General features: G+C 63.6%; 42 protein-coding genes and 6 pseudogenes. 23 read left to right on the top strand and 25 right to left on the bottom strand.

Going from position 1 to position 46175, the window contains the following annotated elements:
* Positions 1-646 precede the first annotated feature (646 nt).
* A complete protein-coding gene (locus YU9_RS50315) occupies positions 647-1066 on the bottom strand; it encodes a hypothetical protein (RefSeq protein ID WP_245266586.1) in 420 nt (139 codons plus the stop codon).
* A gap of 21 nt (positions 1067-1087) precedes the next feature.
* On the opposite strand from YU9_RS50315, the gene YU9_RS0130555 reads away from it, so the two are divergent.
* From YU9_RS0130555 to uraD, 4 genes are all read left to right on the top strand, one after another.
* Positions 1088-1369: a hypothetical protein gene (locus YU9_RS0130555; RefSeq protein ID WP_027576206.1), complete on the top strand. Its 282-nt coding sequence runs from the start codon at positions 1088-1090 to the stop codon at positions 1367-1369.
* A gap of 90 nt (positions 1370-1459) precedes the next feature.
* Complete coding sequence (locus tag YU9_RS0130550) at positions 1460-1873, top strand: DUF3830 family protein (protein ID WP_014493672.1); 414 nt, start codon at positions 1460-1462, stop codon at positions 1871-1873.
* Positions 1874-2809 carry an allantoinase PuuE gene (puuE, locus tag YU9_RS0130545; RefSeq protein WP_027576205.1) on the top strand — a complete coding sequence of 312 codons (936 nt, stop codon included), beginning with the start codon at positions 1874-1876 and terminating at the stop codon, positions 2807-2809.
* 7 nt (positions 2810-2816) lie between these two features.
* A complete protein-coding gene (gene uraD / locus YU9_RS0130540; protein WP_027576204.1) occupies positions 2817-3704 on the top strand; it encodes a 2-oxo-4-hydroxy-4-carboxy-5-ureidoimidazoline decarboxylase in 888 nt (295 codons plus the stop codon).
* A 71-nt stretch (positions 3705-3775) separates the two neighbouring features.
* Here uraD and YU9_RS0130535 read toward each other — a convergent pair whose 3' ends face one another.
* Both YU9_RS0130535 and YU9_RS0130530 read right to left on the bottom strand, forming a co-directional pair.
* Positions 3776-6502, bottom strand: a complete 2727-nt coding sequence (locus YU9_RS0130535; RefSeq protein WP_027576203.1) for a molybdopterin cofactor-binding domain-containing protein — start codon at positions 6500-6502, stop codon at positions 3776-3778.
* Positions 6499-7326: an FAD binding domain-containing protein gene (locus YU9_RS0130530; RefSeq protein ID WP_027576202.1), complete on the bottom strand. Its 828-nt coding sequence runs from the start codon at positions 7324-7326 to the stop codon at positions 6499-6501. The genes YU9_RS0130535 and YU9_RS0130530 overlap by 4 nt, the downstream gene beginning before the upstream one ends.
* A gap of 147 nt (positions 7327-7473) precedes the next feature.
* Here YU9_RS0130530 and YU9_RS0130525 point away from each other — a divergent pair, with 147 nt between their 5' ends.
* A complete protein-coding gene (locus YU9_RS0130525) occupies positions 7474-8823 on the top strand; it encodes an 8-oxoguanine deaminase (protein ID WP_027576201.1) in 1350 nt (449 codons plus the stop codon).
* 109 nt (positions 8824-8932) lie between these two features.
* On the opposite strand, the gene YU9_RS0130520 is transcribed toward YU9_RS0130525, so the two are convergent.
* From YU9_RS0130520 to YU9_RS0130505, 4 genes are all read right to left on the bottom strand, one after another.
* The gene (locus YU9_RS0130520) at positions 8933-10009 is read right to left on the bottom strand and encodes a BMP family ABC transporter substrate-binding protein (RefSeq protein ID WP_027576200.1); all 1077 of its coding nucleotides are present in this window, start codon (positions 10007-10009) and stop codon (positions 8933-8935) included.
* 76 nt (positions 10010-10085) lie between these two features.
* On the bottom strand, positions 10086-11003 hold the full coding sequence (locus YU9_RS0130515; RefSeq protein ID WP_027576199.1) for an ABC transporter permease: 918 nt from the start codon (positions 11001-11003) through the stop codon (positions 10086-10088).
* Positions 10990-12081, bottom strand: a complete 1092-nt coding sequence (locus YU9_RS0130510) for an ABC transporter permease (RefSeq protein ID WP_027576198.1) — start codon at positions 12079-12081, stop codon at positions 10990-10992. Before YU9_RS0130510 ends, YU9_RS0130515 begins: the two co-directional genes overlap by 14 nt.
* Positions 12065-13636, bottom strand: coding sequence for an ABC transporter ATP-binding protein (locus YU9_RS0130505; RefSeq protein WP_027576197.1), 1572 nt, complete (start codon positions 13634-13636; stop codon positions 12065-12067). Before YU9_RS0130505 ends, YU9_RS0130510 begins: the two co-directional genes overlap by 17 nt.
* A gap of 572 nt (positions 13637-14208) precedes the next feature.
* Between YU9_RS0130505 and YU9_RS0130500 the strand changes: the two genes are divergently transcribed.
* Positions 14209-15312 carry a hypothetical protein gene (locus YU9_RS0130500; RefSeq protein ID WP_027576196.1) on the top strand — a complete coding sequence of 368 codons (1104 nt, stop codon included), beginning with the start codon at positions 14209-14211 and terminating at the stop codon, positions 15310-15312.
* Between the two features lie 77 nt (positions 15313-15389).
* Here YU9_RS0130500 and YU9_RS0130495 read toward each other — a convergent pair whose 3' ends face one another.
* Positions 15390-15875 carry a nucleoside deaminase gene (locus YU9_RS0130495; RefSeq protein ID WP_027576195.1) on the bottom strand — a complete coding sequence of 162 codons (486 nt, stop codon included), beginning with the start codon at positions 15873-15875 and terminating at the stop codon, positions 15390-15392.
* A gap of 392 nt (positions 15876-16267) precedes the next feature.
* Here YU9_RS0130495 and YU9_RS0130490 point away from each other — a divergent pair, with 392 nt between their 5' ends.
* Both YU9_RS0130490 and YU9_RS0130485 read left to right on the top strand, forming a co-directional pair.
* Positions 16268-17542, top strand: a complete 1275-nt coding sequence (locus tag YU9_RS0130490; protein ID WP_027576194.1) for an allantoate amidohydrolase — start codon at positions 16268-16270, stop codon at positions 17540-17542.
* 98 nt (positions 17543-17640) lie between these two features.
* Complete coding sequence (locus YU9_RS0130485; RefSeq protein WP_027576193.1) at positions 17641-19014, top strand: hypothetical protein; 1374 nt, start codon at positions 17641-17643, stop codon at positions 19012-19014.
* A 9-nt stretch (positions 19015-19023) separates the two neighbouring features.
* Here YU9_RS0130485 and YU9_RS0130480 read toward each other — a convergent pair whose 3' ends face one another.
* Both YU9_RS0130480 and YU9_RS0130475 read right to left on the bottom strand, forming a co-directional pair.
* Complete coding sequence (locus YU9_RS0130480; RefSeq protein ID WP_027576192.1) at positions 19024-20343, bottom strand: dicarboxylate/amino acid:cation symporter; 1320 nt, start codon at positions 20341-20343, stop codon at positions 19024-19026.
* Positions 20344-20544: 201 nt separating this feature from the next.
* Positions 20545-20766 carry a hypothetical protein gene (locus YU9_RS0130475; RefSeq protein ID WP_027576191.1) on the bottom strand — a complete coding sequence of 74 codons (222 nt, stop codon included), beginning with the start codon at positions 20764-20766 and terminating at the stop codon, positions 20545-20547.
* A 352-nt stretch (positions 20767-21118) separates the two neighbouring features.
* On the opposite strand from YU9_RS0130475, the pseudogene YU9_RS51210 reads away from it, so the two are divergent.
* A pseudogene (locus YU9_RS51210) lies at positions 21119-21311 on the top strand (hypothetical protein).
* Here the strand turns inward: YU9_RS51210 and YU9_RS0130470 are convergent.
* The 3 genes from YU9_RS0130470 to YU9_RS0130460 form a co-directional block, all read right to left on the bottom strand.
* Positions 21305-22681: a VWA domain-containing protein gene (locus tag YU9_RS0130470; RefSeq protein ID WP_027576190.1), complete on the bottom strand. Its 1377-nt coding sequence runs from the start codon at positions 22679-22681 to the stop codon at positions 21305-21307. The pseudogene YU9_RS51210 and the gene YU9_RS0130470 sit on opposite strands and share 7 nt — an antisense overlap.
* Before the next feature lie 5 nt (positions 22682-22686).
* Positions 22687-23634: a MoxR family ATPase gene (locus tag YU9_RS0130465; RefSeq protein WP_027576189.1), complete on the bottom strand. Its 948-nt coding sequence runs from the start codon at positions 23632-23634 to the stop codon at positions 22687-22689.
* A gap of 137 nt (positions 23635-23771) precedes the next feature.
* Complete coding sequence (locus YU9_RS0130460) at positions 23772-23972, bottom strand: hypothetical protein (protein ID WP_027576188.1); 201 nt, start codon at positions 23970-23972, stop codon at positions 23772-23774.
* Positions 23973-24196: 224 nt separating this feature from the next.
* On the opposite strand from YU9_RS0130460, the gene YU9_RS0130455 reads away from it, so the two are divergent.
* Complete coding sequence (locus YU9_RS0130455; protein WP_027576187.1) at positions 24197-25171, top strand: quinone oxidoreductase; 975 nt, start codon at positions 24197-24199, stop codon at positions 25169-25171.
* A 37-nt stretch (positions 25172-25208) separates the two neighbouring features.
* Here the strand turns inward: YU9_RS0130455 and YU9_RS50310 are convergent.
* Together YU9_RS50310 and YU9_RS0130445 are read right to left on the bottom strand one after the other, a co-directional pair.
* A pseudogene (locus tag YU9_RS50310) lies at positions 25209-25482 on the bottom strand (hypothetical protein).
* Between the two features lie 104 nt (positions 25483-25586).
* Positions 25587-26195, bottom strand: coding sequence for a S24 family peptidase (locus tag YU9_RS0130445; RefSeq protein WP_027576185.1), 609 nt, complete (start codon positions 26193-26195; stop codon positions 25587-25589).
* A 164-nt stretch (positions 26196-26359) separates the two neighbouring features.
* On the opposite strand from YU9_RS0130445, the gene YU9_RS0130440 reads away from it, so the two are divergent.
* Positions 26360-26884 (top strand): GcrA family cell cycle regulator, encoded by a 525-nt coding sequence (locus YU9_RS0130440; RefSeq protein ID WP_027576184.1) that lies wholly within the window; start codon positions 26360-26362, stop codon positions 26882-26884.
* Positions 26885-26930: 46 nt separating this feature from the next.
* Positions 26931-27506 (top strand): hypothetical protein, encoded by a 576-nt coding sequence (locus YU9_RS0130435; RefSeq protein WP_027576183.1) that lies wholly within the window; start codon positions 26931-26933, stop codon positions 27504-27506.
* Positions 27507-27554: 48 nt separating this feature from the next.
* Here the strand turns inward: YU9_RS0130435 and YU9_RS0130430 are convergent, their stop codons facing one another.
* Positions 27555-27911, bottom strand: a complete 357-nt coding sequence (locus tag YU9_RS0130430) for a hypothetical protein (protein ID WP_027576182.1) — start codon at positions 27909-27911, stop codon at positions 27555-27557.
* A 617-nt stretch (positions 27912-28528) separates the two neighbouring features.
* Here YU9_RS0130430 and YU9_RS50305 point away from each other — a divergent pair.
* Positions 28529-28714, top strand: coding sequence for a hypothetical protein (locus YU9_RS50305; protein WP_027576181.1), 186 nt, complete (start codon positions 28529-28531; stop codon positions 28712-28714).
* Between the two features lie 142 nt (positions 28715-28856).
* Positions 28857-29201 carry a phasin gene (locus YU9_RS0130420; protein WP_027576180.1) on the top strand — a complete coding sequence of 115 codons (345 nt, stop codon included), beginning with the start codon at positions 28857-28859 and terminating at the stop codon, positions 29199-29201.
* 241 nt (positions 29202-29442) lie between these two features.
* Here the strand turns inward: YU9_RS0130420 and YU9_RS0130415 are convergent, their stop codons facing one another.
* Both YU9_RS0130415 and YU9_RS0130410 read right to left on the bottom strand, forming a co-directional pair.
* Complete coding sequence (locus tag YU9_RS0130415; protein WP_027576179.1) at positions 29443-30273, bottom strand: alpha/beta fold hydrolase; 831 nt, start codon at positions 30271-30273, stop codon at positions 29443-29445.
* Between the two features lie 153 nt (positions 30274-30426).
* Positions 30427-32223: a ShlB/FhaC/HecB family hemolysin secretion/activation protein gene (locus YU9_RS0130410; protein ID WP_027576178.1), complete on the bottom strand. Its 1797-nt coding sequence runs from the start codon at positions 32221-32223 to the stop codon at positions 30427-30429.
* Between the two features lie 131 nt (positions 32224-32354).
* On the opposite strand from YU9_RS0130410, the gene YU9_RS0130405 reads away from it, so the two are divergent.
* Both YU9_RS0130405 and YU9_RS0130400 read left to right on the top strand, forming a co-directional pair.
* Positions 32355-33563: a FecR family protein gene (locus tag YU9_RS0130405; RefSeq protein WP_027576177.1), complete on the top strand. Its 1209-nt coding sequence runs from the start codon at positions 32355-32357 to the stop codon at positions 33561-33563.
* Between the two features lie 59 nt (positions 33564-33622).
* The gene (locus YU9_RS0130400; RefSeq protein WP_027576176.1) at positions 33623-36364 is read left to right on the top strand and encodes an EAL domain-containing protein; all 2742 of its coding nucleotides are present in this window, start codon (positions 33623-33625) and stop codon (positions 36362-36364) included.
* 17 nt (positions 36365-36381) lie between these two features.
* Here YU9_RS0130400 and YU9_RS0130395 read toward each other — a convergent pair whose 3' ends face one another.
* Positions 36382-36642: a hypothetical protein gene (locus YU9_RS0130395; protein WP_027576175.1), complete on the bottom strand. Its 261-nt coding sequence runs from the start codon at positions 36640-36642 to the stop codon at positions 36382-36384.
* A gap of 262 nt (positions 36643-36904) precedes the next feature.
* Here YU9_RS0130395 and rocF point away from each other — a divergent pair, with 262 nt between their 5' ends.
* Together rocF and YU9_RS0130385 are read left to right on the top strand one after the other, a co-directional pair.
* On the top strand, positions 36905-37882 hold the full coding sequence (gene rocF / locus YU9_RS0130390; RefSeq protein ID WP_027576174.1) for an arginase: 978 nt from the start codon (positions 36905-36907) through the stop codon (positions 37880-37882).
* A gap of 173 nt (positions 37883-38055) precedes the next feature.
* Complete coding sequence (locus YU9_RS0130385) at positions 38056-38340, top strand: hypothetical protein (RefSeq protein WP_027576173.1); 285 nt, start codon at positions 38056-38058, stop codon at positions 38338-38340.
* Positions 38341-38424: 84 nt separating this feature from the next.
* On the opposite strand, the gene YU9_RS0130380 is transcribed toward YU9_RS0130385, so the two are convergent.
* Positions 38425-39711, bottom strand: coding sequence for an NRAMP family divalent metal transporter (locus tag YU9_RS0130380; protein WP_027576172.1), 1287 nt, complete (start codon positions 39709-39711; stop codon positions 38425-38427).
* A gap of 227 nt (positions 39712-39938) precedes the next feature.
* Positions 39939-40124, bottom strand: coding sequence for a hypothetical protein (locus YU9_RS0130375; protein WP_027576171.1), 186 nt, complete (start codon positions 40122-40124; stop codon positions 39939-39941).
* 546 nt (positions 40125-40670) lie between these two features.
* On the opposite strand from YU9_RS0130375, the gene YU9_RS0130360 reads away from it, so the two are divergent.
* The gene (locus tag YU9_RS0130360) at positions 40671-40919 is read left to right on the top strand and encodes a hypothetical protein (protein WP_027576170.1); all 249 of its coding nucleotides are present in this window, start codon (positions 40671-40673) and stop codon (positions 40917-40919) included.
* Between the two features lie 27 nt (positions 40920-40946).
* On the opposite strand, the gene YU9_RS0130355 is transcribed toward YU9_RS0130360, so the two are convergent.
* The 4 genes and pseudogenes from YU9_RS0130355 to YU9_RS0130340 form a co-directional block, all read right to left on the bottom strand.
* Entirely contained in the window at positions 40947-41168 is a 222-nt protein-coding gene (locus YU9_RS0130355) for a hypothetical protein (protein ID WP_027576169.1), read from the bottom strand.
* Positions 41165-41365, bottom strand: coding sequence for a hypothetical protein (locus tag YU9_RS0130350; RefSeq protein WP_027576168.1), 201 nt, complete (start codon positions 41363-41365; stop codon positions 41165-41167). The genes YU9_RS0130355 and YU9_RS0130350 overlap by 4 nt, the downstream gene beginning before the upstream one ends.
* Positions 41366-42604: 1239 nt before the next feature.
* Positions 42605-44120, bottom strand: a pseudogene (locus YU9_RS42960) (FAD-dependent monooxygenase).
* Between the two features lie 190 nt (positions 44121-44310).
* Complete coding sequence (locus YU9_RS0130340) at positions 44311-44511, bottom strand: hypothetical protein (RefSeq protein ID WP_027576167.1); 201 nt, start codon at positions 44509-44511, stop codon at positions 44311-44313.
* Between the two features lie 460 nt (positions 44512-44971).
* Here YU9_RS0130340 and YU9_RS42955 point away from each other — a divergent pair.
* From YU9_RS42955 to YU9_RS49585, 4 genes and pseudogenes are all read left to right on the top strand, one after another.
* Positions 44972-45166: pseudogene (locus tag YU9_RS42955) on the top strand (hypothetical protein); the annotation flags it as partial.
* The gene (locus tag YU9_RS0130330; RefSeq protein WP_027576166.1) at positions 45163-45462 is read left to right on the top strand and encodes a hypothetical protein; all 300 of its coding nucleotides are present in this window, start codon (positions 45163-45165) and stop codon (positions 45460-45462) included. The pseudogene YU9_RS42955 and the gene YU9_RS0130330, both read left to right, overlap by 4 nt.
* Positions 45463-45527: 65 nt before the next feature.
* Positions 45528-45922 (top strand): annotated as a pseudogene (locus YU9_RS42950) (GNAT family N-acetyltransferase).
* 43 nt (positions 45923-45965) lie between these two features.
* A pseudogene (locus tag YU9_RS49585) lies at positions 45966-46175 on the top strand (hypothetical protein); the annotation flags it as partial.

Here is a 46175-nt window from a genome sequence, read left to right as displayed (position 1 = left end):
AAGTAACGACACCGCATCTGGAATTTGGCGCCGCCGCACGAAAGCCTTCGTCTGGCGCGCACTTATTTCAAGCTGCGCAGCCCCGCCGAGCTGCGTAACCACTCTCGTCCAGTCTTCGTTCAGAAGCGATTCGTCTGCCATCCCGCCTTGGAATCACGTGTGATTCCAACACTCAAGAATAAACTTAACGCCTATGCGGCCTTCCCTGCGCCCTCTTGGCTTTCAGAGGGTGGAGCGATCAAGCAAAGCTCGGGCGAAATGCGCCGCGAGAACGCGAGGGCGTGTCTGCGAGTTGAAATGTGAATTGAAAGAATGCGACGCCGCCCCTTGCTCCGTCATTGCGAGCGCAGCGAANCAATCCAGAATCCCTCCGCGGGGACACTCTGGATTGCTTCCGCCTTCGCCGAGGCTTCGGCGGACAAGTCGCTGCGCTCGCAATGACGAGGAGGAGAGTGCGTGCGCCAAATTCCGCTCTCGTGCCCCGGATGCAGCGCAGCGCTCCTTCAGCAGTGCACTGCAGAGCCGGGGCCCATCTCACCGCGTCTTCCCGTGTCGCCCTGGGTCCCGGCTCTGCGCCGCAACGCTTCACGCGGTGCGGCTGGTCCGGGACACGCGAGCAAGAGCCGACATGCAACGCACCAGCAAATCACCGCCCCGCCGGTGCCGACATCGCGCCGTTGACATAGCGCGACCAGTCGGGCGTCGTCGGCTGCGACGGCCAGAGCGCGGCATTGGAGTCGCGGACCGATTGGGTGATGGGAGTGCGTTGCGCCTTGCGGGCGTGGTGGCGGTCGCTCGCGGCGGCGGTCTGGACGGTGGCGGCGGCAATCAGCATGGCGCCGAGAAGGGCAAGAGTCTTTTGCATCGTTGTTTCTCCCGTGACGACGCTCCGGCTATGAGAAATGTTGTCGTCGTCGCGGCTAACATGGCGATGTGGCTTGCCGAATATCAGCGGCGCCGCCATCACGATGGAGCGAGCAAATTGTTTGGTCCCGGCCAAATATTCGGCAATCGTGCCCGCGGCGCCGATGGACTTGCCCGCCGCAATCCGGTTCAATGGGGCCAATCGAGTTTCCAGGCGACAATGATGTCGAGATATCTGCTGGTCCTGTTGCTGATCGCTTCGCCCGCGGCCGCGCAAGTCAAGATGACACCGAAGACCGCTGCGGCGCATCCGGACCCCTGCGCGCCGATCGGGCGGACCGCGGACGGCAAGCTGGTCTATTCCATGAAATGCGAGAACCTGCCGGCACCGCCGGCACCGCCGCCGCAGGCGGAACTGAAGGAGGCGCCGCCCGCGACTGCCGCCGAGCCGGAGCCGGAGGTGCGGCGGAGCGGCATTTTCGGCTGGTCCTACGACCGCAGGTGATGCGACCCCGCCCCTTGCGCGAAGCCCGATGGAGTGCTTTTTGCTGAAAGTTCCCCGTGGGGCCTTCAGCCCCCGATCCAGAGAGATGAGATGAGCAAACTCGTTATCCGCGCCGGCGATTTCACCTTCGATGCCCGTTTCGAGGAGCAACTGGCGCCCAAGACCGTCGCTGCCTTCCGCAAGGCGCTGCCGTTCGAAAGCCACATCATCCATGTGCGCTGGAGCGGCGAGGGCGTGTGGATGCCGCTCGGCGATCTCGATTTTGGCGTGGGCTATGAGAACCACACCAGCTATCCCGCGCCCGGCCAGATCATCCTGTACCCGGGCGGCATCAGCGAAACCGAGATCCTGCTGGCCTATGGCGGCGTGCACTTTGCGAGCAAGATGGGCCAGCTCGCCGGCAACCATTTCATCACGCTGACCTCGGGCCTGGAGAATCTGGCGACCCTGGGCAAGAGTGTGCTGTGGAAGGGCGCGCTGCCGATCCGCTTCGAGGAAGTCTGAGTGACTGAGCCCCGCTACCCGCGCGATCTCCGCGGTTACGGCCGCAATCCGCCGCATCCGCAATGGCCTGGCAATGCGCGGGTCGCGGTGCAGTTCGTCGTCAATTTCGAGGAGGGCGGCGAGAACAACATCCTGCACGGCGATCGCGCCTCGGAAGCGTTCCTGTCCGACGTGCTCGGCGCGCAGCCCTGGCCCGGTCAGCGCCATGCCAACATCGAATCCATGTTCGAATACGGCTCGCGCGCCGGCTTCTGGCGGCTGTGGCGGATGTTCACCGAGCGCAAATGGCCGACCACCGTGTTCGGTGTCGCCACCGCGCTCAAGCGCAATCCCGAGATCGTCGCGGCGATGAGGGAGTCAGGCTGGGACATCGCCAGCCACAGCCTGAAATGGATCGAGCACAAGGACATGACCGAGGCGCAGGAGCGCGCCGAGATCGCGGAGTCCATTCGCGTCCATATCGAGGCGACCGGATCGCGGCCGCTCGGCTGGTACACCGGGCGCTCCTCGATCAACACCAACCGGCTGCTGATGGAGGAAGGCGGCTTCCTCTATCTCTGCGACTCCTATGCCGACGATCTGCCCTATTGGGTCAGGGGCGCGAACGGCAAGCAGCTCATCATTCCCTATACGCTGGATGCCAACGACATGCGGTTCATTAACCCGCAGGGCTTTGCCGAAGGCGAGCAGTTCTACACCTATCTGAAGGACGCGTTCGACGTGCTCTATGCGGAAGGTGAGACTGCGCCGAAGATGATGTCTGTCGGCCTGCACTGCCGCCTCGCCGGCCGGCCCGGTCGCGCCGCGGGGCTGATCCGCTTCCTGGACTACATCCGCAAGCACGATCGCGTCTGGGTGCCGACCCGGCTGCAGATCGCGCAGCATTGGCACGACAAGCACACGCATCTTGCCGCCGACGCGTTCGAGATCGGATGAAGGTGTGATGTCGCAAGTTTCGCTCGCCGATCTCAATGCTGCAAGCAAGGCCGACTTCGTCGCGGCGCTCGCCAATGTCGTCGAATATTCGCCATGGATCGCCGAGCAGCTCGCGGCAAAACGGCCGTTCGCCGGCGTCAATCAGCTGCACGCCGCGCTAATGGCGGCGATCCAGAGCGCGGAGCCTGACGTGCAGCTGGCGCTGATCCGGGCGCATCCCGATCTCGCCAACAAGACGCAGCGCGCCGCCGGCCTCACGGCGGAATCGACCGACGAGCAGAACAGCGCCGGGCTCGACCGGCTGTCCGAAGCCGAATATGCGGCGTTCGAGCGTGCCAACAACGCCTACCGCAACAAGTTCGGCTTCCCCTACATCGTCTGCGTGCGCCGTCACACCAAGGATTCCGTGCTGCGCGACTTCGAGACGCGGCTGCTCAACATCGCCAAGACCGAGACGCGGCGTGCGATCGAGGAAATTGGGCGCATCTCCGCGCTGCGGCTTGATCAGCTCGTCATCGCGGGCGACCGGCTGAAGGTGCACGGCCGCCTCTCCACGCATGTGCTGGACAATCACATTGGCAAGCCCGCGCCGGGCATCCCGGTTGAGCTCGTGGAGCTTGCGAGCCTTGGCGAGAGCCGCGTCATCGCGCGCGCGGTGACCAATGCCGACGGCCGCACCGACCAGCCGCTGATCGGCGGTCGCCCGCTGCCGATCGGCCGCTACGAGCTCCGATTCCGCGTTGCCAAATATTACGCCGAGCGCAATGTGCCGCTGTCGGACCCGCCGTTCCTCGACGAGATCCCGCTGCGCTTTGCGATCAGCGAGCCGGAAAGCCATTACCACGTGCCGCTGCTGGTCACGCCGTGGAGCTACTCGACCTATCGCGGCAGCTAGAGCATGCTGTGGGCGGGCGCGCCGCCCCGTGCTTCACCTCTCCCCGAAGGGGAGAGGTGAACCATCCCGCTCTAGCCCCCGAACTTCTCGAGCAGCGCCGGAAACAGCCGATCCGGCTTGAACGGCGGCGCGGTGAAGCGAATGCCGGTGGCATCGGCAATGGCGTTGCCGAGTGCAGCGGCGACCGGATTGTACGGGCTCTCGCTCATCGACTTTGCGCCCAGCGGTCCGATCGTATCGGACGTCTCGGCGAAAAACACCTCCGTGCGCGGAACGTCGGCGAAAGAGGGCAGGTGGTAGTCGCGGAATTTCGGGTTGATGACGCGGCCGTTCGCGTCGATCACCATCTCCTCGTAGAGCGCGGCGCCGAGCGCCTGCGCCACGCCGCCTTCGACCTGACCGCGGCACTGCATGGGATTGGCGACGACGCCCGCGTCCGCGGCGTGCACGCTCCTGAGAATCCTGAGCTCGCCGGTGCCTTTGTTCACCGCGACGCGAAAGCCCTGCACGTTGAACCCGACCGAGCGCGGCGTGCCCCCGGAATTGCCGGCGCCTGCGAACGGCTGGCCACGTTCGTGCGCGAGCTTCGCCAGTTCCGTAAAGGGCATGCGCCGTACGCCGCTGACGACGGCGTCCCCATCGAGCACGCAGGTGTCCACGTCGCACAGCCATGCGCCGGCGGCGGCCGCCCTCAGCTCGGTCGCAAGCTGCATGGCTGCCGCATGCGTCGCCTTGCCCGCGACGAAGGTGCCGGCGCTGCCATAGGCGCCGGTGTCGTGGCCGCCATGGGCAGTATCGGACTGACGCAGACGGATTCTCTCGACCGTGGTCGCCAGCGTGGTCGCGGCGATCTGGAGGTGCACGGTGCTGGTGCCGTTGCCGAACTCGGCCGTGCCGACGGTGAGGTCGAAGCCGCCATCGTCGTTGAGCGCGATCGCCGCGTCGGCTATGTGGCCTGCCGGTGGCACCGTGTCGATCATGGTCAGCGCAATGCCGTCACCGATCAGCCATTCCGGCGACAGCTCCGGCTGCGGGCCATCGGCCTGCATCGCGCGCTCGACGAGGTCGAGGCACTGGTCGAGCCCATAGGAGCCATAGAGCACGTCGTGATATTCGGACGGCGGCGGCGACAGCATGGGATCGCCGGGCTTGATGATATTGCGCCGGCGCATCTCGTAGGGGCTGATGCCAAGCTGACTCGCGAGCTCGTCGATTGCGGCTTCCACCGCGATCAGCGCCTGCGGCAGGCCATAGCCGCGAAACGCCCCCGCCGGCACCGTGTTGGTGTAGACGGCGGCGCCGTCGACCCGCTTGTTCGGGCAATTGTACACGCTGATGGACTCGGCCAGAGCGTGGAACATCACGGGGCCGGCATGATTGCCGTAGGCGCCGGTATTGGAAAGCACGTCGAGCTGGAGCGCGGTGAGCTTGCCGTCGCTATCAGCGCCCGCCCGAATGTGGACGCGCATCGGATGCCGCGTCGAGGTCGCGATGAACTGCTCCTCGCGGGTGAGCTCCAGCTTCACGGGCCGCCCTGTCTTGAGCGCGGCGAGCGCCAGGATGTCCTCGACGAACATCTCCTGCTTCCCGCCAAAGCCGCCGCCGACGCGTTCGCAGAACACGCGGACCTTATCCATGGGAAGACTGAAGATGTCCGACAGCGCGCGCCGGGTCAGGAATGGCACCTGCGTCGAGGTGCGGACATTGAGAATGCCCGCATCGTCGAGCCAGGCGAGCCCGCCATGGGTCTCCAGCGCGGCATGCTGCACGCGGTGACTGTGAAAGGTCGCCTCGTAAGTGGCGGCGGAGGTGGCGAGTGTTGCGGCCACATCGCCGAACTCGCCATGCGTCTCCGCCGCGAGGTTCCGCTGGGGATCGGCGATGCGGTTCGCGGTGGTGCGGTCAGGATGAAGGACGGGCGCACCGGGTTCCATCGCCTGCTCGGGATCGATCAGCGCCGGCAGGATCTCGTACTCGACCTTGATCCGTCGGCACGCCTCCTCGGCGGCGCCTTCGCTCTCGGCCACGACGGCGGCGACCTTCTGGCCGATGAAGCGGACCACGTCGTCGAGGATGCGGGTGTCCTCGGGGTCCATCCAGTCCTTTTCGTGGCGCGCGGTCGAGATCAACACCGACGGCGCATCCTCATGCGTCAGCACCGCGTGCACGCCGGGAACGCTCAGGGCCGTAGACCTGTCGATCGCGATGATCCGCGCGTGAGCATGAGGCGAACGCAGCAGCTTGATATGCAGCAGTCCCTCGACTGCGGTATCGAACGTGTAGCGTGCCTTGCCGCGCACGATATCGGGACCCGCGGGCGCCGGCAGGCTGCGGCCGAAGGCGGCGCCGGCCTCGATGATCTCCTCGACATTGAACTTGCCGAGCAGCGCGTCCTCGATCGCGCGATAGCCGGTGCAGCGGCAGATATTGCCCTTCAGCGCCGTGCCGAGATCGGTGCGCTGCGCCTGGTTCAGCGAGGCGCAGGTCAGGATCATGCCGGCGGTGCAGAAGCCGCATTGAAAGGCCTGCGCATCGAGGAAGGCCCGCTGCATCGGATGCGTGCCGTGATTTCCGCCAAGACCCTCGATCGTGGTCACGGTGCGCCCCTCGGCCCGGAACGCCGGGATCAGGCAACTGTGCACCGGCTCGCCATCCAGCAGCACGGTGCAGGCCCCGCAATCACCGGCATCGCAGCCCTTTTTCACGCCGAAATGGCCGAGCTCGCGCAGGAACGTGCGCAGGCACTGGCCGGCGCGCGGGCCTTGCGAAAACGCCTTGCCGTTGACCTCGAAGCTCATGGCTGCGTTGCTCCCAGGAGTTCGCCGCGAATTTCCTCGGCGAGCCGCAGCGTCATGTGCTTGCGCCAGAGTGGCGCGCCATGGATGTCAGCGTGGTACAGATCATCGGTGATCTCTTGCATGAGCGCGGTGCGCAGCGTGCTCGCGTCCGGGGCTTTGCGAAAGCGCAGCTGGATCGGCCGCACCGTTGACGCGGTCACCGTAAGTGTCAGCGTATCGTCGGCGTCGAGGCTGCCGATCAGCAGTGCGGCCGAGCGGCCGACCGGCGCCAGCGAGATCTGGCGGAATGCTGTGCGGCGCTTCAGTGCCGCGGTTGGGATGTCGATCTGCCGGAGAAGGTCGCCTGGCGTCAGGCGATTGCGCTGGTTGCCGGTAACGAATTCGGCGACCGGAAGCCTCTGTTCACCGCCGCTAGCCTTCCAAATGGTGCAGACGCCGTCGAGCGCTGATGTGAGCGAGATCATCGGTCCCGCCGGCAGCGACATGCAGAGATTGCCGCCGACGGTCGCGGTCTTCCAGACCTTGAACGAAGCAAGAAAGGCGCGGCAGCATTGGTTGATCAGCGGCGCCGCGAGCCAATCGGACGGGCAGGCGAATGCATCGAGCTCTGCGATGGTACAAGTGGCGGCGATGCTGAGGTGGCTCTCGGTGAGTGTCAGCGCCGGCCATTTCAGATCGGTGAGATCGATCAGTCGTGTCAGATGCGTTTGCGGCTCCGAGAACAGCCAGGTGCCGCCTGCGAGCCAAGCATCACCTGCCGTCCAAACGGGCAACTGCGCGCGCGTTTGCGGATGGGCGACGGCTGTGATGGTATTCAAGTCCATGGCTGCGCCAACGCTTCCGCCGGGTGAATCATCCAAGGGAAAGTGTTGCAAGACGGGAGCCAAGTGGCAACAGCAAGTCGGAGCAAGGACGCAATCCTCCTCCGCCTTGCAGGCCCGCCGTCAGTGGATGTGAGGAAAGGCAGGATCATGAGTGACGCAAGTCCGATCTGGATCAGGGATCCCCTCGCCATCCTCGCCGACCGTGCCGAGCGTGGCATCGTGGTGAAGGACGGCCGGATCATCGAGCTGGTGCCGGCCGGCGGTGTGCCCGCAAGCGCCGATGTCGCGGTGTTCGATGCGGGCGAACACGTCGTGCTGCCGGGCCTGATCAATACGCATCATCATTTCTACCAGACGCTGACGCGGGCGCTGCCGGCCGCGATGGACCGCGAGCTGTTCCCCTGGCTTCAGGCGCTCTATCCGGTGTGGGCGAGGCTAACGCCGGAAGCGCTCGATCTCGGCGTCACGGTGGCGATGTCCGAGCTGCTGCTCTCCGGCTGCACCACCACGACGGATCACCACTATGTATTCCCGGCCGGCCTCGAAGACGCCGTCGATATCGAGGTGGCGGCGGCGAAGCGCCTCGGGTTAAGGGTGTTGCTCACGCGCGGTTCGATGAACCTGTCGCAGCGCGATGGCGGCCTGCCGCCTGATAGCGTGGTGCAGGACGAGGACACCATCCTGGGCGACAGCGCACGCGTGGTCGCAAAGCATCACCAGCGCGGCGCGGACGCGATGGTGCAGATCGCGCTGGCACCCTGCTCACCCTTCTCGGTGACGACGTCGCTGATGCGCGCGACGGCCGATCTCGCCGACAAGCTCGACGTGCGCCTGCACACCCATCTCGCCGAGACCGATGACGAGAACAGGTTCTGCGAGCAGATGTATGGCTGCCGTCCGCTCGACTATCTCGAGCAATGCGGCTGGCTCAATGCGCGAACCTGGCTCGCCCACGGAATCTTTTTCAATCCGGACGAGATGAGGCGGCTCGGCAAGGCCGGCACGACCGTCAGCCATTGCGCGTGCAGCAACCAGCTGCTGGCGTCCGGCTGTTGCCCGGTGTGCGACATGGAAGAGGCCGGCGTCGGAATCGGCATCGGTGTCGACGGCTCGGCCTCCAATGACGGGTCCAATCTGATGCAGGAGGTGCGGGCCGCGTTCCTGCTGCAACGCGCGCGCTATGGCGTGACGAAGGTCAGCCACAAGGATGCGCTGCGCTGGGCCACCAAGGGCTCGGCGGCGTGCGTCGGCCGCCCGGAACTCGGCGAGATCGCCGTCGGCAAGGCCGCCGATCTCGCGCTGTTCAGGCTCGACGAGCTGCGCTTCTCCGGTCATGGCGATCCGCTGGCTGCCCTGGTGCTGTGCGGGGCGCATCGGGCCGATCGGGTGATGGTGGCCGGAAAATGGGCGGTGATCGATGGCGCGATCCCGGACCTCGATGTGGCAGACCTCATCCGCCGCCACAGTTCCGCGGCGCGGGCCATGCAGACTGGATAGTCGGGGCGAAATAGAAAGAGGGGGCAGCCACAAGTGCCGGGTGCTTCTGGCCACCCCCTCCGAACCTCCTCCGGGAGGAGCAGGTGAACTAGGCAATGCAAGAAGCGTGCTACTTGCCCGGCAGCTTGTCGTCGATGCCTTTCACGTAGAAATTCATGCCGAGGATCTGGCCGTCGTCGAGGTGATCGCCGCCCTTGCACTCGACCGGCTTGCCGTCCTGCCCAACGATCGGGCATTTGAACGGATGCAGCTTGCCCGCGGTGATCGCAGCCTGGGCATCCTCGGCCATCTTTTTCACGTCGTCAGGCATGTTGGTATAGGGCGCCATCGCAAACATGTGGCTGTCGAGGCCGCCCCAGGTGTCCTCGGACTTCCAGGTGCCGGCGAGCTCGGCCTTGACGCGCTCGATGTAGTAGGGGCCCCAGGTGTCGAGGATCGAGGTGAGCTGGGTCTTGGGTCCGAATTTGATCATCTCGGAATCCTGGCCGAAGGCGAGCTTGCCGCGTTCGCTGGCGATCTGCATGGCCGCCGGCGAGTCCGTGTGCTGCATGATGACGTCGGCGCCCTGATCGATCAGCGCCTTGGCGGCGTCGGCCTCCTTGCCCGGATCGAACCAAGTGTTGGCCCAGATGATCTTGACCTTGATGTTCGGGTTGATGGTCTGCGCCGCAAGCATCGTGGCGTTGATGCCGGAGACGACCTCTGGAATCGGGAACGAGCCGATATAGCCGAGCACGCCCGACTTCGACATCTTGGCCGCGATCAGGCCTTGAATATAGCGGCCCTGATACCATTTCGCCGAATAGGTCGACATGTTCGGGTTGCGCTTGTAACCGGTGGCGTGCTCGAAATGCACATTCGGATATTTCTTGGCGACCTTCTGCGTCGGATCCATGTAGCCGAAGGACGTGGTGAAGATCAGCTTGTTGCCGGCGCGGACGAGCTGCTCGATCGAGCGCTCGGCGTCGGGACCTTCGGGCACGTTCTCGAGATAAGTGGTCTCGATCTTTTCGCCCAATTCTTTCACCAGCGCCTGGCGCGCGAGATCGTGCTGGTAAGTCCAGCCGAGGTCACCGATCGGACCGAGATAAATGAAGCCGACCTTCAGCTTGTCGGCGGCGGAGGCTGCACTGACGTTCCCGGCAAGCAAAAGCCCGGCAGCCAGCGCAAGAAGTGATTTCCTCATCATCAATCTCCAACATCAGGGGAAAGCCACGATCCGCAACGCACGCGCCCCATCGCGTACGCCGCGGAAACGAAATTCAGCGGTCGGAAACGAACACCGTGCCGAGCGCGGCCGGTGCGGTCGAGCCGCCCGTGCGCGCGCGGGAGAGCAGCACCAAGACGATAACGGTCGCGAGGTAAGGCAGCGCCGACATGAATTGTGAGGGAATGCCGACGCCCCAGCCCTGCGCATGCAATTGCAGGATCGTCACTGCACCGAAGAGATAGGCGCCGACCACGAGCCGGCCCGGTCGCCAGGACGAGAACACCACAAGCGCCAGCGCGATCCAGCCGCGGCCGGCGGTCATGCCGGGAATGAAGAACGGGGTGTAGGCGAGCGGCAGATAGGCACCCGCAAGACCCGCGCAGGCGCCGCCGAACATCACCGCGAAGGTGCGGATGCGCAGCACGGGATAGCCGAGTGCATGCGCGGAGACGTGATTGTCGCCACAGGCGCGCAGGATCAATCCCGCCCGCGTACGGTACAGGAACCACCAGACCCCGACGATCAGCGCGACCGAGAAATAGATGAAGCCGTCCTCGCCGAACAGCACGCGGCCTATCAGCGGAATGTCGGTCAGGACGGGAATATAGAGGTGCACGGCAGGCGTGATGCGCTCGCCGACGAACCCGGCGCCGATCAGGCCGGACAGCCCAATGCCGAGGATGGTCAGCGCGAGGCCCGTTGCAACCTGGTTGACCGCAAGCCCGAGCGCCATCAGCGCGAAGACGAGCGACATCAGCGTGCCCGCGATGATGCCGAACAGCGCGCCGACCAGAATCGAGCCAGTGAGCCACGCGCCGGCAAAGCCGCAGGCAGCGCCGACGATCATCATGCCCTCGACGCCGAGATTGAGCACGCCGGAACGCTCGGCCACGAGCTCGCCGGTCGCCGCAATCAGCAGCGGCGTCGACGCGGCGAGCACCGCGAGGATGATGGCCTCAACCAGCTCCACGGGTCACCTGTCGGTTTGGGAAGACCAGCTTGAAGCGGTACAGGATCAGGGAATCGCAGGCGAGCACGTAGAACAGCAGAATGCCCTGAAAGACCTTGGTGACGTCCAACGGAATCTTCATCGCGATCTGAGCCTGCTCGCCGCCGATAAAGGTCAATGCGAGGAAAAGGCCTGCAATTAATATTCCAAACGGGTTCAGCCGGCCGAGAAAGGCGACGATGATCGCGGTAAAGCCGTAGCCCGGTGAAATGCCGGGCTGGAGATGCCCGATTGGACCTGCAACCTCGATGATTCCGGCGAGGCCTGCCAGCGCCCCTGAGACCGCGAAGGTCAGGATGATCAGCTGATTGGCGTTGAAGCCGCCGAACCGCGCTGCACGCGGCGCTGCGCCGACCACGCGGATCTCAAAGCCCTTGATGGTGCGCCCGAGAAGGATGGCAGCCGCTGCGACGACAAGCAAGGCGATGATCGAGCCGAGATGCAGCCGGCCGCCCTCGATCAGCAGCGGCACCGTCGCCACTGGATCGAACTCGGCCGTGGTCGGGAAGTTGAAGCCGTGCGGGTCGCGCCAGGGGCCGCGCACGAGATAGTCGAGGAAGAGATCGGCGACATAAACCAGCATCAGGCTGGTCAGGATTTCGCTGGCGCCGAACTTGACCTTGCAGATCGCCGGGATCAGCGCATAGAGCGCGCCCGCTGCGGCCGCGAGGACGAGCATGGCCGGCAACACCCAGGCGCCGGCGTCGGTGCCTTGCGTCTTCACCGCGATCCAGCTTCCGGCCACCGCGCCGATCAGGAATTGCCCTTCGGCGCCGATGTTCCAGGCATTGGCGAGATAGCAGAGCGACAGCCCGATCGCGATCATCACCAGCGGCGTTGCCTTCACCGCGATCTCCTGGAGCGAATAGCCGTCGGTCAGGGGCGCAATGAAATAGGCATGCAGGGCGAGCAGCGGATTCTTGCCCAGGATCGCGAACAGGATAACCATGGTCAGGATCGTGAGGCCAATCGCGATCAGCGGCGACACCAGTGCGATCGTGCCGGAGCGCTCGGCGCGTTTCTCAAGCACCAGCTGCATGCGCGACCTCCTTCGGCTCCAGGCTGCTGCCGCCCATCAGAAGGCCCAGCTTTTCGCGGGTCGCTTCGCTGGTTGCGAGCGGAGCCGACAGCTTGCCATGGAACATCACGGCGATCCGGTCGGCGATCTCGGCGAGCTCGTCGAGGTCCTGGCTGGTGACGAGGACGGCGGCGCCTGCGGTTGCGAGGTCAAGTAACGCCTGACGGATGACGGCGGCGGCGCCAGCGTCGACGCCCCAGGTGGGCTGGCTCGCCACCAGCACCGCCGGATTGCGCAGGATCTCGCGTCCCACGATGAATTTCTGCAAATTGCCGCCAGAGAGGCTTGCCGCTTCCGGATCGCGCTTGGCCTTGCGGACGTCGAACGTCTCCGTCGCGCGGTCGACGGTCTTCAGCGTGGCCGCAGTATCGATGAAGCCGCGACGGACCATGCCGCTGGCGGCGTGCCCGGTGAGCAGCGCGTTCTCCGACAGCTTCATGCGCGGCGCGGTGCCGTGGCCGAGCCGCTCCTCGGGAACGAAGGCCGCGCCCAGCTTGCGCCGCTGGGTGATCGAGAGATGACCGGCGGCGATGCCTTCAATCACCACCGTTCCGGGGTCCTTCGCGAGGCGCTCGCCGGAGAGCGCGGCGAACAATTCGTCCTGGCCGTTGCCGGCGACGCCGGCGATGCCGAGGATCTCGCCGCCCTTGAGCTCGAACGAAATATGATCGAGCCGTACGCCATGCGCTTCGCTGGGGGCTAGCGAGAGATCGTTGACGACCAGCCGCGGCACGGTGGTCTTGCGGCCGGACACGGCCTTCACTTCCTTGACCTCTCCGCCGACCATCATCCGCGCCAGCGAGGCCGCGGTGTCGAGCCGAGGGTTGCAGGTCTCGACCTTCCTGCCGCCGCGCAGGATCGTCGCGGTATCGCAGAGCCGCTTCACCTCCTCCAGCTTATGGCTGATATAGAGGATGGCACGGCCTTCGGCCTTGAGCCGCTCCAGCACGATGAAGAGCTGGTCGGCTTCCTGTGGCGTCAGCACCGCGGTGGGCTCGTCCAGGATCAGGAATTTGGGATCCTGCATCAAGGCGCGGACGATCTCGATGCGCTGGCGCTCACCGACGGAGAGTTGCCAGACCTCGCGCTTGGGATCGAGCGGCAGACCGTAAGTTCTCGATACCTGCTCCAGCCGGGCCGACATGTCCTTGAAGGATTCCTGGCCGTCGAGGCCGAGCGCGACGTTCTCGGCAACCGTGAGATTGTCGAACAGCGAGAAATGCTGGAACACCATGCCGATGCCGCGGCTGCGCGCCTCTGACGGACCGGACAGCACGATCCGTTGGCCCTGCCAGCGAATCTGGCCGGCGCTGGGCTGGATCAGCCCGTAGATCGCCTTGACCAGCGTCGACTTGCCGGCGCCGTTCTCGCCGAGCAGGGCGTGAATTTCCCTCGGCCAGATGTCGATATCGATGGAATCGTTGGCGAGGAGATCACCATAACGCTTGGTGAGGCCGATCGTCCTCAGGAGCGGGGACTCGCCGGAATTCTGGCCCTTGGGCGTCGGATCTAACATTCGCTGATGCGCTTGCATGGGTGAAGTGCCTCGATAGTGGGCCAGTTTGAACCGCGGCGTAAGATGTGAAAAAGCATCATCCCTTGCCCAACGCTTCGGCAGGCGATCGGCCCAGCGGTCGTCATCGATTCTGAGCGAGCAGCTTCGCAAAGGGCACTTGGACTGCGGGGGCAATACCGCCTGCGAGCAGTGTCTGTTGCAAATTTGTGACGGTTCAAGCCAAATCGGAACCCGCTGTGCAGGCCTGACGCCATGTTGAGCAATGACGCGTCGGTCCGTTCATCGCTTGGAGCGCGGCGGTCGCAACAGCTGCTCGAGCCCGGCATCGCATTGGGCGCGATCCAGAAAATCCGAATAAAAACAATCAAACAATGTTCGGCAACAGTGATCCTTGCCTCCGGTGCTCGCTGCGTGCGCGGAGACCGCAATCTCGACCATGACTCGTCGCGTCCTGCCGAAACAAGCGGCACGCCATGTGAAAAGTTGAGGCTTCTCACCCTGGGTGATCGGCGCAAGTGTCGCACCCACAGGGGGCGTGCATTTTTGCCTGTCCAAACGAGGGGGTATTCAGGATGTCGTTTCGTTACACGGCAGTGGCAGCAGCGGCGCTGTCACTTGCTACGCTGGCCACCGGTGGCCTGGCTCAGGCGGCGGATCTGCCGGTCAAGGCGGCCAAGAAGGCTCCGGACCTTCCGTTCTTCCTGGTGATCGATAACCGCGTCACGTTCTCATATATCTTCAACGCTTCGCAGCCCGGCGCGTGGTCATTCCGGCCAGATGGGTCGATCGACAGCAAGACCACCAAGCAGGTCTATTCCTTCACGCATTTCGACCTCTGGGCGTACGGCACGAACTTCTTCACCATCTCCATGTTCAAGTCGGATCACAATGATCCGGCCGGGCCATGCAGCAATGCGGGCACGATCTTCGGCGCGCCGGCATCGTGCGCCGGTGCGACCGAAATCTATGGCCTGTTCCGCTCGACCTTCGGCTGGAACGAGCTCTTCGACACCAAGGCTTTCACCGCGGGGCCGCTGCACAACATCTCGTTCGAAGTCGGCATGGACGCCAATACCGAGAACAGGTATTTCGGCGCTGCCAAGCGCGCCGTCGTCGGCGGTCTGCAGTTTGCATTCGACCTGCCCTACAAGGGGTATATCAACGTCGCGCCGCTGGTCTATTGGGAGTTCGCCAACCACAATTCCTTCAGCCAGTGCGGCCTGTTCGGTCCGGGCGTCCCCGGCGTCACGTGTCTTGCGGACGGCAACACGTCGTTCAAGCCAACGTGGGCGGTCGAGGTCAACTACTACATGGACCTCGGCTTTCTGCCGCCGAACATGCAGTATTTCTCGATCAGCGGCCGCGCCGGCTGGTATGGCAAGAAGGGCACGGACACCGAACCGCTTCCCTACAACCCGGCGAATGGCGTCTACAACACCGCGGTTGAGTTGAATTCGGAGCCCATCCGTCTGACCTTCGATGCTTCGAAGGCGGCCTGGGGTGACAAGTACTCGCACTTCGTGGACGTCTGGGTGGCCTACCGCTACTGGCAGAACAAGTTTGGTCTCGATCACAACCTCGCAGTCGGCTGTACCACGCCCGTCGGTGGTGGGAGGGTGAGCACCGGATCCTGCACCGAGTCCTCGCTCTACTCCGGTATCACCGTGAAGTTCTGATCGCCTGATGCTCTGCAGGTGAAAGACGATGGCGCCGCGTCAAACCTCCGCGGCGTCATCTCCTTTTGAATGTGCCGCTACTTCGTCCAAACGCCGTCGTGCAGCGCTTCAGCCTCCTCTTCGAGTAGCGGGCCGACGACCTCCGTCGGCCGCTGGCCGCTGGCAAAGACCTCGCGGCACGGCAGGTCGAGCGTCGGGTTCTCCGGATGGTTGCCGGTGATGCCGCGCAGGCGATGCTCGCTGAGGCCATAGACGAGGCGGCCGATGCCGGCCCAGTAGATCGCGCCCGCACACATCGCGCAGGGTTCGGCTGACGAATAGAGCGTGGCTTTCGCCAGCACCTCGCGCTGGAGCGTGCGGCAGGCCTCGGTGGCCGCGAGTCGTTCGGCATGCGCGGTGCCGTCATGATCCGGCATGTAGCCGTTCTCGCTCTCGATGAGCACCTTGCCGTCGGCCGCGACAACGATGCAGCCAAAGGGATGATTGCCATGGGTCAGCGAGCGGCGGGCGACCGCGAAGGACAGGCGCAGGAAGTGTTCGTCACGTTCGGACGCGCCGTCCATCGCTGCTCCACGATCAGGTGCCGGCCATGCGCCAGCCGACCGGGATGAGGGTCGGCTTCGCTGGTCCGTGCTTCATACACAATTTGCCGTGGAACATCACCCGCGGCCGGTCGGACGGTTGTTGACGAACCATTTTCCGGATAACCTATTGAAAAAATATTGATTATGCGGTCCATCCAGGTCCTGATAAGGAAAGGTGCCGGATGCCAATACAGGCGTTGGCCCGCCCGCGTGAATGGCCGGCGCGAGGCAGCCTGGCGCGTACTCTCATTCATGCTAATCACGCGCATGTTGGGGCCGGCGCCGGTGCGTGATTTGGCTGGCACTGAGCTCGTACCGTTGGTCGCCAGGACAGCAACTCCCGCGGGCCAGAGAAGAGGAAATTTGTCGAGATGGGGGCCGTTAACGCCGTTCAAAATGCATCGCTCGGCGAAACGATCGTGCGTCGGATCAATGATCTGGCCGCGATCTCGGAAGGAGCTGACAACCTCACCCGCATCTATCTCACCAAGGAGCTGCGCGAAGCCGCGGACCTCATCCTGAGCTGGATGCGCGAAGCCGGCATGAGCGCGCGTCTCGACGCAATCGGCAACGTCTGTGGCCGCTACGAAGGCGACCGCCCGGGCGCGCCCTGCCTGATGCTCGGCTCGCATTACGACACCGTGCGCGATGCCGGCAAATGGGATGGACCGCTGGGTGTGATCACCGCGATCTCTTGCGTCGCCGATCTCAACCGCCGCGGCAAGCGCTTGCCGTTTGCGATCGAGGTGGTCGGATTTGCCGACGAGGAGGGGGTGCGCTTCGCCTCGACCTTGCTCGGCAGCCGTGCGGTGGCCGGCACTTTTGACGAGAGCGTCCTGAATACGTGCGACAGCGATGGCGTGTCGATGCGCGAGGCGCTCGTGCAGTTCGGCCTCGATCCCGACCATATCGGCGCGGCTGCGCGGGCGCGCCGCGAGCTGCTTGCCTATCTCGAATTGCACATCGAGCAGGGGCCGGTGCTGGAAGCGCGGAACCTGCCCGTGGGCGTCGTCACCGCGATTGCCGGTGCCACGCGCCTTGCCGCGCGGCTGACCGGTATGGCCGGTCATGCCGGCACCGTGCCGATGGCGCTTCGGCGTGATGCGCTCGCCGGCGCGGCCGAATGCATCGGTACGATCGAGCAGTTTTGCCGCTCCGACGATGGCGGCCTGGTCGGCACCGTCGGCTACATCCAGGCGAGGCCCGGCGCGACCAACGTCATTCCGGGCGAAGTATCCTTCACCATCGACATGCGCGCGCCGACCGACATGCACCGCAAGCGCGCGGTGGCCGACGTCGTCCGCCAGATCGAGGCGATCACCAAGCGCCGGCAGCTGGCCCTTCAGCTCGACGTCACCCACGAGAACCGCACCGCGCCTTGCGCGCCGTGGCTCAAGGAGCAGATCGCGCAGGCGATCGAAGCCGAAGGCTTTTCCGTGTTCGAGCTGCCGAGCGGGGCAGGGCACGACGGCATGGCGATGATCGACATTGCCGATGTCGGAATGATCTTCGTCCGCTGCCGCGGCGGCATCAGCCATCACCCGGATGAGCATGTCGAGCTCGCCGATGCCGACGCCGGCGCGCGGGTATTGCTCAGGGTCATCGAGAATTTTCAGACACGGGAGAGCCACGACGGAGCGAGCTGAACAGCCGGACGGCTCTTCGTCATCGGAGCGAGACACGAATCGATCACGCTCGGAACGGTGACCGGCCATCGCCGGGATCGCGACAACACTAGGTGCACATGAACAGCGACATTCCCCGGCCATCACATCGCGGAAACCGATTTTACCAGGGCATGGCTGCGACCTTCGTCGCCAACGCGCTTCAGGCGGTCAATTTTCTCGGTGACCGGTTTCTGAGACAATCGCCCCATTCGTTGTCCGCCATCGAGGATCTCTACCGGCACTCGATGGACAGCGCGTTCTCGGTGACCGAGTCCTTCCTCGTCACGGGCGCGCCGCACGCTTCCGCCTATTATCCCCGTGACTTCGCCTGGTTCTATCCTGACGTGCTCGATCCTGAAACGATCATGGACTCGCAGGACGCGGTGCGGCGGGTGCGCCTGCTCGAGAAGAGCGTGCGCCTGCTGCTGGAGGCGGTCCGCGCCAACGTCGTTACGACGACCATCGTGCCGGCAGGACGCGGCCGGTACCTCGGCGTGAACTATTTCTCGCGGCCCTCGGATACGCTGCTCGGCATACTCGCCGGTCTCCAGCAGATGATCTCTGCCGAGGAGAGGACGTCGTCCTATCTGGCGATGTCGCAATGCACGCACGCAGGCCGCCTGTTGCTGGCCGAATATGGCGGTGACCTGAAGCGGGCGATCCTCCAGCTCGCGAGCGAGCTCGAACCGTTCGATGATGGCGCCACCAGGTATTTGCTTTGCGATGTCCACGCACCTCGCTCCGCCGCAACAGACACCCGTGCCGAACGCAGGCGCTTCGTCACCAATACTTCCGTCTACACGACCTTCGTGTGGGGCGTGCAGCTCGGGATCGTCGACGTGAACGAGCTGAAGCGGCTGCTCGGGCGTGACCTCGCGCAGTACAAGAAGGACCTGCTCCGCCTGTTCGGCAAGGATGGCCATATCAGGCATTCCCTGGATGGTCCGGCGAGGACGCCGGCGTCATCGGTCGCGCTGGATTTCGTCAGCGTGCATCGCGGTTTCTGGGACATGAGCGATGCGAGCGAGCGGTCGCTGTTCGCGGCCACGACGGATCTGATCATCGCCGAACCGCGGTTTCGCATCCCCAGCACGTTTCATTTCCTGGTATCAGCCGATAATCCCAGGAACAAGATGATCCACAAGATTGCCGCACCTGCCTATCAGGGGCGTTCCTCCTGGCCGACGTTCAACGTCGAGTTCGCAGATCGCATGCTGGATTATGCTGAATTCACTTGCAGCGATACCTACCGGGCTTGCGCGCAAGGCATATTGAGGGACATCCGAACGGCGACTGAGGTTCATGGCGGCTATCAGGAGCTGATCTCGGAGCAGGGCCTGAAGTATCGCACCTGGGCCTATAAGGGCGCCGTGGCCCACTCCTGGTTTCCGCGCTTCCTGTCGGTCTGGAGGAGAGCGTATGGCACGCCGCTCCTCCAGTGGAATGACTAATCTGCGAGCCTATCCCGCCGTCACATCGACCAGCTCGCCGCCCTCCAGCACCTTGGCCGCCTTGGTGCGATCGAGGTCGCCTTCCCAAGCCGCGACCACGACCGTCGCCACGCAATTGCCGACGAGATTGCCGAGCGCGCGGGCCATGCCGATGAACCAGTCGACCGATAGAACCAGCACGAGGCCGATCGCGGGGATGCTCGGCACCGCGTTCAATGTCGCAGCCAGGATCACGATGGCCGAGCCCGGCACGCCATGCGCGCCCTTGGACGTGATCAGGGAGACGCCGAGCACCAGCAGGAGATCGCCAAAGGAGAGGGGCGTGTTGGTGGCCTGGGCGATGAAGACGACGGCAAGCGTCAGGTAGATGGAGAACGCGTCGAGGTTGAAGGAATAGCCGGTCGGAATGACCAGACCGACCACTGAGTCCTTCACGCCCATGCGCTCCAGCTTCTTCATGATCTGGGGCAGCACCGCATCGGACGAGGCGGTGGCGAGCACGATGGTCAGCTCCTCGCGCAGGTAGGCGAGGAATTTAAGAATGTTGATTCCGGCGAGAGCCATCACGCCGCCGAGCACGCCCAGCACGAAGATGCCGACCGAGACGTAGAACAGCATCACCAGCGACAAGAGCTGCTTCAGCGAGCCGACGCCATATTTGCCGACGGTGTAGGCGACCGCCCCGAGCACGCCGAGCGGGGCGACACGCACGATCAGGCCCATGACGCGGAACAGCACGGTCGAGGCCGCGTCGATGACGGAGGTGATGAGCGCGCCCTTCTCGCCGCCGACCAGCGCAAGGCCGACGCCGAACAGCACCGCGAAGAACAGCACCTGGAGCACGTCGTTACGCGAGAGCGCATCGAAGGAGGTGGTCGGGATCACGTTCATCAGGAAGGCGCCGATGCCGCCGCCGGACAGCTTGTGGGCGTTGTCGGCATAGGTGTTGAGCGCCTTGGTATCCAGCGTCGAGGGATCGATGTTCATGCCGTGCCCGGGGCCGAAAATGTAGGCGAGCAGCAGGCCGACGACGAGGGCGACCGTCGTCATGACCTCGAAATAGACCAGCGCCTTGACGCCAACGCGGCCGACCTTCTTGAGGTCGCCGGCGCCGGCAATGCCGTGCACGACGACGCAGAACACGATTGGTGCCACGATCATCGAGATCAGCTTCAGGAAGGCATCGCTGAGGATCTTGAGCCCGATCGCGAAGTCCGGAGCCGCCATCCCCAGGATGACGCCAAGGACCAGTGCGGCCAGGACCTGGACGAACAGCGAGGTGTAAAGTGGCTTCGGCTCGGCGGCCGGTGCCGCGGTGATGGTCGACATGGTGGACTCCCGATCTGACGCGTCTTGAGTGTCAAAAAGGAGCAACAACCGTGCCAGATTGTCGCGGTGATCCCGGAAGCATCGCAGGCGTGATATCCGGGACGCCGCGCGGCACCTCTTCAGCGGTGCACCAGGGGGGCCAGCTCATCGTGTGGCCGCCAAGACGCCGCAGAACCCGCGGTCAGTCGTCGTGCTTTCGTGTCATGCCACGAGATCCAGCAGCCGGCATGATCCACGCACGAGCACCTTGCGTCCCGTGGGGGTCATCGTCGGCACGCCGTCATTGACGACAACGAGGCCGAGCTTGACGAGGCTTTCGATCAGGTAGGCCCTCGAGAGGCGACCGCTCGACGTCGGATTGCGAAGTGTGCGCAGAGCTTCCCATTGGTCCGGCGAAAGATCGAAGTCGACGTCGTTGCTCATTTTGCCTCAAGCGATAGTCAAGTCGCGCGTCCCCCTGTTAGCGGCGCCGCATGAAAACCATGCGACGACAATGAGTCGGGAATTCGGTGCGTCGTTTAGAATGTCTCTTCACAAATTGCGGCACTTCGTTGCGCCACAACAGTTAAGATCGTTCACGCACGAACATCGTTCCGATTTTCGATCACTAATTGATGATCTGTGCTTGATGTTGCGGTGCGAACTTCCGCAGTGCACGGGAAGTATCGCTGTCCCATTCCGCGTCGCGATATGTACAGAAATGATGAGGCGAGCGGTTCAGGACTCTGTTAGGTTGATTTGCGGGGAATGGCTTCACGCGGCAGGCGTGGAGTGCATGAATAGGCTGGTTGAAATTCGCAATCAGGAATTTTGTGCCGCGAGCGCGCAGCGCTCGATTCGAAGCGTCGGGTATTCTGGCTCGCACAGGCTCAGGAGTGGGAGCAGCGCTCGACGAAATCGCCTATCACTTTCGGGAGTGCAATCTCGCGCAGGCCGAGCTGAATGCCGCCTTTATTCTTGCTCACTGATAAGTCGCCACGATATCGGACACAGCGCGCTCGAGCTGTTGCGCCGTGGCGCATTGGCGCACGACGCTGCAAAAGGTCGCGTAGCGCGGCATCTCGGAATCACCAAAGCCCCAGGCGAGCCGTTCCTCGGGATTGAGCCAGACCAGTCGCTTCGAGCGGTCGGAGATCCGGCGCAAGATGTCGGCGCGCGGGTCGAGATTGTTGCTCCGGGCATCGCCGAGCACGATCACCGTGGTCTGCGGCGTCAGCGTGCTCATGAACTCCCTCTCGAAATCGACCAGCGAGGAGCCGTAGTCCGACGAGCCGAAACCGACCTTGGACATGATCTCGGACATCGCCTCCTCCGGCGACTTCGATTCCAGGATCTCGCTGACCTCGATCAGGTGCGAGGAGAAGGCGAAGGAGCGAACATCGTCGACCACCTCGTGCAGCGAGTGGATCAGCAGCAGAAAGAAATCGGACACTTGCGCAACGGAGCCCGAGACGTCGCACAGCGCTACGATCTTCGGCCGATCGCGGTGCTTGCGTTTCCATGCGGTGAGGAAGGGCACGCCGCCCCAGGCCGCATTGCGGCGAAGCGTGCGGCGGACGTCGAGATGGCCGCGGCGCTGGCGCTTGCGCGGCTTGGAATAGCGCTCGCGCAGCCGCCGCGCGATCTGGCGGATGAGGGCGCGCATCTCGGCGACTTGGCGCCGCTCGATGCGCGCAAGCGGCGCGTTGCGCAGGATTTCGTTGCGGAGGTTTTCGGCCTCCTCGCGGGCATAGAGTGCAAGCCCCTGAGAGACCGTATCGCGCACGGCTTCGCGCAAGGCGTCGAGCGCAGCGCGTAGACGCTCGGCCAGTGCCGGGTTGGTCGCGGTCAGCTCGTCGAGATCGTCGCGCAGGCGCTGGAGGCCCATGGCGTCGAGAATGCGGCTGGAGAAGATGCCGCGCTGAGTGGAGTAACGGATGTCGGACAGGGAGGCCGCCCCCGAGGCGCTGGCAATGGCGGCTGCGATCGTATTGCGGTCCTGCGACAGCAGCATCTGCGCGAGCGGGCCCAGTTCCTGTTGCGGCGAGCCGCTGCCGGCATCGCTGGCTGCGTCGGAAGAGGGCGCTTGATCCGCCTCCTGCGAGGCGTCCTGGTCGACGCTCTCGGGCCGGTCCTGCCGCGGCTCCGGCTGGCTGAAGAACAGGTCAAAGCAGTCGCCGAGCGCGAGCTTCTCGTCCTGCGACTTGGCGAGCGTCAGCAGCAGCGCGTCGCGCAGGATGGCGCGGTCGGAGACGCCGACCTGCGCGACTGCTCGCATCGCATCGATGCTTTCGGCAGGCGAGACGTGAACGCCGACGCCGCGCGCCGCTCGAAAGAAACGATGGAGGTTCTCGCGCATCGGCGTCAACCGAAGACGTTGGACCGCGCCGCCTTGGCAATGAAGGTCGTCACCTGTGGCGCTGCTGCCTCGATGTCGGCTTCGTATTTCAGGAGTACGTTGAGCGTGTCCTTGACGATCTCGGTGTCGAGCTCGGAGGCCTGGAGCAGCACCAGCACGCGCGCCCAGTCGATGGTCTCGCTGACCGACGGCAGCTTCTTGAGATCCAGCGAGCGGATCTCGTGGATGAAACCGACCATCTGCCGACGCAGCGTTTGCGAGATGCCGGGCACGCGGCTTTCGACGATGCGCTCCTCCAGTCGCTGCTCGGGGAAGCCGATATGCAGATGCAGGCAGCGGCGCTTCAGGGCATCGCCGAGGTCGCGCTCGCTGTTGGAGGTGAGGATCACGGTCGGCGGCGAGATGGCCGAAACGGTCCCGAGCTCGGGGATCGTGACCTGGAAGTCGGACAGAATCTCCAGCAGCAGCGATTCGAATTCCGCATCCGACTTGTCGATCTCGTCGATCAGCAGCACGCAGCCGCCCGGCTGCTCCAGCGCCTGGAGCAGGGGACGCGGCTCGACGAACTCCTTGGAGAAGAACACGTCGCCGAAATCATGAAGCTGGTCGAGCGCGGCGTGCAGCGTCTGTGCGCCGCCGAGGACTTCGCCGAGCTTGTCCTTGAGGATCTGCGTGTAGAGAAGCTGCTTGGCGTATTTCCACTCGTAAAGCGCCTTGGCCTCGTCGAGACCCTCATAGCATTGCAGACGGATCATCTTCATGCCGCGCCAAGCCGCGATCGCCTTGGCAAGCTCGGTCTTGCCGACACCTGCGGGGCCTTCGACCAGGATCGGCTTCTCGATTTGTTGCGACAAATAGACGGCGGTCGCGATCTGCCGGCTCGCGATATAGCCCTGCGCGGCGAGGCCGCTCTCCACTGCCTCGATCGAGGTCGAAGCCTTCTGATCAGCCACGAAAGGGCGCTCCCAAGGGTCTTGCTTTAGGCTTGTTCTGCCTGCGTTCCCGGCAAAGAACAAGCCTCGTTTGGGAGACATCAGAAGCGGTGTTTTTTCCGTTCAGCGCAAATACTTGAGCGGTTCGCCGGTTGGGCTCAGTGTCGCTGCGGCTCCGGCTTGCGGATCGTCTGCCGGACCTCGGCGCCGCAATCGGCGCATTCATAGACGAAGTCGATCTTGGCAAGGCTCCAATGCGGCTCGACCTCGCGCACATACATTGGCAGGAACCCCATGCAGGTGGGGCAAATCACAGGCGCGATCTCGATATCCTGATGATGCTGTACATAAGCTGGCATCTCGGCTCTCCTTCGCAGGCGACCACCAATCCCCGCGCAATAGGTACTGCCAGTCGCTCCAGAGCCGTCATCAACTCTTTCGAACAGAGGCGGAACGACGGGCGTTTGTCGTTCGCTGTGACATTCTTGTTACGCCTCTGTACTGTAACGGGCGGACCAAATGCCTATTTCACAGGCCGATCCGGTTCTCGGACTCTCACTGCAACGATAAGGGAGCAACGCCCATGACGCATGCCATTCGCTTTCACAAGACCGGCGGTCCGGAAGTCCTGGTCTGGGAGGAGGTCAGCGTCGGCAAGCCCGGACCCGGCGAAGCGCGAATCCGCCACACCGCTGTCGGCCTCAATTTCGTCGACATCTATAACCGTTCCGGCCTTTATCCGGCGCAGCTGCCGAGCGGGCTCGGCAGCGAGGCGGCTGGTGTCGTTGAGGAGGTCGGGCCCGGTGTCACCGACCTGCAGCCAGGCGATCGCGTCGCCTATGGCGCCTCGCCGCTCGGTGCCTATTCGGAGGCGCGGCTAATTCCCGCCGATCGTCTGCTGAAGCTGCCCGATGGCGTCGACGACAAGACCGCGGCGGCGATGATGCTCAAGGGGCTCACCACGCAATATCTGATCCGGCAGACCTATCGGGTGAAAGCGGGCGATACCATCCTGCTTCATGCCGCGGCTGGCGGTGTCGGCCTGATCCTGAGCCAGTGGGCCAAGCATCTCGGCGCAACCGTGATCGGCACAGTCAGCAACGACGAGAAGGCGAAGCTCGCAAAGGCGCATGGCTGCGACCATGTGATCATCTACACCCGGGAAGATTTCGTGAAGCGGGTCGAGGAGTTCACCGGTGGCAAGAAAGTGCCGGTGGTTTACGATTCCGTCGGCAAGGACACGTTCCTGAAATCGCTGGATTGCCTCGCGCCGCTCGGCGTCGCCGCGCTGTTCGGCCAGTCCTCCGGTGCGGTGGAGCCGCTCAATCTCGGCCTGTTGGCCCAGAAAGGCTCGCTCTACGTCACGCGTCCGACGCTATTCACCTACGCCGCCAAGCGCCAAAATCTGGTCGCGATGGCGAACGAGCTGTTCGAGGTCGTCAAGTCCGGCGCGGTGAAGATCGAGGTTCACCAGACCTATCCGCTGAAGGACGCCGCCAAGGCGCATGCCGATCTTGCGGCGCGCAAGACCACGGGATCGACCGTTCTTTTGGTGTAATGTCGGACTGGGCGGTGGCGCAGGCTCCAAGCCTGCGTCACGTCCGTTCGTGCTTGCGTAGGTCGCGGGTGATCAAGCCGGATTGCCTGGAGATCGACGTCTTCGGGCGGGATTTGGGGCAGGGCGGCCTCCGTCAGGATGGCCTCGGTCACGTCCTCGACCGCATTCTCCACGATTTCGTGGATGAACGAGATGTTCTGGTATTCGCCCGAGGCGATGCGGGAGATGACCTCGCGCCTTGTGATTTCGCGATCGACGACCGCCTCGCGGCCCCGCCGCCCATAATCGATCATCACGACGAAATATTGCATGAAACGACCCTGCCGCGCCCGTGGTCGGGACCGCGGCAGAGTATTTCCGAAAATCGTAACTCTGTCAATCGCGGATTTCTATAAATCGGAAATCGCTGGCTCTCTTACTTGCCCTTCTTGCGAGGGCGGGCCGATTTCGCGCGCAGCCGCTCAAGCTGCCCCTTGGGCATGGACAGGCAGATCTCCCCGACCCAGTCGAGCTTGACGCCGACGATCGGCTTGGCATTGAAACTTGTGAGATTGACGACAGAGGGAGATTTTCCCCGCTCGATGGTCTTCAGATAGCGCTCGCCGGTCTTGAGTCGGACCACGGCCTCTTCGCCGTAGAAGCTCGACAGCGGATGGCGCTGGTCCTTGTAGACCACGATCACGTCGCCGCTTTCGTATTTGGGCAGCATCGAATCGCCCACGATCTCGAATGCGATCGTCTCTTCCATGATTGGGAAAGGCAACGTGATGTCGCCGAGACCTTCCGGGGGAACCTGTTCATAGTCCGGCTCGATCACCGCGCCGGCTCCGACGCGGCCCATGATCGGCGCGAGATTGAGCTCGAGATATTCCATGATCGGAATGATCTCCGAGGCCTTCACCAGGCGCTCGCCGCCGAGAATCTCCGAGACCGCGCCGGGGCGCACGCCCATGGCCGCCGCCAGGCCGCCCTTGCTCTTGCCCGTCTTCTCCAGGCCCCGCTCGATCATTGCAACGTCCAACATGGTGATTCCCTCGATTGCGCACCGTCTCGCCTCTTATAATCCGAAATTCGGAATTGATGCAATTATGAATATCAGAATTATTGCTTGACTCTGTATTCGGAATAACGGAATGTGTGTCTTGTCTCCCGGTCGTTCGTTGGGGAGGCGCATCACAGGACAGCAGCATGGAACCGGGCCATTGGCCGTCGGAGCACTCCGACGCGCTTCGCGACTATTTTCTCAAAGGCATGTCTTATGCGGAGATCGGAAGACAGATTAACGCAAGGTTTGGAACGGCTTACACGCGCAGCGCGGTGGTCGGCCGCGCCAAGCGGCTTGGGCTCGTCGTGCCGGAATGGATCACGAGTCCGTCGATCGTGCCGGGTGAACCCAGCCTGCTTTCGCCGCGTCGGGCGGCGTTGCCGAACCTGAATCTACCGCCGAAGTCCGCGATGAAGCCTCCAGCGCGGGTCAAGTTGCGTTGCGTCGGCGTCCAACCGCGCCTGATCCAACTGGTCGAGCTCGAGCCGGCCGACTGTCGCTATCCCTATGGCGGCGACAAGGACGGGGAGGAAATCACCTTCTGCGGCCACCCGCGCCAGCCGGGCTCCAGCTATTGCGCGCCGCATTCCCGCCTGACGCGCCGTTCCGGGGCTGCGTCCGCCCGTGTCGCGGGCCCCGTCGTGCTGAAGTTGGTCTCGGCTGCCTGAAAGTGCAGCCGTCCGTTCAATCGTCAGACTTGCAGGGAGTACCCGAGTGGCTCGTGCCCGACGTAACAAATCCTACAAATTGTCGCAGATCTACGACCGGCGGTCGCGGGAGGTGCCGTTCAACGCCGAGGTGGCGGAGGTCGAGGTGGACAATCCGCTCGCGCTCGATTCGGGCGAGAAGATCCTGGCCATCCGGTCGGTCCGCAGCGATCCGCTCGGCCGGCTACACGCGCACCACCAGATCGACGAAGCGCAATACCGCGGTGGGCGCGCCTTCCAGAACGATTGGGAGCGGGCGGAACGAGGCCCCCAGGCGGTGGATACGACCCGCGAATATGTCGATGGGACCGGCACGCGCGAGCCGGTCACCGAGAGCCAGCGACAGGCGGTGCTGCGGCTGAACCGGGTCGAGCGCGAGCTCGGTACCGACGGCGCCGCGCTGGTGCACGACGTGCTGGTGCTGGGCCTGACCATGGATCAGATCGGGCAACGTCGCGCCGTCCGCACGCAGCGCTGGAACGATTATTTTGCGCGGCGTTTTCGCCAATGCCTGGACCGGCTGGCGCTGATCTACGGCTTTGCGACGGAGACGAGGGCGCGGCGTGCGGACCCGCCCAGATGAATGCGGCACGCCTGCGGTCTCGGCCGCAGGCGCGCGCCTGTCTATCGCTTACGGATGAGGTACAATCTGGTGGGGCGTGGTGTAGGGCTCGACACGGAGCGAGGCGTTGGCCAACAGCCCGATTTTGGCGGTCGGCGCCTGCTGTAGTTCGCCGTTCGGGCCACGATGCACGTTGTATTGCCAGACGGTGAGATCGCCCTTCCGTGCCAGCGCGTGTGCAACGGCGCTCGCATCATTGCCGCCGAGCGCCTGAAGCTCCTCCGCCGACAATCCGACCACGATTTCGTCCTTGATGGTGACGATCTTGAACAGGTTCATTTTGGTCTCCTGGGCCCATGCGCCTTGTATCGAAAGGGTGAGAAGCGCGACCGCGGCGCCCTTGATGAGATCGCAGCGAGAAAGCATGCCGTCGTCCTTTTGGTGCTGACGCGCGCCCAAATCGAAGAATCCTCAGCCATGGCGCCCGTATCTGCGTGGCCGTGCCGCAACGGCTTGGTCGCTCGCTCGCGGACAGCGGTTCACGGCGGAATCATATCCAGACCGATGGATCCGCGAACGGCCGCGCCAGGACCGGCTGCAAGATCGACTTCGGTGCTGGCGATGCAACCGCCGCAATGGGACTCAACAATTACGTGTATATGCTGAAGGATCCAATTTGTGCGCGCCAATGTGCATTCATATCGGAAACAAGGCGAAACACTGCGCCGATTGCCGCCGATCAGGGGGCTGTGTGCGTGATTGATGCCGCTTGTTGACGCAGGTGGGTGACGGCGGTCGATATTCCTGTTATCCGGAATCGCCGTGGTACAATGCAGGCGAAGCATCGCTACACCCACGGTTGGGCTTGCCGGATGGGTTGTTCCTTGGCATAGTTACAACCGAATGGTTGAGGCCGCCGTTTGGATGTCGTTCAGCGTGCCAACCCAGCGGGCCCGCCGGCCGAGAGTTCGTCGCGATAAGTTCGGTTGCGGCGGTCGGTTCTTGAGTGGATCACGAAGGCCGATGCTTGTCATAGGTGCGAGATGAAAAACCTCAATTTCGCGGCTGAGCTGCATCTCAAGCTCGGTGTGCCTGCAAGCAGCACTGTCGAAAGTCTGCGCCTGCTCCGCGCGTTCCTGAAGCTCGCGCCGCGACAGCGTTTCGAAGTGATCAAGCTGGTCGAAGATCTCGCCACCGACGAAGCTCTTCCCGAGCACCCTTTGTCCTGAGTCCGGCCGCGCTCCGACCTATGCCGTCTCTCTCCATTTCCTGCCAGAGCCGGGCCCGCCGGTGTCGTTCCCCCGAGGCTGGCCGCTGGAACGCGGTCCGGCAAGTGTGGTATTCTGTTGGGAAAAAGGGAGGAGTGCGACCATGATCGAACCGAAGCTCGAGGTTCCGGCCGAACTGCGCGATTTGGCCGAGAAGACGATCGACCAGGCGGAAAAGGCATTCGGCATGTTTTTTGAGGCCGCCACCAAATCGATGTCGTCCGTTCCGGGCGCGGGGACGGAGGTGTCGAAGCAGGCGCTGGCTTTCACCGAGCAGAACATGAAGTCGGCCTTCGAGCATGCGCGCAAGCTGGTGCATGCCACCGATCTCCAGGAAGCGATGCGGATCCAGTCCGATTTCCTGCGCAGTCAGTTCACCAGCGCCGGAGATCACATGCGCCAGATGACCGGCAGTCTGATGCAATCAGGCAAGGGCAAGTCCTCCTGATTTCAGTGGATGTACAGCGTGCCCGCAAATTGATCTTGTGTGGCATGGAGATCCGCGCTTCGATACTGGCGCAGGTCCATGACGGGCCACCGGATGATTTCATTCGCCGTCCGTCATCCTTTCTGCTGATCCCTGCCGGTCCTCCGGCAGGGATTTGCACTTGTGGCAGGTCGTGATCGTCCGGCGACTGCTGAAGCGCGATGAGATCAGGTCGAATCGTCATCGCGGTTTGGGTTATTGGCTAATAGTCGCCTGGGTTCATGATCATTGGGCTCTTCGTGTCCGCCGGCGCGAGCGCGCTGCTGGCGCCGTCGCGCAGGAAGCGGTCGAGCGTCTCCTGGATCTTCTCCTTGACCGCGTTGGGACCGCGATCGCTCATCTCCGTGTGCTGTGCGCCGGTGTGGATGATGTCGATACCGCGTGCCTTGGCCTCCTCCGGCGTCGGCAGCACGCCAGGATCTGTCACGAAATGCGGGTCCTTCGAGCGGAACGACAGGATCTTCATGCGATCGCTGAGCACGAAAGGCACCCGCAGATTGTCGAGCGTGATCACCTTCGACACCAGCTCCGGGTGCTGATGGGCGACATACATGGAAACATCGCCGCCGTTGGAGTGGCCGACGAGGGTGATGTGGTCGTATTCGACGTTCTCCTGCCGTCTCTTCAGTTCGCCCAGCACAAACAGAATGTTAGCTTCGCAGCGGATGTAGACTTCATGCCGGCCGACATATTGCTGACCGACATGGGTCATCAGCGGCGGATCGCTCGGCAAGTCTTGCTGGATGCTGGCAACCAGATAGCCTCGCGCGGCGAGCACGTTGGCGAGGAAGGAATATTCGGTCGCCTTGACGGTGTTGCCGTTGCTGATGATGGCGAGTGGAAGCTTCCAGAGGCCGAGATTGGCCTTGGTCTCATAATCGCGCCGCACGGCGATCTCGACGGAGATCGGCCGCTGGCGCGAGGCGTCGAAGAGGCTCAAGGTCTCGTGGCGGATCGCGAATTGGCTGACGACGAAGTACTGCCCGACGCCGAGGACGCAGAGAAACGCCAGGATGGCAAACACCTTCCTCATGGTCTGTCTCAAATCACCTTTGACTGAACATGGTCATTGGGAACTCGCGGTCGAGCGATCGTGAGCAGGTTACGGGATTAAATTTAGGCAAGTCTGTGAGCAAGGCCGCGAAAGGGCCGTATCCCGGGTCGATTCCCCCAAAGGACAGGGCCGCTAGAGACAGCCGGCCTTGCCGCGTTCGGGGCAGACCCGGAACGCGCTTGACAGCGTGAAAAGGAAGCGTGGGCTGCGGCGCTCGTTGTCCGGGGCCCGGTAGCTCAGGGGGACCGCCACACCGAGATCGGCGTGGAGATCGTATGGCAGGAAGAACCGCACGCCGGCTCCAGCCGATGCCAGCGACAGCCCGTCGCTCAGGCGGTAACCGTCGTTCCAGACTGCGCCGGCGTCGCCGAAGACGTAGAGCTGGTAGCCGCTCCAATAGCGGAAATTGAGCTTCTGGTCGAAGCGCAGTTCGGCCGAACCGGCAAGACCGTTATCGCCGCTGATCTCGGCGGCGCCATAGCCTCGGCCGAAGGCCGCGCCGCCAAGATAGAACTGCTGCGAGGTGAACAATGGCCGTGATGCCGTCTGGCTCGCAGCCGAGAGCTTGAGCGACCAGGCTTCGTTGAGCGTCTGGTAGCGCGTGAACCAGATGTTCAGTACCGAGAAACTCGATGAGGCGCCGTCGCGCGACAACAGATCATCGTCGAAATGCGATGCGCCAAGGATGTCGAGGCCCTGGCGGTAGGTCAGCGTCGCAAGATTGGTGCCGCCGAAGCGATCCTGGAGCCGGTAGTCGGCGGTCAGGCTGGCGGTCCTGATGTGGTCGTTGTACCAGGGGCCGTAGATGTCGTGCTCGGATACGTTGCTGAAGCTCCCCGCGACGGTCAGCGTCAGCCCCGAGGATTGCGACATGAAGGGCAGGGTGCTTGCCCGCACCTCGAAAGCTTCGGTCGTGGTGATGTCGCTGTAGAGGCGGCGTGCGTCGCCCGGCCGGACCGCACTGTACAGGACGGAAGCGCCGAGGCGGACACCGTCGACCCCGATGGGCGCGTCATAGGACAAGCGTGCGAAGCCGAGCTCGCGGGGATCGTTGGCAATGGTCGACAGGTTAACCGCCAGCGCGTCGCCGGGCGTGAGATATGAGTTGAACGCGCCGGTGGCGTAGGTTTGCCATGGACCGACCGACGACGATCCGAGATTGTCCAGGCCGAACGAGGAGAAGACGTGCCAGGTCTTCAAATAGATGGTCAGGCGAAAGCGGCCGGTCGTACCGCCGATCTCCTCCAGCGCGGTGTCGGTGATCCGGACGCCCGGCCTGCCGTTGATCAGGAAGAGCTGGCGTTCGAGCGTTGCCAGCCGCGACGGTTGTTCGGCGAGAACCGGGCCGAGCATCGGCCTTATGCCGAACTGCTCGGCGCCGTCGCCTTTCAGCTCGGCCTGCACGATTGCGCCTTCGATAACCTGGATCCGGACGCGGCCGTCGGCAATGTCCTGCGGCGGCACGATGGCCCGGCTCAAGTGGAATCCGGCTTCGCGGTATAGGTCGCTGATCGCGCCGGCGATCGCGGCGAGGTCCGCCTGCGAGACCTTCTTGGCGAGATAAGGCTGATAGACCGCGGCGATGCGATCGCGGGAGATGGCGTGAGCGCCGATGAGGCTGATCTCGCGCAGCACGAACTGTGGCTGGGTATCGCCGCCGGTGTTGGGCCGGTCGACACTCGGCAGCTTGACCGGAGGCCGGTTCAGCGATTCCCGCTCGGTTTGGTTTTCAAAGTATTTCTCGGGCTGGCGCGGATCGAAGCCGGGCTGGTTCGCCTGCTGCGCGAATGCCAGTGGAACTCCCGTGAAAATGGGGCCCAACAACACCAGCGCGGTAAGAAGATGCCGTCTGTCACCACGCGACGCGACCCCGTCTCCGTAGTTTGACGGAGACTGTCCCATCGGGCGGTAAGGGGTCGTTAGCCGCATGATTTTTCATAGTTTTTTATGGTCAACGATTGGTTAATCCGGTCGCGCCGCTCGCGGCTACCCGATAATCGTCTCTTGAATGATTTCGGATACCCCTCAGGCCTGGCTGCAAACGCGGGCTGAGGATCATCATGTTCGGCAAAGTTGGAATGCGGCGCGCCTTGCTGGCAGTGCTGATCCTGGGAACGACCTCCGGCGCATTCGCCACAGATGACGGTGTCTGGTCTGTCAGCAAGTCCTCAGGCGAGGTCTGGCATGCAACGAACGGCACCCAGCAGGTGTCGTTGAGCCAGGAAGGGACACTGAAACCGGGCGATACCATTCGCACCGGCCGCAACGGACGCGTCCTGCTTGTCCGCGGCGAGGAAACGATTCTGATCTCTCCCAATTCGGTCGTGGGCGTGCCGGCCGAGAAGAAGGACGGGCTCTCGACCACCATCATCCAGCAGGCGGGTTCGATCCTGCTCGAGGTCGAGAAGCGCAACGTCAAGCATTTCGAGGTCGAGACGCCCTATCTCGCCGCCGTGGTCAAGGGAACGCAATTCAGCGTCACGGTGGGGGCGGGCAGCACCAAGGTCGGCGTGCTCCGCGGCCAGGTGGAAGTCTCCGACTTCAGGACGGGTCAGATTGCCCAGCTCATGCCGGGACAAGCGGCCACCGTCTTTGAGCACGGCAAGTCCGGTATCAGCTTAAGCGGTGCCGGGACGTTCAATCAGATCGAGCACGGCAAGCCGCGCGCCCCGACGATCGAGCGTGTTCCCGTGCCGAAATCAGGGCTGTCGGCGCCGCGCAATGCGGCGAACGGCGGTGCAATCCATGCGCTCGGTCCGATCGACAAGGGGACCAAGACGGCCGGCGCGCCGAAGCCATCGCATCAGGCGGCTGGAGGTCATGCCGGCGTCGTGCGGATCTCGAGCTCGCTCGGTGAGGTCAAGCTGAACTTCCATAAGGTGACGCGCGGGCTTGCCCACGGCACCACTGTGGCTCCCGGCCAGGTGCGCCACGCCAACGCCAGTACGGGTGCCGAGACGGTCTGGAGCGATAGCAAGACCAGCACGACCGGATCCAACAGCGCGATTGAGACTGCCGCAACGACGAGCGGTGCCGCAACGGCTGGCGGTAGCGGCTCGTCGAACCCAGGCGCCGCAATAGCCGCCGCGGCGGCCAACAACGGAAACTCGGGCGGCGACGGAAATGCCGGCGGAAATGGCAACTCCCGCAATGGCAACAATGGTGGCGGCAACAACGGCGCCACTGGCAACGGCTGGAACAACAACGGCAACGGCAATTGGAATGGCGGCGGTCACGGCAGCAATGGCCATGGCCGCGACCGACACTGAGGCGGTTTGCTAGGGGATGAGGGGGGCGCACCCGCCGGAGCGGGCGCGCGGGTGTATCAGTGAAACGCTATCGGCCACATATTCTGGTTATGATCGCGCTTGCGATCGTGCTGTCCATGGGATGGCATAGTTCGCTTCGCAACGCGCTCACCGACCTGCGGTTCGCCTGGCAGTCGCGTGAAGCCAGCGGCAATGTCGTCGTCGTGGCTATCGACGCGCCGTCGATCGACCAGATCGGGGTCTGGCCCTGGCCGCGCCGGCTGCACGCAGCGCTGCTGCGCAGGCTCGAAGCGGCGGGAGCGCATGACGTAGCCTTCGATGTCGATTTCAGCACGCCGTCGGATCCGGCGTCTGACGAGGCCTTCGTCAATGCGCTTCGTGAGGTCGGCGGTTCGACCATCCTTCCGTCCTTCAAGCAGCCGACGCCGAATGGTGGCCCGGCTCACGTCAACCGCCCCCTCAAGTCGTTCGGCAACCAGTCGTGGCCGGCCGTCGTCAATGTCGCAGTCGAACCCGACGGGCTCGTTCGCCGCTATCCGTTCGGCGACAAGCTCGGCGACGCCTTTATGCCTTCGATGGCCGTCGTGCTGGCGGGACAGGATGCCAATCGGCGACCGCCCTTTCTGATAGATTTCAGTATTCGTGCCACTTCCATTCCCGCTGTCTCCTATGTCGACGTGCTGCGCGGCGATACCGCCACGCTCGGCAAGCTGACGGACAAGAAGATCATCGTCGGTGCTACGGCGCTCGAGCTCGGTGACCGGTTCAGCGTTCCGAACGGCAAGATCATCTCGGGGCCCATCCTCCAGGCGCTGGCCGCTGAATCGATCCTCCAGAACCGGATGCTACGCTGGACGTCCGATATCGGCATGATCCTTGGCCTGAGCGTGATCTGCGTGCTGATGATGTATTCCTGGCGCCGCTACGCACCAGGAATTCGCGTCGCGATCCTCATCGCGGCCGGGGTGGGCCTCGAATTGGTTGCGGCCCTGGTGCAGGCGAGATGGCCACTCGTCATCGACACATCGCTGTTTCACATCGCCATCATTGCCTATCTGACGGCAATTGCGCTGGACGAAATCGATTTTCGTAGCCTGCTCGGACGCATTGCAGAGAGCCGCTTTCATCGCATCGCGATGTCGCTCGGCGACGGGCTCGTCTGCACCGACGAGGATCACCGGATCACGGTCTGGAATCCCGGCGCGAGCGCGATCTTCGGCTACTTGCCGGCCGAGATCATCGGCCGCCCGTTCGAAACGCTGTGCGCTTTGCCGGTGGACGGCGGTGCAAGGCCGTCCATGCACGACGCCGCGCGCCAGGCGCTTCTGGTCCCGGGCGGGGCGGTCGTCGTCGAGTTCGAGGGCCGGCGCAAGAACGGGGAAACCTTCCCGGTCGAGGCGAGCTTCTCGGGCTGGCAGGGGACGGACGGCTTCCAATACGGAGCGATCCTGCGCGATATTTCGGTCCGCAAACGTGAAGCTGAACGTATTCGATATTTGGCCGAACACGACGCGCTGACGGGTCTTGCCAATCGGAGCATGCTGCATGCGGGCCTCACCGATCTGATCAGTGCGGCGGAGCGGCAGTCTTCCGGCATCGCCTTGCTCGTGCTCGGGCTCGACGGCTTCCAAGGGATCAACAACATGCTCGGACACTCGGCCGGCGACCTCGTGCTGCGCGCGGTTGCTGAGCGTCTTCGGAGCGAGGTCAATGATATGGCGATCGTCGCCCGGCTCAGCGGCGACGAATTTGCCATCGCGATCGATTGCGCTGATATCGGCGAGCCGATCGCAGCGTTCGCCGAGCGGATCGCGCACGCGTTTGAAGCGCCGCTCGCAACGGGCACGCGGCAGCACCGTGTCAGGATCAGCGTCGGCGTTGCCGTCTATCCGGAAGGCGGGCAAAAGGCTGACGATCTCCTGAGCAACGGTCATCTGGCGCTGAGCCGCGCGAAGGCGACCCGGCGCGGCAGCCATGTGATCTTCGAAAGCGCGATCAGGCAGGAGCTCGAGAACCGGCTGACGCTGGAAAGCGAGCTGGCGCTTGCCGCGGACCGCGGCGAGTTCGAACTATTCTACCAGCCGCAAGTTCGTCTGATCGACGGCAGTCTCGTCGGAGCCGAAGCGCTCATTCGCTGGCGACATCCGGTGCGCGGCTACGTCTCGCCCGGAGAGTTCATGCCGGTGGTCAACACTTCGGCCCTGTCGGAGCGGATTGCGAACTGGGTGATGGAAACCGCCTGCCGTCAGGCGCGAGCCTGGGAATTGTCCGGCAACAACGTGCGCGTCGCGCTCAACCTCTCACCCTCGCAGCTTCAATCCGGCGATCTCGCGCATTCGGTTGCAGCACTGCTCGACGCGACGGGGCTGACGCCATCGCTTCTCGAAATCGAAGTTACCGAAGACATCCTGCTCCATGATGAACGCCGCGTGCTCGCTATGTTCAAGCGAATTCAGGAGCTGGGCGTCCGAATTCTGTTCGATGATTTCGGTACCGGTTATGCGAGCCTGAGTTATCTCAAGAAGTTTCCGCTCGACGGGCTCAAGATCGACCGATCGTTCGTATTTGGTCTTCTCGCCAATTCCGACGATGCTGCCATCGTCAGCTCGACGATCGGCCTCAGCAAGCAGCTCGGTCTCACGGTCGTGGCTGAAGGCATCGAGAACCGCGCAACGGCCGACTTCCTGGTCAGCATGGGATGCGAGGAAGGGCAGGGATATTTCTTCGGCCGTCCGATGGCCGCCAAGGCATTCGAAAAGCAGTTCCTCGCGGCTGAGCTCGCCGCCGTCAGCGCGGCCTGAGCGAGGCGGCCTCGCTTCTACCGTCGCCGCGCGAGCGCCACGCCAAAGAGGAAAGCGACGAACAGGCTCGCAAGCGGTGCTTCGCGCGTGATCGCGGCGACTGTCGCGAGTGCCCCGCCGGGCTTGCGCGATTCCTCGACTGCGGAGGTCAGACGGTCGACCGCTGCGTGCAGGCCTCCGGCGACTTCACCTATGGTACGGGAGACGTCCGCGGCCGTATCGATGGCACGCTCGGCCATGCCGGGTTGGGATGTGGATTCCGGTATCTCCGTGCTCAAGGGCGCGACCTCCAGGCCTGACGATGCGGGCCGACACCTTTGGCTATCCGCGCGAGCGCTCGTTTTGAACAGCGGGTCTGATGACCTTTGACTATCCGCGACAGGCGCCGTGATTGACGGCGGGTGCCGGCCTTGGATGGGCAATTCAGCGCGCGGGGTTTTGTTCCGGATGATATGTCGGCCGGGACGGACCTTCTCCGGGAAACGACGGGTGCGAATCTCTGTTAGGCTGGGTCAACCTTGCTGATGTCAGGAGACAGCCGTGACCGATCGAACCATGACGGATCGAGCCCGGCGCATCGCCTTGCTCGGCGCTCCCATCGACATGGGGGCCTCGCAGCGCGGCACTTTGATGGGGCCTGCGGCGCTGCGCACCGCCGGCCTTGCGACACTGCTCGAAAGCCTGGATTTCGAGGTCGTCGACTATGGCGATCTTTCCGTCGCCGAAGTCCGGGACCTCACCGACAGCCCGCCTGAAAAAGCCAATCACTACCGCGAAATCCAGCGCTGGACGCGCGTTCTGAGCCGCAGAGGCTATGAGATCGCGACAACGGGTGCGCTGCCGATCTTCCTCGGTGGCGATCACACGCTGTCGATGGGATCGGTCAATGCGATGGCGCGTCATTGGCAGGAACGTGGACGCGAACTCTTCGTGCTCTGGCTCGATGCCCACGCCGACTACAATACGCCGGAGACGACGATCACCGCGAACATGCACGGCATGTCCGCCGCGTTCTTGTGCGGCGAGCCCGGGCTCGATGGTCTCCTCGGCGACGATCCGCGCGCTTCGATCGACCCGGACAGGCTGGACCTGTTCGGCGCGCGCTCTATCGACAAGCTCGAAAAGGAGTTGATGCGCTTGCGTCGGATCAGGATCGTCGACATGCGTCAGATCGACGAGTTCGGCGTCGCTGTTCTGATCCGGCGCGTCATCGAGCGGGTCAAGGCGAGCAACGGTGTGCTGCATGTCAGCTTCGACGTCGATTTCCTCGACCCCTGCGTAGCGCCGGGCGTCGGCACGACGGTACCGGGTGGTGCCACCTATCGCGAGGCGCACCTGATCATGGAGCTGTTGCACGATTCCGGCGTCGTAGGATCGGTCGACATCGTCGAGCTGAATCCCTTTCTGGACGAACGTGGTCGGACCGCGCGTACTGCAGTCGAACTGATCGGCAGCCTATTCGGCCAGCAGATCGCCGACCGGCCGACGCCGAGCAACGCAATCGCTCCGGGCGAGTGAAGCGGCGGATGGCGTTTGTACGCTAAAGGCGCAGCGGAGACGTGTTCCTGACGTTGAATTCGGTCGCAGCAGCAGGAAAGTCCCTGTTTGGCTTGGAACTTGCTTGATGGAGCGGGGAACCTGATGGGGCGTGATCGAATTAACCTGCGATAGAGAAAATAGCGGTTCCGTCGATGACAAGTGGTCGTTTCGCAAGCTCCATCTTCGCCGCCCTCCGCCATCCCGGCGTGATCGCGCTGGTCGTCGCGGGGGTGACGATTGCGGCAATGTTGGTTGTCGACCACGGACCCTGGAGCCGCGCCAAGACGCAGCCGGCCCATGTTGCGATGTATGCGACGACGGGAGAAGCGGCACGGGCCGCTGGCGCCATGGTGCTCCCGACCAAACCGAAGTCGCCGATCGAGCCGGTGCGGCCGGGACCCAAGACGTCCCCGACCGTCAATCCCGTGCAGCCGTAGCGCTCTCAGCTGCTGCGGCCGTAGTTGAGGGGCCCGCCGCTCGTCTTCGGCGGATCCGCTCGCGGAGATGGTGTGCGGCTCGCGTCAGCCAATCACCGAGGAGCCGAGCAAAGCAAGGACGGCCAGCGCCATCAGCGCGGTCGCGAGCCAGCCCAGCGCGATCAGCCATGAGCGGGCCCTGAAGCGGCCCATGATGGCGCGGCTCGAGACGATCAGCATCATCATCGCCATGATGGGGACGGCGACGATACCGTTGAGCACCGCGCTCCACACCAGCATGTGGATCGAGTCGATCCCGGTGAAGCCAAGGCCGAAGCCGATGAGGGTCGCCGCGGCGATAATGGTGTAGAAGCCGACCGCTTCGTCCGGCTTGGCTTCCAGCGTGGCGCGCCAGCCGAAGATCTCCGCAACGCCATAAGCGGCCGAGCCCGCCAGCACCGGGATGGCGAGCAGGCCCGTGCCGATGATGCCGATCGCAAACAGGGCAAAGGTGAAATCCCCGGCGAGCGGCCGCAGCGCTTCGGCCGCTTCCATCGCCGAGCCGATGTTGGTGACGCCGTTGGCGTGCAGGACCGATGCTGTGGTGAGGATGATGAAGAAGGCGATGCCGTTGGAGAGCAGCATGCCTGAGATGGTGTCGGCCTTGATGCGCGCGAGCTCCGGGCTGCCGCCGTGCTTCAGCTTGCGAAGCGGCTGGTCCCGCTTGCCCTGGTTCATCTCCTCGATCTCCTGCGCGGCCTGCCAGAAGAACAGATAGGGGCTGATGGTGGTGCCGAGCACGGCGACCACCATCAGAAAATAATCGCCGCTGACATTTGCCTTCGGCCACACCGCGGCAAGCAGCGCCGTGCTCCAGGGAATCTTGACGGTGAAGGCGGTCGCGACATAGGCGAACAGCGTCAAGGTGAGGAATTTCAATACGGGCGAATAGCGTCGGTAGGGCAGGAACACCTGGAGCAGGGTCGAGCCGGCCGCGAAGATCAGCGCGTGCTCGTGGTTGAGGCCGCCGATGACGAGCGAGAGCGCCTCGGCCATCGCGGCGATGTCGGCGGCGATGTTGAACGTGTTCGCGGTCACGAGCATGGCGACCAGGGCCAGAACCGCCCAGCGCGGCGCGACCTGCAGGACGTTGGCGGCCAGCCCCTTGCCGGTGACGCGACCGATCTGCGCGCTGACGAGCTGGATCGCGATCATGAACGGCGTGGTCAGAAACACGGTCCACAGTAGACCGTAGCCGAATTGCGCGCCGGCCTGCGAATAGGTGGCGATGCCCGACGGGTCGTCGTCGGCAGCTCCGGTGACGAGGCCGGGCCCCAATCGTTGCAGCAGCGTCGGCGCGGATTTCGTATGGGCCACGCCACTGTCGCTCATGGGAGGGCCTCGGTCGGGGTGGTGTCTTCACAGAAAATGCCGACAAGGGAACGAAAGTTCCCGTTCCCGCAAGCCGCACATTTCTGATAATGCTAAGTCCGCTTGCTCCGTCGGGCAAAACAGGGGTAGATTGCCAGCATCGAGCAATTCACGACGTCACGGCCGTTCGCCAGGCTTTGCGCCCGGTGGCGGATATGGATGCCGGACGGAGGTGTTGCGCCCGCGTCCTACTTGACGCTGACGAACGTGCCCCAGGCGGCGGCCAGCGCCGCGCCGGTGAAGAGGACCACCGGATTGTCGCAGAAGGTGCCGCCATAGCTGCACACGTCTGCTCCGAATTGGCCGAGCTCATGACGGCTCGCGGAATAGAACAGTCCCGACAGCACCAGTAATGCAGCGGCGACATAGTACATTGAAGATCTCTCCGGCTTGCCCCCGTCCAGCCGACCATGTCCCAGCATGGCGCGAAGAGATTTCGTTTCGCCGAATCCGCTTTGCTGCATTTAAGATAAAGTTTGACCCGTCGGGCAAAACACTGGCAGAATGACACCATAGGCGAGCCGGCGTCGCGATGATCGGCGTCCGGCATGACAAAGGCCCAGCAAAGGCCCAGCAAAGGCCCCGCATCGCGGGGCCTTTGTCGTGTCGGACTTTGTCTCGATCCAGCGGACTTCTGCCAGGCGTCGATTAAGCACGCGTCTCGTGCTTACGACGCCTTCTGCACAGGCGCGGGCAGGCGCATGTCGATCGCCCCGATGAAACACGCCTGAAACATTGCTGAAACCAGATCGTCCTGAACTCCGCTGGGCCAAGCCTCGACCAACGGAGCGAACAGGAGAGACAATCATGATCCAGATCGGTTCGAAGGAAGAAGTCGCGCTCTTGCTGGCGCTGTTCGGCACCCATACCCAGCCGGTCAAGCGGCCGAAGCCGAAATCGCAGCAAGGGTGAGAGAAGCCATGCCTGGCTTGGCCGAATGCCAGAGCCTGTTGCGGCTCCTGATCGCCAGGGGCGATCCCAAGGCCATCCCGCTCGCCAAGGGCGCCATCGATCAGTTTCTGAATACGGCCCCAATGAGCGCCCGTGGGCGCGGCCTGCGCGTGCTCCAGCGCGACGCACTCGACCAGCACGATGTCGCGGTCGGCGTGCAGCGCTCGTTCGCCGAGACCGTGGACGCCTATATCGAACGCAAGCTCGCGGAGGAGTAAGGGGGCGTTGCGATCGCAATCACGCGATCATTGACGCGTCAGTGTCGGACGGGATGACTCGGGCGGCCGAGACTGGTCGGACTCCAGCTCGGCGACCTTTCGGCCGAGCTGCCAGACTTCGACCTTGCCCAGCCGCGTGAACTGCTTCGCAAAGACCAGGGCGGAGGAATCAGAGGGGGCTTCGAACGCTTCGGCGGAGCGGAAGACGCCGTTCTCGCCGACGAGATAGGCGCGATATTGCTGCATCATGTCGGCGCCCTCAGGCCGGGCGAGCGCAGCCAGGCCTCGATCTGCATGGCCGTCTCGTCCTGGCGCGCCTGGCGCAGCAGCATCTCGCGGCGGCGCCCCGGCGCCAGCGTGCGCGCTTCCTCGCGGCAGCGCGCGGCCTCGTCCGCGAGTCTTTCGGTCAAGGTCGTGGTCTGTTTGAAACGACGCCGCTTCAGCATGGCGCGGCTCCTCGTTGGAGTAGGGCGGGAGCGCAACTGGCGTTCTCATCACCGATCGATGCCTCGGGCCTTGCGGTGATGAATGAACCTTACGCTGCTTGCGGCGGAGAGTCTGTATCATTTGGTACGGCCCGCAGATTAAATTTCGAGTGTAAGTTCAGTCGTTTGAGCTACTTACTCATCTTGCGTCGCGTCGCGATATCCAAGTTTTACACGTGCGCTGCCACCTTTCCCCACGCTAGATCCAATGAACAACAGATCGGACAATTGCCTCCGACAACGGCCGCACCATCAGACCCGCTGGTGCTCCGATCCGATCCGCACTCCAGAGTGACGGTATCCATATTACGAGAATCCGTTGGCGGGCGGCACACCTGTGGTGCGCAATGCACTTCCTTGGATGGCCGGAGGGGCCGCCGTCGGCTTAGCGGCTCCCTCAATCCTTCCCTGGCTGCTCGGTATTTTGGCGTTTACGCAAGCTGCCAACGCGCAGGAAAGTAGTTCCGGCACGATGATGGGGGCTGCTACCCCTGGGCGGAGGAGTGTTCTCGACAGGAGCGCCTGCGCACAAGGCCTTGAACAATGGACTCAGCGTTGACAACCCGGCCGGCACCAGGGGCTTTTTGGCATTATCGCCCCTCAGGCCGCAGCTCGGCGGAGCTTCCTCGCTTGATCTAGAGGCGCCCGCTAGCACTTTTGCAGATCGCTTCGGGGAGTGGGCCAGCGCACCAGCCGCGACCATGCCTACCAAGGATTTGCCAGGAGCCGCGCCCACCCCTGCCGCAGGATCAGTCGCGCCTGAAAGTGTCCGCCGTCTCACTCGGGTGAATGAGGCGAACGGGAGCAGCGTGTTTACATCAGGCAGCACGCCAGTCCCTTATCTGCCGTCGGCCGAATTCAATGAGCGGTTTGGCAGTTGAACCGTCCCGGCAGCCGACGGCCAGCATCCGCAACCGAGCAAGCCGATCGGCGTGTTTGCGGACGAGCCGAGCTACCTCATTCCTCCACCGATCTTCGGAGTGGATGGCCGCGGCAATCCGCACAATGATAGTGAGGAATGGTTCTCGCGCTTGATACGGGCTTTGCTTCGGCCGGAATGACGTTTGTGGTGGAGCGAGAGCCGTCATTTGACATGTCGGGCAAAAAACTGGCGGAATGGCATCACGAAGAGTTCGGAACAAGCCCCGCGGGCATGCCGCGGGCTTTTTTGTTTTTGCGGCGCGTGAGACGGTTCGTGCTTTACGCACCACCCGGCCCGAACCACCTCGTCAGCGCGAGACCGCGCTGGCTCTCGTCTCCTGCCCAGGCCACATGGCCATCGGGCCGCACAAGCACGGCCTTGGGCGCGGCGACCTCTCCGATGGCCGGAAGCTCCCATGCGCCGTCGTGATCGGCATCGACCACCTTGATGCGATCCGCCCAGGGTGCGATGTCGATGCCGCCTCGCTTGCCAAAATTGAGCAGCACGCCGCGCGCGCTGTGCAGAAGCGTGAACAGCCTCAGCTTCTGTCCGTCGACCATCAAATCCAGATCGGGCATGCGGCGTCCGAGCAGCGCGTGGCCTTCGCCGAGATCATAGTGGATATCGAGCCCGCTCATCATCGCGCCAAAGCGCTTACGCGGCTCGTCCATGGCAAGCAGTTCGGCCACGACATCGCGCGCGGCCTTGCGGCCGTCGTCGCCGCGGCGGAGAAGGGCGATCTGCGCCCTGGTGTTGCGCAGCACGCGCGCGGCCACGGGGTGACGTTCGGTGTGGTAGGTATCGAGCAGGCTGTCGGGCGAAATGTCCTTGATGACCTGCGCCAGCTTCCAGCCGAGATTGACCGCGTCCTGCAGGCCGGTGTTGAGGCCTTGGCCGCCCACGGAGTGATGGATGTGCGCGGCATCGCCGGCGAGGAGCACGCGCTTTGCGATAGGATATGGCCTGCCGCGCCGCATCGGTGAAACGGGAGATCCAGGCGGGACTGTGCACGCCGAAGTCGGTGCCGTACACGGCGGCGAGAGCCTCGCTGAGATCGCGCAAGGTGGGCTCGCCACTGCGTTCGCGCGTCGCTTCCGTCACGACGATCAGCACGTGTCCGCTCTCGGTCTTGCTGAGTCCGTGGAAGCCGAGCGCGTCGTGACGCAGGCCGAATACCGGCTCCTCGCGCATCTCGACCTCCGCCATGAGGTTGCTCAGCGTCGGATCGGAGCCGACGAAGTCGATGCCGCCCGTCTTGCGCACCACGCTGCGGCCGCCGTCGCAGCCGACCAGATATTTTGCGCGCAACGTCTTGCCGCCGGCTAGCGTGACGTCGACGCCGGTCTCGTCCTGCGCGAAGCCCGTCACCTCAAGGCTCTGATAGATCGGCACCGCGAGCTCCACGACCCAGTCGGCCAGGATGCGCTCGATGTGGCTCTGCCGCAGCGCGAGCCCGTAAGGATGGCGTGTCGGGAGATCGCTGATGTCGAGCCGCGTCCATGCAAAGCCCGCAAGCTGGACGATCTGTCCTTCGCGCAGGAACCGCTCGGCGACGCCACGCTGATCGAGGATCTCGATGCTGCGGGCGTGCAGTCCGCCGGCGCGCGTCTCAACAATCGTCTGATCGGAGCGCCGTTCGATGATCGCGACGTCGACATGCGCGAGCGCGAGCTCCGCGGCCAGCATCAGGCCGGTCGGGCCGCCACCGGCGATAATGACCGCATGGCCGGTGCTTGCTGCGCGTTCTGCACGCGTTCGGCCGCGCGACGGGGACGTCGGAAGCAGTAAAGGCACGTCGTGACCCCTCGACTCGTTGTTCGGGTCGAGGCTTCTACGCGATGATCGGGGGCTTGAAGCAAGCCCCTTGCGCACCACATATTGAGCTGGGAGGAGGGGCCTCCGCTTCAGCGCTCGCCGCGTTGACACGTCGGGCAAAACACCGGCAGAATGGCATCATCGAGATGCGCGCCGCTCACGCAGCGGCCTAATCGTCCTTCGACAAATCGCCGGGTTTGGTGGGCAGATCGATGGTGCCGCCATCGCCATGCACGAGATCGCGGTTCTTGTCTTCCGTCTCCCCGGCGTCCTCGATGATCTCATCCTGCGCGGCACGTTCCTTGTCGATGCGCGGCGTTGGTCCCGGAAGGTTTCGTGACGTCCTGGATGAGGTCCTGTGAGGTGTCATGGCCGTTCTCCTGATCGCCTAACGTGGCTTACGCGGATTCGTTCGTTTGACACGTCGGGCAAAACACTGGCAGAATGGCATCATCGAAACGAATTTGAATTAGCCCGCGCGGAGCAATCTGCGGCGGGCTTTTTCATGTCCGCTTTGCGTGCCGACAATCGCGCACGACACGAGGTTTGACACGTCGGGCGAAAACACCGGCAGAATGACATCATCGAGACGAGTTTGGTTCACCCGCGCGGACACATCCGCCCCGAGTTTTTTTGTCTCGGTTGCGAGATCGGACGGCGTTGGCGCATTGCGGCCACGCACTCACTTGATACGTGTTTAGGGAGCGCCGATCGGCGCGCCGTCGTCCGAACCATTGCTGGCCGTGCACGCGCGAACGTGCCGGCCCGCGGCGCCGGGCCTATTGCTCGCCCCGCTGCGGTCTCCGGGCTTGCCGAAATCGGGCACCCCCTGGTACGAGCCGGACAAGCTGATGGGTTATTGCGTCGCGCTCTATTTCGCCAAGCTCCTGGTCTGGGACAAGATTCTTGGATTGGGCTCGACGGACGCTCTGCCGGGATTTGCGGCGATCACAGCCAACCTTGTGGTCTCATTCTATTTCGCCAAGCGCGGCTTCGAGAATGTCGCGAGGATCATCAAGCGATGAAGATGCAAGACGACGAGATCAAGGCCATTGTGGCCGAGCCGCTAGCCGAGCAGCACAGGGTTCAGCAGGAGAGCATCGACGCGATCATACTGAAGGCGGTCGCGTCGGTGCTGGCCTCTATAGGAATCGACGATGACGACCGGAAGGAGCTGCGAGCAGATTTTCAGCACTTGCGGAGGTCGCGGAAGAGCGTGGAACAGGCGCAGAGCTACACCCTCAAGGTGGTGATCACGGTAATTGCCACTGGCCTGATGGGGGCCGTCTGGCTTGGTGTCGAGGTCGTGCTGGGCAAGTGAGCCTCCACGGCGGCGGTGACGTCGCCACGCGCCCGATCAAGGTCTGCTGCCGCTATGAGCCGCCCATGTACAGAACTCGTATCGTCGATGCGTCCGATGATGACGTTGCGGATACCTTAGCCGACCTGCATCAACTCACGTTCTTCGATGCCGCGGCTATCCCCGAGTTCGATCTTGGCGCTTAGTGGCTGGCTTATCATGGCGACGACGCAGTTGCCTTCGCCGGCGTTGTACCGTCGACGCACGTTCGAAACGCGGCTATTTCTCCAGGGTCGGGGTCTTGCGCCGGCATTGGGGGCGCGGCCTTCAGCGCAGGCTGATGCGCGCAGTCGAGGCGCGGGGACGGCGGGTTGGATGGGAGAGCATCGTTTCCGATACCACGGACAATCCGGTATCTGCCAAAAACTTCATCGAGGCGGGCCATCGCCTCTATGAACCCGGATTGCCCCATAGGCGTTAAGTTTATTCTTGAGTGTTGGAATCACACGTGATTCCAAGGCGGGATGGCAGACGAATCGCTTCTGAACGAGGACTGGACGAGAGTGGTTGCGCAGCTCGGCGGGGCTGCGCAGCTTGAAATAAGTGCGCGCCAGACGAAGGCTTTCGTGCGGCGGCGCCAAATTCCAGATGCGGTGTCGTTACTTCGGCTGATGCTGGCCTATTGTCTGGGTGAAAGAGGGTTGAGATCGACAGCCGCGTGGGCCGCTTCTGTT

The organism is Bradyrhizobium sp. WSM1743, from assembly GCF_000473065.1.
Taxonomy (GTDB): Bacteria; Pseudomonadota; Alphaproteobacteria; order Rhizobiales; family Xanthobacteraceae; genus Bradyrhizobium.
This window is presented reverse-complemented; position numbering and strand designations above follow the sequence as displayed.

Excerpts from the sequence above, each read along its gene's own strand:
- YU9_RS0130420 (WP_027576180.1), top strand. The coding sequence starts at position 28,857 with ATGATCGAACCGAAGCTCGAGGTTCCGGCCGAACTGCGCGATTTGGCC.
- YU9_RS0130505 (WP_027576197.1), bottom strand. The coding sequence starts at position 13,636 with ATGTTAGATCCGACGCCCAAGGGCCAGAATTCCGGCGAGTCCCCGCTC.
- YU9_RS0130460 (WP_027576188.1), bottom strand. The coding sequence starts at position 23,972 with ATGCCAGCTTATGTACAGCATCATCAGGATATCGAGATCGCGCCTGTG.
- YU9_RS0130440 (WP_027576184.1), top strand. The coding sequence starts at position 26,360 with ATGGAACCGGGCCATTGGCCGTCGGAGCACTCCGACGCGCTTCGCGAC.
- YU9_RS0130385 (WP_027576173.1), top strand. The coding sequence starts at position 38,056 with ATGACAAGTGGTCGTTTCGCAAGCTCCATCTTCGCCGCCCTCCGCCAT.
- YU9_RS0130410 (WP_027576178.1), bottom strand. The coding sequence starts at position 32,223 with ATGCGGCTAACGACCCCTTACCGCCCGATGGGACAGTCTCCGTCAAAC.
- YU9_RS0130405 (WP_027576177.1), top strand. The coding sequence starts at position 32,355 with ATGTTCGGCAAAGTTGGAATGCGGCGCGCCTTGCTGGCAGTGCTGATC.
- YU9_RS0130330 (WP_027576166.1), top strand. The coding sequence starts at position 45,163 with ATGAAGATGCAAGACGACGAGATCAAGGCCATTGTGGCCGAGCCGCTA.
- YU9_RS0130490 (WP_027576194.1), top strand. The coding sequence starts at position 16,268 with ATGGGGGCCGTTAACGCCGTTCAAAATGCATCGCTCGGCGAAACGATC.
- YU9_RS0130480 (WP_027576192.1), bottom strand. The coding sequence starts at position 20,343 with ATGTCGACCATCACCGCGGCACCGGCCGCCGAGCCGAAGCCACTTTAC.
- YU9_RS0130535 (WP_027576203.1), bottom strand. The coding sequence starts at position 6,502 with ATGAGCTTCGAGGTCAACGGCAAGGCGTTTTCGCAAGGCCCGCGCGCC.
- YU9_RS0130455 (WP_027576187.1), top strand. The coding sequence starts at position 24,197 with ATGACGCATGCCATTCGCTTTCACAAGACCGGCGGTCCGGAAGTCCTG.
- YU9_RS0130415 (WP_027576179.1), bottom strand. The coding sequence starts at position 30,273 with ATGAGGAAGGTGTTTGCCATCCTGGCGTTTCTCTGCGTCCTCGGCGTC.
- YU9_RS50305 (WP_027576181.1), top strand. The coding sequence starts at position 28,529 with ATGAAAAACCTCAATTTCGCGGCTGAGCTGCATCTCAAGCTCGGTGTG.
- YU9_RS0130350 (WP_027576168.1), bottom strand. The coding sequence starts at position 41,365 with ATGCTGAAGCGGCGTCGTTTCAAACAGACCACGACCTTGACCGAAAGA.
- YU9_RS0130520 (WP_027576200.1), bottom strand. The coding sequence starts at position 10,009 with ATGAGGAAATCACTTCTTGCGCTGGCTGCCGGGCTTTTGCTTGCCGGG.
- YU9_RS0130475 (WP_027576191.1), bottom strand. The coding sequence starts at position 20,766 with ATGAGCAACGACGTCGACTTCGATCTTTCGCCGGACCAATGGGAAGCT.
- YU9_RS0130525 (WP_027576201.1), top strand. The coding sequence starts at position 7,474 with ATGAGTGACGCAAGTCCGATCTGGATCAGGGATCCCCTCGCCATCCTC.
- YU9_RS0130495 (WP_027576195.1), bottom strand. The coding sequence starts at position 15,875 with ATGGACGGCGCGTCCGAACGTGACGAACACTTCCTGCGCCTGTCCTTC.
- YU9_RS0130360 (WP_027576170.1), top strand. The coding sequence starts at position 40,671 with ATGCCTGGCTTGGCCGAATGCCAGAGCCTGTTGCGGCTCCTGATCGCC.
- YU9_RS0130355 (WP_027576169.1), bottom strand. The coding sequence starts at position 41,168 with ATGATGCAGCAATATCGCGCCTATCTCGTCGGCGAGAACGGCGTCTTC.
- YU9_RS0130510 (WP_027576198.1), bottom strand. The coding sequence starts at position 12,081 with ATGCAGCTGGTGCTTGAGAAACGCGCCGAGCGCTCCGGCACGATCGCA.
- YU9_RS0130445 (WP_027576185.1), bottom strand. The coding sequence starts at position 26,195 with ATGTTGGACGTTGCAATGATCGAGCGGGGCCTGGAGAAGACGGGCAAG.
- YU9_RS0130375 (WP_027576171.1), bottom strand. The coding sequence starts at position 40,124 with ATGTACTATGTCGCCGCTGCATTACTGGTGCTGTCGGGACTGTTCTAT.
- YU9_RS0130500 (WP_027576196.1), top strand. The coding sequence starts at position 14,209 with ATGTCGTTTCGTTACACGGCAGTGGCAGCAGCGGCGCTGTCACTTGCT.
- YU9_RS0130470 (WP_027576190.1), bottom strand. The coding sequence starts at position 22,681 with ATGCGCGAGAACCTCCATCGTTTCTTTCGAGCGGCGCGCGGCGTCGGC.
- YU9_RS0130550 (WP_014493672.1), top strand. The coding sequence starts at position 1,460 with ATGAGCAAACTCGTTATCCGCGCCGGCGATTTCACCTTCGATGCCCGT.
- YU9_RS0130555 (WP_027576206.1), top strand. The coding sequence starts at position 1,088 with ATGTCGAGATATCTGCTGGTCCTGTTGCTGATCGCTTCGCCCGCGGCC.
- uraD (WP_027576204.1), top strand. The coding sequence starts at position 2,817 with ATGTCGCAAGTTTCGCTCGCCGATCTCAATGCTGCAAGCAAGGCCGAC.
- YU9_RS0130485 (WP_027576193.1), top strand. The coding sequence starts at position 17,641 with ATGAACAGCGACATTCCCCGGCCATCACATCGCGGAAACCGATTTTAC.
- YU9_RS0130530 (WP_027576202.1), bottom strand. The coding sequence starts at position 7,326 with ATGGACTTGAATACCATCACAGCCGTCGCCCATCCGCAAACGCGCGCG.
- YU9_RS0130340 (WP_027576167.1), bottom strand. The coding sequence starts at position 44,511 with ATGACACCTCACAGGACCTCATCCAGGACGTCACGAAACCTTCCGGGA.
- YU9_RS0130380 (WP_027576172.1), bottom strand. The coding sequence starts at position 39,711 with ATGAGCGACAGTGGCGTGGCCCATACGAAATCCGCGCCGACGCTGCTG.
- YU9_RS0130430 (WP_027576182.1), bottom strand. The coding sequence starts at position 27,911 with ATGCTTTCTCGCTGCGATCTCATCAAGGGCGCCGCGGTCGCGCTTCTC.